This is a genomic window from Marinobacter sp. (genome assembly GCF_041690615.1).
Classification (GTDB): domain Bacteria; phylum Pseudomonadota; class Gammaproteobacteria; order Pseudomonadales; family Oleiphilaceae; genus Marinobacter.
Genome location: NZ_JAWLGY010000005.1, coordinates 1 through 56,796, shown reverse-complemented (window position 1 = coordinate 56,796; position 56,796 = coordinate 1). Strand labels below are relative to the sequence as shown.

The 56,796-nt window shown below is 60.2% G+C and carries 54 protein-coding genes, 1 other RNA gene and 1 pseudogene (1 of these 56 only partly in view); 15 read left to right on the top strand and 41 right to left on the bottom strand.

All coding sequences use genetic code 11. The annotated features are described in order from the left end of the window. A protein-coding gene (gene dxs, locus ACESMZ_RS05515; protein WP_372955853.1) for a 1-deoxy-D-xylulose-5-phosphate synthase crosses the window boundary here: on the top strand, positions 1-166 show its 3' portion. The gene continues 1,763 nt to the left of window position 1, outside the view; only the last 166 of its 1,929 coding nucleotides appear in the window; its start codon lies beyond the left edge, outside the window; the stop codon is at positions 164-166. Between the two features lie 59 nt (positions 167-225). Here dxs and ribA read toward each other — a convergent pair whose 3' ends face one another. The 6 genes from ribA to ACESMZ_RS05485 form a co-directional block, all read right to left on the bottom strand. Further along, positions 226-837, bottom strand: a complete 612-nt coding sequence (gene ribA, locus ACESMZ_RS05510; RefSeq protein ID WP_372955852.1) for a GTP cyclohydrolase II — start codon at positions 835-837, stop codon at positions 226-228. 333 nt (positions 838-1,170) lie between these two features. Then, positions 1,171-1,647, bottom strand: coding sequence for a cyclic pyranopterin monophosphate synthase MoaC (moaC, locus tag ACESMZ_RS05505; RefSeq protein WP_372955851.1), 477 nt, complete (start codon positions 1,645-1,647; stop codon positions 1,171-1,173). Further along, complete coding sequence (locus ACESMZ_RS05500; RefSeq protein WP_372972319.1) at positions 1,644-2,621, bottom strand: Nudix family hydrolase; 978 nt, start codon at positions 2,619-2,621, stop codon at positions 1,644-1,646. The genes moaC and ACESMZ_RS05500 overlap by 4 nt, the downstream gene beginning before the upstream one ends. A gap of 1 nt (position 2,622) precedes the next feature. Continuing rightward, a complete protein-coding gene (gene argJ / locus ACESMZ_RS05495) occupies positions 2,623-3,843 on the bottom strand; it encodes a bifunctional glutamate N-acetyltransferase/amino-acid acetyltransferase ArgJ (protein WP_372955849.1) in 1,221 nt (406 codons plus the stop codon). A 118-nt stretch (positions 3,844-3,961) separates the two neighbouring features. Then, positions 3,962-6,706, bottom strand: coding sequence for a preprotein translocase subunit SecA (gene secA / locus ACESMZ_RS05490; protein ID WP_372955848.1), 2,745 nt, complete (start codon positions 6,704-6,706; stop codon positions 3,962-3,964). 194 nt (positions 6,707-6,900) lie between these two features. Continuing rightward, positions 6,901-7,839, bottom strand: a complete 939-nt coding sequence (locus ACESMZ_RS05485) for a M23 family metallopeptidase (protein WP_372955847.1) — start codon at positions 7,837-7,839, stop codon at positions 6,901-6,903. A 297-nt stretch (positions 7,840-8,136) separates the two neighbouring features. Between ACESMZ_RS05485 and ACESMZ_RS05480 the strand changes: the two genes are divergently transcribed. Next, complete coding sequence (locus ACESMZ_RS05480) at positions 8,137-8,592, top strand: DUF721 domain-containing protein (RefSeq protein WP_372955846.1); 456 nt, start codon at positions 8,137-8,139, stop codon at positions 8,590-8,592. Between the two features lie 11 nt (positions 8,593-8,603). Here the strand turns inward: ACESMZ_RS05480 and lpxC are convergent, their stop codons facing one another. The 18 genes from lpxC to rsmI all read right to left on the bottom strand — a co-directional run bounded on the left by lpxC (position 8,604) and on the right by rsmI (position 28,317). Beyond that, the gene (gene lpxC / locus ACESMZ_RS05475; RefSeq protein ID WP_372955845.1) at positions 8,604-9,521 is read right to left on the bottom strand and encodes a UDP-3-O-acyl-N-acetylglucosamine deacetylase; all 918 of its coding nucleotides are present in this window, start codon (positions 9,519-9,521) and stop codon (positions 8,604-8,606) included. A 193-nt stretch (positions 9,522-9,714) separates the two neighbouring features. After that, positions 9,715-10,872 carry a cell division protein FtsZ gene (gene ftsZ / locus ACESMZ_RS05470; protein ID WP_372955844.1) on the bottom strand — a complete coding sequence of 386 codons (1,158 nt, stop codon included), beginning with the start codon at positions 10,870-10,872 and terminating at the stop codon, positions 9,715-9,717. Between the two features lie 80 nt (positions 10,873-10,952). Further along, positions 10,953-12,188, bottom strand: a complete 1,236-nt coding sequence (gene ftsA / locus ACESMZ_RS05465) for a cell division protein FtsA (protein WP_372955843.1) — start codon at positions 12,186-12,188, stop codon at positions 10,953-10,955. 20 nt (positions 12,189-12,208) lie between these two features. Next, positions 12,209-13,048: a cell division protein FtsQ/DivIB gene (locus tag ACESMZ_RS05460; RefSeq protein WP_372955842.1), complete on the bottom strand. Its 840-nt coding sequence runs from the start codon at positions 13,046-13,048 to the stop codon at positions 12,209-12,211. After that, complete coding sequence (locus tag ACESMZ_RS05455; RefSeq protein WP_372972318.1) at positions 13,041-14,015, bottom strand: D-alanine--D-alanine ligase; 975 nt, start codon at positions 14,013-14,015, stop codon at positions 13,041-13,043. Before ACESMZ_RS05455 ends, ACESMZ_RS05460 begins: the two co-directional genes overlap by 8 nt. Next, a complete protein-coding gene (gene murC, locus ACESMZ_RS05450; RefSeq protein ID WP_372955840.1) occupies positions 14,008-15,453 on the bottom strand; it encodes a UDP-N-acetylmuramate--L-alanine ligase in 1,446 nt (481 codons plus the stop codon). The genes ACESMZ_RS05455 and murC overlap by 8 nt, the downstream gene beginning before the upstream one ends. After that, positions 15,446-16,525, bottom strand: a complete 1,080-nt coding sequence (gene murG / locus ACESMZ_RS05445) for an undecaprenyldiphospho-muramoylpentapeptide beta-N-acetylglucosaminyltransferase (RefSeq protein ID WP_372955839.1) — start codon at positions 16,523-16,525, stop codon at positions 15,446-15,448. The genes murC and murG overlap by 8 nt, the downstream gene beginning before the upstream one ends. Next, a complete protein-coding gene (gene ftsW / locus ACESMZ_RS05440; RefSeq protein ID WP_372956044.1) occupies positions 16,522-17,718 on the bottom strand; it encodes a putative lipid II flippase FtsW in 1,197 nt (398 codons plus the stop codon). Before ftsW ends, murG begins: the two co-directional genes overlap by 4 nt. Further along, positions 17,718-19,058, bottom strand: coding sequence for a UDP-N-acetylmuramoyl-L-alanine--D-glutamate ligase (murD, locus tag ACESMZ_RS05435; protein ID WP_372955838.1), 1,341 nt, complete (start codon positions 19,056-19,058; stop codon positions 17,718-17,720). Before murD ends, ftsW begins: the two co-directional genes overlap by 1 nt. A gap of 15 nt (positions 19,059-19,073) precedes the next feature. Beyond that, entirely contained in the window at positions 19,074-20,159 is a 1,086-nt protein-coding gene (mraY, locus tag ACESMZ_RS05430; RefSeq protein WP_372972317.1) for a phospho-N-acetylmuramoyl-pentapeptide-transferase, read from the bottom strand. Beyond that, complete coding sequence (locus ACESMZ_RS05425) at positions 20,144-21,529, bottom strand: UDP-N-acetylmuramoyl-tripeptide--D-alanyl-D-alanine ligase (RefSeq protein WP_372955836.1); 1,386 nt, start codon at positions 21,527-21,529, stop codon at positions 20,144-20,146. The genes mraY and ACESMZ_RS05425 overlap by 16 nt, the downstream gene beginning before the upstream one ends. Further along, on the bottom strand, positions 21,526-23,010 hold the full coding sequence (locus ACESMZ_RS05420; protein WP_372955835.1) for a UDP-N-acetylmuramoyl-L-alanyl-D-glutamate--2,6-diaminopimelate ligase: 1,485 nt from the start codon (positions 23,008-23,010) through the stop codon (positions 21,526-21,528). The genes ACESMZ_RS05425 and ACESMZ_RS05420 overlap by 4 nt, the downstream gene beginning before the upstream one ends. A 3-nt stretch (positions 23,011-23,013) precedes the next feature. Then, positions 23,014-24,756 (bottom strand): peptidoglycan D,D-transpeptidase FtsI family protein, encoded by a 1,743-nt coding sequence (locus tag ACESMZ_RS05415; protein WP_372972316.1) that lies wholly within the window; start codon positions 24,754-24,756, stop codon positions 23,014-23,016. Positions 24,757-24,765: 9 nt separating this feature from the next. After that, a complete protein-coding gene (gene ftsL, locus ACESMZ_RS05410; protein WP_372955833.1) occupies positions 24,766-25,182 on the bottom strand; it encodes a cell division protein FtsL in 417 nt (138 codons plus the stop codon). Then, complete coding sequence (gene rsmH, locus ACESMZ_RS05405; RefSeq protein ID WP_372956043.1) at positions 25,179-26,165, bottom strand: 16S rRNA (cytosine(1402)-N(4))-methyltransferase RsmH; 987 nt, start codon at positions 26,163-26,165, stop codon at positions 25,179-25,181. Before rsmH ends, ftsL begins: the two co-directional genes overlap by 4 nt. Continuing rightward, entirely contained in the window at positions 26,165-26,617 is a 453-nt protein-coding gene (gene mraZ / locus ACESMZ_RS05400) for a division/cell wall cluster transcriptional repressor MraZ (protein ID WP_372955832.1), read from the bottom strand. The genes rsmH and mraZ overlap by 1 nt, the downstream gene beginning before the upstream one ends. Positions 26,618-27,009: 392 nt before the next feature. After that, positions 27,010-27,359, bottom strand: an RNA gene (gene rnpB / locus ACESMZ_RS05395) — RNase P RNA component class A. Between the two features lie 91 nt (positions 27,360-27,450). Continuing rightward, positions 27,451-28,317 carry a 16S rRNA (cytidine(1402)-2'-O)-methyltransferase gene (gene rsmI, locus ACESMZ_RS05390; RefSeq protein WP_372955831.1) on the bottom strand — a complete coding sequence of 289 codons (867 nt, stop codon included), beginning with the start codon at positions 28,315-28,317 and terminating at the stop codon, positions 27,451-27,453. 123 nt (positions 28,318-28,440) lie between these two features. On the opposite strand from rsmI, the gene ACESMZ_RS05385 reads away from it, so the two are divergent. The 3 genes from ACESMZ_RS05385 to ACESMZ_RS05375 are packed head-to-tail and all read left to right on the top strand — an operon-like array spanning position 28,441 to position 31,383. After that, complete coding sequence (locus ACESMZ_RS05385; protein ID WP_372955830.1) at positions 28,441-30,387, top strand: penicillin-binding protein activator; 1,947 nt, start codon at positions 28,441-28,443, stop codon at positions 30,385-30,387. 37 nt (positions 30,388-30,424) lie between these two features. Beyond that, positions 30,425-30,796 (top strand): YraN family protein, encoded by a 372-nt coding sequence (locus ACESMZ_RS05380; protein WP_372955829.1) that lies wholly within the window; start codon positions 30,425-30,427, stop codon positions 30,794-30,796. After that, entirely contained in the window at positions 30,793-31,383 is a 591-nt protein-coding gene (locus tag ACESMZ_RS05375) for an SIS domain-containing protein (protein WP_372955828.1), read from the top strand. Before ACESMZ_RS05380 ends, ACESMZ_RS05375 begins: the two co-directional genes overlap by 4 nt. Positions 31,384-31,469: 86 nt before the next feature. On the opposite strand, the gene ACESMZ_RS05370 is transcribed toward ACESMZ_RS05375, so the two are convergent. From ACESMZ_RS05370 to ACESMZ_RS05320, 11 genes are all read right to left on the bottom strand, one after another. Next, entirely contained in the window at positions 31,470-31,889 is a 420-nt protein-coding gene (locus ACESMZ_RS05370) for a ClpXP protease specificity-enhancing factor (protein ID WP_372956042.1), read from the bottom strand. Between the two features lie 70 nt (positions 31,890-31,959). Beyond that, positions 31,960-32,589: a glutathione S-transferase N-terminal domain-containing protein gene (locus ACESMZ_RS05365; protein ID WP_372955827.1), complete on the bottom strand. Its 630-nt coding sequence runs from the start codon at positions 32,587-32,589 to the stop codon at positions 31,960-31,962. Positions 32,590-32,697: 108 nt separating this feature from the next. Continuing rightward, positions 32,698-33,453: a cytochrome c1 gene (locus tag ACESMZ_RS05360; RefSeq protein WP_372955826.1), complete on the bottom strand. Its 756-nt coding sequence runs from the start codon at positions 33,451-33,453 to the stop codon at positions 32,698-32,700. Continuing rightward, positions 33,450-34,682, bottom strand: a complete 1,233-nt coding sequence (locus ACESMZ_RS05355) for a cytochrome b (RefSeq protein WP_372955825.1) — start codon at positions 34,680-34,682, stop codon at positions 33,450-33,452. The genes ACESMZ_RS05360 and ACESMZ_RS05355 overlap by 4 nt, the downstream gene beginning before the upstream one ends. Beyond that, entirely contained in the window at positions 34,682-35,278 is a 597-nt protein-coding gene (petA, locus tag ACESMZ_RS05350) for a ubiquinol-cytochrome c reductase iron-sulfur subunit (protein WP_372955824.1), read from the bottom strand. The genes ACESMZ_RS05355 and petA overlap by 1 nt, the downstream gene beginning before the upstream one ends. 243 nt (positions 35,279-35,521) lie before the next feature. Further along, positions 35,522-35,914 carry a 30S ribosomal protein S9 gene (rpsI, locus tag ACESMZ_RS05345; RefSeq protein ID WP_372955823.1) on the bottom strand — a complete coding sequence of 131 codons (393 nt, stop codon included), beginning with the start codon at positions 35,912-35,914 and terminating at the stop codon, positions 35,522-35,524. A gap of 12 nt (positions 35,915-35,926) precedes the next feature. Further along, positions 35,927-36,355, bottom strand: a complete 429-nt coding sequence (gene rplM / locus ACESMZ_RS05340) for a 50S ribosomal protein L13 (protein ID WP_091853411.1) — start codon at positions 36,353-36,355, stop codon at positions 35,927-35,929. 225 nt (positions 36,356-36,580) lie between these two features. Then, on the bottom strand, positions 36,581-37,354 hold the full coding sequence (locus tag ACESMZ_RS05335; RefSeq protein WP_372955822.1) for a TatD family hydrolase: 774 nt from the start codon (positions 37,352-37,354) through the stop codon (positions 36,581-36,583). Between the two features lie 24 nt (positions 37,355-37,378). Beyond that, positions 37,379-38,965 (bottom strand): peptide chain release factor 3, encoded by a 1,587-nt coding sequence (gene prfC / locus ACESMZ_RS05330; RefSeq protein ID WP_372955821.1) that lies wholly within the window; start codon positions 38,963-38,965, stop codon positions 37,379-37,381. A gap of 117 nt (positions 38,966-39,082) precedes the next feature. After that, positions 39,083-39,577, bottom strand: coding sequence for a ribosomal protein S18-alanine N-acetyltransferase (gene rimI, locus ACESMZ_RS05325; protein WP_372955820.1), 495 nt, complete (start codon positions 39,575-39,577; stop codon positions 39,083-39,085). A gap of 5 nt (positions 39,578-39,582) precedes the next feature. Further along, positions 39,583-40,419 (bottom strand): hypothetical protein, encoded by an 837-nt coding sequence (locus tag ACESMZ_RS05320; RefSeq protein ID WP_372955819.1) that lies wholly within the window; start codon positions 40,417-40,419, stop codon positions 39,583-39,585. Between the two features lie 453 nt (positions 40,420-40,872). Here ACESMZ_RS05320 and paaG point away from each other — a divergent pair, with 453 nt between their 5' ends. From paaG to paaZ, 9 genes are all read left to right on the top strand, one after another. Further along, a complete protein-coding gene (paaG, locus tag ACESMZ_RS05315; protein ID WP_372955818.1) occupies positions 40,873-41,664 on the top strand; it encodes a 2-(1,2-epoxy-1,2-dihydrophenyl)acetyl-CoA isomerase PaaG in 792 nt (263 codons plus the stop codon). A gap of 67 nt (positions 41,665-41,731) precedes the next feature. After that, on the top strand, positions 41,732-42,178 hold the full coding sequence (gene paaI, locus ACESMZ_RS05310) for a hydroxyphenylacetyl-CoA thioesterase PaaI (RefSeq protein ID WP_372955817.1): 447 nt from the start codon (positions 41,732-41,734) through the stop codon (positions 42,176-42,178). 53 nt (positions 42,179-42,231) lie between these two features. After that, complete coding sequence (gene paaK / locus ACESMZ_RS05305) at positions 42,232-43,542, top strand: phenylacetate--CoA ligase PaaK (RefSeq protein ID WP_372955816.1); 1,311 nt, start codon at positions 42,232-42,234, stop codon at positions 43,540-43,542. A gap of 386 nt (positions 43,543-43,928) precedes the next feature. Then, positions 43,929-44,924, top strand: coding sequence for a 1,2-phenylacetyl-CoA epoxidase subunit PaaA (gene paaA / locus ACESMZ_RS05300; protein ID WP_372955815.1), 996 nt, complete (start codon positions 43,929-43,931; stop codon positions 44,922-44,924). Positions 44,925-44,937: 13 nt separating this feature from the next. Then, complete coding sequence (gene paaB / locus ACESMZ_RS05295; protein WP_091853431.1) at positions 44,938-45,219, top strand: 1,2-phenylacetyl-CoA epoxidase subunit PaaB; 282 nt, start codon at positions 44,938-44,940, stop codon at positions 45,217-45,219. Positions 45,220-45,242: 23 nt separating this feature from the next. Then, positions 45,243-46,007 (top strand): 1,2-phenylacetyl-CoA epoxidase subunit PaaC, encoded by a 765-nt coding sequence (gene paaC / locus ACESMZ_RS05290; protein WP_372956041.1) that lies wholly within the window; start codon positions 45,243-45,245, stop codon positions 46,005-46,007. Between the two features lie 19 nt (positions 46,008-46,026). Then, a complete protein-coding gene (paaD, locus tag ACESMZ_RS05285) occupies positions 46,027-46,566 on the top strand; it encodes a 1,2-phenylacetyl-CoA epoxidase subunit PaaD (protein ID WP_372956040.1) in 540 nt (179 codons plus the stop codon). Between the two features lie 12 nt (positions 46,567-46,578). Beyond that, a complete protein-coding gene (paaE, locus tag ACESMZ_RS05280; protein WP_372955814.1) occupies positions 46,579-47,658 on the top strand; it encodes a 1,2-phenylacetyl-CoA epoxidase subunit PaaE in 1,080 nt (359 codons plus the stop codon). Positions 47,659-47,752: 94 nt separating this feature from the next. After that, a complete protein-coding gene (gene paaZ / locus ACESMZ_RS05275; protein WP_372955813.1) occupies positions 47,753-49,795 on the top strand; it encodes a phenylacetic acid degradation bifunctional protein PaaZ in 2,043 nt (680 codons plus the stop codon). 312 nt (positions 49,796-50,107) lie between these two features. Here the strand turns inward: paaZ and ACESMZ_RS05270 are convergent, their stop codons facing one another. The 6 genes and pseudogenes from ACESMZ_RS05270 to ACESMZ_RS05245 form a co-directional block, all read right to left on the bottom strand. Beyond that, on the bottom strand, positions 50,108-50,812 hold the full coding sequence (locus ACESMZ_RS05270; protein ID WP_372956039.1) for an ABC transporter ATP-binding protein: 705 nt from the start codon (positions 50,810-50,812) through the stop codon (positions 50,108-50,110). A gap of 204 nt (positions 50,813-51,016) precedes the next feature. Continuing rightward, positions 51,017-51,466 (bottom strand): annotated as a pseudogene (locus ACESMZ_RS05265) (hemerythrin domain-containing protein); the annotation flags it as partial. A gap of 17 nt (positions 51,467-51,483) precedes the next feature. Continuing rightward, the gene (locus ACESMZ_RS05260; RefSeq protein ID WP_372955812.1) at positions 51,484-52,242 is read right to left on the bottom strand and encodes an ABC transporter ATP-binding protein; all 759 of its coding nucleotides are present in this window, start codon (positions 52,240-52,242) and stop codon (positions 51,484-51,486) included. Beyond that, complete coding sequence (locus ACESMZ_RS05255) at positions 52,239-53,246, bottom strand: branched-chain amino acid ABC transporter permease (RefSeq protein ID WP_372972315.1); 1,008 nt, start codon at positions 53,244-53,246, stop codon at positions 52,239-52,241. Before ACESMZ_RS05255 ends, ACESMZ_RS05260 begins: the two co-directional genes overlap by 4 nt. Continuing rightward, entirely contained in the window at positions 53,246-54,121 is an 876-nt protein-coding gene (locus tag ACESMZ_RS05250) for a branched-chain amino acid ABC transporter permease (protein ID WP_372955810.1), read from the bottom strand. The genes ACESMZ_RS05255 and ACESMZ_RS05250 overlap by 1 nt, the downstream gene beginning before the upstream one ends. A 64-nt stretch (positions 54,122-54,185) precedes the next feature. After that, the gene (locus ACESMZ_RS05245) at positions 54,186-55,343 is read right to left on the bottom strand and encodes an ABC transporter substrate-binding protein (RefSeq protein WP_372955809.1); all 1,158 of its coding nucleotides are present in this window, start codon (positions 55,341-55,343) and stop codon (positions 54,186-54,188) included. Positions 55,344-55,708: 365 nt separating this feature from the next. Between ACESMZ_RS05245 and paaX the strand changes: the two genes are divergently transcribed. Beyond that, positions 55,709-56,635 carry a phenylacetic acid degradation operon negative regulatory protein PaaX gene (gene paaX, locus ACESMZ_RS05240; protein WP_372955808.1) on the top strand — a complete coding sequence of 309 codons (927 nt, stop codon included), beginning with the start codon at positions 55,709-55,711 and terminating at the stop codon, positions 56,633-56,635. Positions 56,636-56,796: the final 161 nt, after the last annotated feature.

Genomic DNA, 56,796 nt, shown 5'->3' with positions numbered 1-56,796 from the left:
AGGTATGGCAAAGGCGGTATTGCAACTGGGCTTACCGGACCACTATGTCGATCATGGCAAGCACGGCGAGCTGTTGGCGGAAGTGGGGCTGGATGCTGCGGGTATTGAGGCTTCTATCCGGCAGCGGTTGATTGGTCGCAAGCCTGACCTTAAGGCAGCCCCCTGAGGCATGACCAGGTACCAACAAGACTGATGGTGAGGGGCTGATAGCGGGGACAAGCCCGGTTATTCCGGGTCGTCGTCCTGGTGGGTCTCCAGCCAGTGACCCAGCTTGCTCTGCTTGGTGTTGAGGTAATGCTCGTTGTGGGGGTTACGCCCGACATGCAGGGGTACCCGCTCTACGATATCGATTCCCAGAGACCGCAGCGAGTCCACCTTGCGGGGGTTGTTGGTCATCAGTTTCAGGCTACTGATTCCAAGGTGACCCAGCATGTCCTTGCACATGGTGTAGTCCCGCAGGTCAGCGGCAAAGCCCAGACGCTCGTTGGCCTCAACGGTATCCGCCCCCTCATCCTGCAGCTTGTAGGCCCGGATCTTGTTCAGCAGACCAATACCGCGACCCTCCTGACGCAGGTACATCAGGATACCGCGACCTTCCCGGGCGATGCTTCGCAACGCCTCTTCGAGCTGGTATCCGCAGTCACAACGCATGCTGTAAAGGGCATCGCCGGTCAGGCACTCGGAGTGGGTGCGAGCCAGCATGGGCTCGTCGCTGTTCAGATCACCCAGGGTCAGGGCAACGTGCTCCTTGCCGGTATCCGGTTCCTCGAAACCGTGCATGTCAAAAACACCGAAAGGGGTAGGCAGGCGACAGGTCTGGATGTAGCGAACAGCCACAGTGGTTCCTCATGAGTGCTGGTTCAGTAAGCGGGGCATTCTAGCAGATGGCGGCCACCCGGCGTAGTTCAAGATGACTTACGCGTCACGACGGCGTTCATGTGAGCTATCTGACACTTGGTCCTTTACGTTGATTAGGCTCTTTCAGATGCCCTGCTCCGATGATCGAGGCGGGTGTCGCGTAGCTGTTTTCGGGACCCTCAAAAAGAGGGACCTTTTTGAGGAGCCTCCAGGGACGGATTCACGGCGTGTCCCGAAAACAGCTACGCGGTGGCCGCCAGTCACTGAATTCCCGGTTTGCCCCAATGCCCGAAGCACCTTGGAAGTTCGCGATCAACCAGCCTGCCAATGCCCACTGCGGCCGCCCTTCTTATCCAGCAACCGCACCCCGGTAATCTCCATCCCCTTGTCCACCGCCTTGCACATATCGTACAGAGTCAACGCCGCCACACTCACGGCGGTAAGGGCCTCCATCTCGACGCCGGTCTGTCCGGACAACTTACAGCGGGCCTCGACATGAACCGATGACGGCTCCTGCTCCGGCGTAAACGCCAGCTTCACTGACGACAGGTTCAGGGCATGGCATAAAGGAATCAGATCATGGGTTTTCTTGGCCGCCATAATACCCGCGACCCGGGCCACCGCCAGCACATCCCCCTTGGGATGCTCCCCATCCAAAATCATGGCAAGGGTTTTCGGGTCCATCAGAATACGACCTTCCGCAATGGCTTCCCGCTGAGTCACTGCCTTGTCGGCCACATCCACCATACGGGCCGCGCCCTGTTCGTCCAGGTGGGTCAGTTTACTCATTGTGCCTCCGAATCAGTGTTGTACGCCGGCCACCACCAGGAGATCCCCGCGATGCCCTGCGCTCCGGCCTGTATCGCCGTCTGAAGATGTTCCGGACCGGTACCGCCAAGGGCATAGACCGGGATGACCGCTTGTCCGGCCAGCCTGACAAACCGCTCCCAGCCCATGCCCGGGTTACCCGGATGGGAAGGGGTCGGTAGAACCGGCCCCAGGGTCGCATAGTCTGCACCGATAGCCGCCGCATGGGCCAGCTCATCACCGTCGTGACAGGAAACGCCGAACCAGCGTTCCTCCGGTACGGGTCGCTGGCGGAGCCCGGCTGCTCTCCGCCAACTCAGATGAACGCCTGCTACCGGCAGGTCCGCCACCAGTTCCGGACGATCATGAACCACCAGGGAGGTCGCCGACAAACCCGCCAGACATCGCCCTAATGCTTCAGTGTACGCCTCAGGTGTCAGTGATGGCAGTCTCAGCACAACCATACCATCACCGGACCCGCTCCGGCCGTGGATACAACGCTCGGCCGCCGGACCAGCCTGAAGTTCATCTCCGGTGATGGCAAGTGTTCGCGGCAACCGGATCGCCCCGATGATGGGCCGGTTGGCCGCCGGAAAGTCCCTGGCCAGCAGCTCGCCCGGTCGCTGCCAGAACAACGGCTGGCCTTCCAGGCCCCTGGGCTCTCCGGAAGATACCCGGGCCTCCCAGACATCCAGGAACACTTCCTTGTCGCCATAATCGTGGCGGATACCAATCAGTGGCTGCAGGTTGCCAGGGTTTACCGTGACAGCGGTTTCCTCCAGCAGCTCCCTGGCCAGTGCCTGCTGCACCGTTTCCCCCGGCTCCACCTTACCACCCGGAAATTCCAGCAGACCGCCCTGGTGGGCGCTCAGCGGGCGCCGGGCAATAAGCACCTGCCCCTCGCGCCAGATTACACCGACAGCCACATGGACCAGCTTGCGCGATGACCCGGTCATCTCAGGTTCGGTACTCGGCATTGATGGTGACGTAGTCATGGGAGAAGTCACAGGTCCATACCCGCTCTTCGATACGGCCCCGTTTGAGGTCAATGCGAATGGTGACCTCCTGCTGGTCCATCACTGCCTGGCCCCGCTCCTCGGTATAATCGTCCGCGCGGCCGCCGTTTCTCACCAGGCATACATCGCCCAGGAAAATCTCGATGGCCTCAAGGTCCAGCCCTTCCACACCTGCCCGCCCGACAGCGGCCAGGATACGCCCCCAGTTCGGGTCGGAAGCAAACAGGGCGGTCTTCACCAGCGGCGAGTGGGCCACAGTATAGGCCACATCCAGCGCCTCCTTCTGACCAGCGGCGCCGGCCACCTCGATGGTGACAAACTTGGTGGCGCCTTCGCCATCCCTGACGATGGCATGGGCCAGCTCCATGTAGACCTCATTCAATGCGTCCCTGAGCACCGGGTAGTGTTCACTCTCGACGGTCGCTACACCAGCACCCGCCTCTCCGGTGGCAATCAGCATGCAGGCGTCATTGGTGGAGGTGTCGCCATCGATGGTAATGCGGTTGAAGGACGTCTCACCCAGCTCACTGGACAGCTTCTGCAATACCCGGGGCGAGATAGAGGCGTCCGTGGCAATAAAGCCCAGCATGGTGGCCATATTGGGACGAATCATCCCAGCGCCCTTGCTGATACCGGAGATATTGATGGTCTTGCCATCAATTTCGACCTGACGGGTAGCCCCCTTGGGGCGCGTATCCGTGGTCATGATGCCGGCGGCCGCTTCGGCCCAGTGCTCTGCAGACAGATTCGCCAGCGCGGCCGGCAGGGCGCTGACGATCTTCTCCACCGGAAGGGGTTCGCCAATGACGCCGGTAGAGAACGGCAGTACCGAGTTGGCCCGGGCCCCCGCCTCCTGCGCCAGGGCTTCGCAGCAGGTCCGGGCATCACGCATGCCACGCTCACCGGTGCCCGCGTTGGCGTTGCCTGTATTGATCAGCAGATAACGGGGCTCACCCTCATCCAGGTGGGCCCGGGCCACATGCACAGGCGCCGCACAGAACTGGTTAGTGGTGAAGATACCAGCCACCCGGCTGCCCCCGGACAGCTCAATGACCACCACATCCTTACGACCGGGTTTCTTGATGCCGGCGCTGGCGATTCCCAGCCTGACTCCGGCTACCGGAAAAAAATGCTCGGGCAATGTCGCGGGACCTACCGCCATAATCGTCTCCTTGGGCGGCACTTTCTGGCGCCGCCGGAATTCGTGATTCAGGATAAAAAAACCCGCAGCCCCGTCTTCACGGAGGTGCGGGCTTGTCGTCTGTGGCGCTACGGGGGCTTCAGGCGACCTTGCCGCAGCACTGCTTGTACTTCTTGCCAGACCCGCACGGACAGGGTTCGTTCCGGCCCACTTTTCGCTCCTGGCGCACGAAGGTTTCGGGGGTTTGGCCCTGTCGGTCCTCGTCGCCCTCCCGCTCGTTCTGTTCAGCCTGGGCGGCGCTGGTCTGGTCGTGGCGCATCCGGGCAGCGGCCAGCTCCTTCTCGAGCTGCTCCCGACGCTGGCGCTCCACTTCTTCCATTTCCTCACGGGTCTGCACCTTGACGTGGCACAGAACGCGGGTGATATCCCGCTTCATGGTATCCAGCATGGTTTCGAACAGGTTGAACGCCTCACGCTTGTATTCCTGCTTCGGGTTCTTCTGGGCGTAGCCCCGCAGGTGGATACCGCGGCGCAGATGATCCATGTTCGACAGGTGCTCTTTCCACAGGGTGTCGAGCACCTGGAGGAAGACCTGCTTCTCGAACTTGCGCATGGACTCGGCACCCACGACCTCTTCCTTGGACCGATAGGCAGCAACAACCTCTTCCAGGATCCGCTCGCGGAGTTTCTCCTCATAGAGTTTCTTGTCCTCGTCCAGCCATTGCTGGATGGGCAGCTCTATGGCCATTTCAGAGGCCAGGTGCGCCTCCAGCCCGGCCACATCCCACTGCTCAGGCATGCTCTGGGGCGGGATGAACTCGCTGATGGTCTCTTCCACCACATCGGCGCGAATGCCGTCAATGATCTCCGAGATGTTCTCCGATGCCATGACCTCGTTGCGCTGCTCGTAGATCACGGTGCGCTGGTCGTTGGCCACGTCGTCGTATTCCAGCAGCGTCTTGCGCATGTCGAAGTTGCGGCCTTCAACCTTGCGCTGGGACTTCTCGATGGCGTTGGTGACCATGCGATGCTCGATGGCCTCGCCCTTTTTCATGCCCATGGCCTGCATCAGCTTCTTCACCCGATCAGGGGCGAAGATGCGCATCAGGTTATCTTCCAGTGAGAGGAAGAAGCGGGACGAGCCCGGATCACCCTGACGGCCAGCCCGGCCCCGGAGCTGGTTATCGATACGGCGGGATTCATGACGCTCGGTACCGATGATGTGCAAGCCGCCGGAGGCAAGCACCTGCTGGTGGCGCTCCTCCCACTCGGCCTTGATGGCATCAATCTGTTCCTGGGTGGGGTTCTCCAGGGCAGCGACCTCTGTCTCCCAGTTGCCGCCCAGCATAATGTCGGTACCACGACCCGCCATGTTCGTGGCGATGGTAACGGCCCCGGGGCGGCCTGCCTGGGCAATGACCTGGGCTTCGCTCTCGTGGTGTTTGGCGTTGAGTATCTTGTGATCAATCCGTGCCTTCTTCAGCAGCGACGACAGCACTTCGGATGCCTCTACCGACGCTGTACCCACCAGCACCGGACGATTCTCTGCCGTGACGTCCTTGATCTCGTCGATGATCGCGTGGAATTTCTCTTCCTGGGTGAGGTAGATCAGGTCGTTGTAGTCAATCCGCTGGATCGGTTTGTTGGGCGGAATAACCACCACGTCGAGACCGTAGATCTGGCGAAACTCGAAGGCTTCCGTATCGGCTGTACCGGTCATACCGGCCAGCTTGTCGTACATGCGGAAGTAATTCTGGAAGGTGGTGGAAGCCAGGGTCTGGCTCTCGGCCTTGATCTCAACACCTTCTTTGGCCTCGATAGCCTGGTGCAGGCCTTCGCTCCAGCGACGACCGGGCATGGTACGCCCGGTATGTTCGTCCACAATCACAACCTGGCCGTTCTGCACCAGGTAGTCCACCTCCCGGTGGAACAGGTGATGTGCCCGCAGGCCGGAGTGGATATGGTGCAGCAGAGCCAGGTTCGCGGCGGAGTACAGATTCTCACCCTCCTTCAGCAATCCGCGACTGAGCAGTAGCTGCTCCACTTTTTCGTGGCCGGCTTCCGTGAGCTCCACCTGGCGGGACTTTTCATCAATGGTGAAGTCGCCGCTGGGTTCACCGTCTTCCTCGGACACCTCGCCCTTTTCCAGGGAAGGAATCAGCGCGTTGATTTCCCGGTAGAGCTTCGAGCTGTCTTCCGCTGCACCGGAAATAATCAGCGGCGTTCGCGCCTCATCGATCAGGATGGAGTCTACCTCGTCCACAATGGCGTAGTTGAGCGGACGCTGGACCTTGTCCTCCATACTGAACGCCATGTTGTCACGCAGGTAGTCAAAACCGAACTCGTTGTTGGTACCGTAGGTGATATCCGCCTGGTAGGCCGCCCGCTTCTCTTCCGCCGGCTGCCCGGACACCACCACACCCACGGTCATGCCCAGGAAGCGGTAAAGCTTGCCCATCCACTCCGAGTCACGACGGGCCAGGTAGTCGTTGACGGTCACCACGTGCACGCCACGACCGGCGAGGGCATTCAGGTAGACCGCTGCTGTCGCCACCAGGGTCTTGCCTTCCCCGGTTTTCATTTCAGCGATGTGCCCTTCATGGAGGGTCATGGCACCAATGAGCTGCACGTCGAAGTGGCGCATGCCCATAACCCGGCGGCTGGCTTCGCGTACCGTGGCAAAGGCCTCCGGCAGCAGCTGGTCAAGAGTCTCTCCTTTTTCCAGCCGGCCCCGGAACTCGGTGGTCCTGGCCTGCAACTGTTCGTCGGTCAACGCGATGAGCGACTCTTCGAGCTCGTTGATGCGATTTACTACCTTTCGCATCCTTTTGATCTCGCGAGCGTTTTTACTGCCGAACATCTTCGTTGCAAGCTTCGTGAACATAGACCACTGCTTCTTTGATTAAACGGAGGAAGCCGGCATTCTAACCTTATTTTGCAAGAGGACAAAAGGCGGTCGGGCGTTGCCGGGCTGGTTAACACCCCGGAAACCGGGGCTGGGTCACAGGGATTGTCGTGGCAGAAGGTCCCCGGCGACTGCCGGGGACACAGGGAGGGCGTAACATTTCCGCAATCAGGCTAACGGGAAGCGCGCTGCATATACTTCACCGGGTCTTTTGCCTTGCCACCCTGGAGCACTTCGAAATGAACGTGGGGGCCGGTGGAGCGACCAGTGGATCCCATACGGGCAATCACCTGCCCCTTCTGCACGACCTGGCCAACTTCCACTTCCACTGCCTTGGCGTGGGCATAACGGGTCACCAGCCCCTCACCATGATCAACCTCCACCAGGTTGCCGTAGCCTTGACGGTCTCCCGCAAAGGTCACCACGCCGGCGGCCACGGAGATGATATCGCTGTCTTCCCGGCCCGCCAGGTCGACGCCATTATGCCAGGTGCGCTTGCCGGTGAAAGGGTCGGAACGGTAACCGAAGCGGGACGATAACCAGCCCCAGGTTATGGGGCGACCAGCCACGAACCGTTCGTCTTCCAGGCGACGACTGGAAATCAGGGTGTCCAGCAAGCGCAGCTGCTGCTCCCGATCGCGGATTTTCTGATCCAGGTCTGTGATCATGGCGGTCAGCTCCGGAGTGCTGAAAGATTCGGCGTCCGCCACGCCCTCTTCCGGACCGCCAACGGCCGGGGCTTCATCGAAATTGAACTCGTCGCTGGCCACCGCACCGCTTTCGATAAAGCGCTGACCCAGGGCATCCAGCCGGAGCAGGCGCCCCTGCATTTCACCCAGGCGCAGGGTCATGGCGTCCACCTGCTCCCGCGTGTCGCGCTCCAGGCGAGCCAGTTCCTGCTGCTGCTCTTCGAGGGTACCTTGCCACTGGGAAAGCAGGAATGACGGTACCACGGGCCGATCAGCAACCTGGGCGATCGCCACCCGGTAGCCGGCCCAGGTACAGAGGGCCACCAACAGCAGGGCGATAAAACCGGCTACTGCCAATCCGCGGGCATTAAGAGAAACGACCCTGGAGCGACCGTGATTTCGACCTACAAGGATGATATTCATAACGTCTGACCAAATTGACTGTGACAGACATCCCTGTCGTGACGATCGGCTTCCCGGGGAAAGCGGAGGCACACAAGCACTCCGCTGTACAAACGGCCTGATCATAAACCGGGCCGGAATATTAAAAGGAGACAGGCTTCTTCCTTTTTGCCCCCAGGCTGTTACGCTTTGTTAAAGCCGTAACCGATTCGGTTACGATAAACACCAGTCCGCACCGCGCCTCGGGCGGCGGTCGGTAAGTGTATAAAATACTGACCCGTTTCGTCGAGTTACACGGCCATTGCACCTGATACAGCTATGAAGACCCGTCACTCACTGTCACTATCTGCCGATAACCGTGATCAGCCCAGGCATCTGCGCGACCTGATGGCCAAGGCGGCCCTGCATAACCGGGCCGAGCAGCATGTGCTCTCAGCAATACCGGAACGCCTTGCTTCCGGGGTCCGTTTCGTCAGCTACCACGACGGCGAACTGGTCCTGCTGTGTGATAACGCCACCCAGGCCAGCCAGCTTCGGTATCAGCAACGGGAGATCATGGCGACTTTACGGAAAGAGGAAGCATTCGAGTTCGTCTGGAAGCTGAAGATCAAGGTACAACCCCGGCGCTATTCCCTGAAAAGGCCGCCTGAGCCCATGACCCTCAGTAAAGAAAATGCCCGGCTACTCCAGGAGGAGGCCGGGCACACGAAGGATAAAGCTTTACGCGAGGTTCTCGAAAAACTCGCCAGTCACGCCAGCAACCGCTCGGACTGAGGTTTCCTGCCTCAGGCCGGTGCCGCCAGTACAGGCTTCATGTAAGAGATGGGGGCTGTGGCTTCGTCATCGAAGGTCACCACTTCCCAGGCATCTTCCTCAGCCCGCAGCTTGCGCAACAGCTTGTTGTTCAGATCATGTCCGGATTTCACACCACGGAACTCACCGATCAGACTGTTCCCCAGCAGATACAGATCACCGATGGCATCCAGGACCTTGTGCTTGACGAACTCATCATCGTAGCGCAGACCATCCTCGTTGAGGATCTTGTAGTCGTCCACCACAATGGCATTGTCGACACTGCCACCCAGGGCCAGGTTCATGGCGCGCAACTTCTCGATGTCACGCATGAAACCGAAGGTACGGGCCCGACTGACCTCTTTCACAAAGGAGGTGCTGGAGAAGTCCACTGTCGCCGTCTGGGCACGGCCCTTGAACACCGGATGGTCGAAGTCGATGCCAAAACTCACCTTGAAGCCTTCGAAAGGCAGGAAGGTCGCTTTCTTGTCGCCTTCTTCCAGCGTGACTTCACGCTTGATCCGGATGAAGCGCTTGGGCGCGTCCTGTTCCGCAATGCCTGCTGACTGAAGCAGGAAGACGAAGGGGCCGGCACTGCCATCCATGATGGGCACTTCGGCGGCACTGAGTTCCACGAAACAGTTGTCGATACCGAGTCCGGCCATGGCCGACAGCAAATGCTCGATCGTTGCAACCCGGACGCCATTCTTGACCAGCGTCGTCGACAGCATGGTTTCGCCCACGTTCTCCGCGCAAGCACGGATCTCGACCACCGGGTCAAGGTCAGTACGACGGAAAACAATCCCCGTTTCCACCGGAGCGGGCTTCAGGGTGAGATATACCTTTTCACCGGAGTGAAGGCCAACGCCAGTGGCACGAATGGTATTTTTTAGCGTCCGTTGTCTGATCATCGGTACATATATCCGTCACAAAAGAACGATATCATCATGCAAAAAACTGCGCGGATGATACCAAAGAACGAAAGTGAATACCATTTAACCAATGGCCTCGTGACATAATCGTCATGTCTTTCGTCGTTCATGTGTATCAGGTCACAGGGCGGGCAGAAGCCCGCACCCTGTCAACCACATTCGCAACAGATTATCAGTCAGCCTGACGGCGCAGGAATGCGGGAATATCGAGATAATCCACATCCTGTTCGTCAGAGTCACGACTCTGGTCCACTGCGACATTGCCCTGGGATACCGCGCGACGACGCAATACCGCGGGGCGGTCAAGCTGGTTGTAGTCGGTGGTGCCGTCCAGGGTACGGGTGTTGTCCACCACCTTGGTGGGCTTTTCCCGGTCTCCACCCAGGCCCGTGGCCACTACGGTCACCTTCAGCTCATCGGTCATTTCCGGGTCGATGACGGTACCGACCACCACCGTGGCAGAATCGGAAGCGAACTCGCGAACGATGTCACCCACTTCGGAGAATTCGCCCAGGTTCAGGTCCATGCCCGCGGTGATGTTGACCAGGATACCCTTGGCACCCTGCAGGTTGATGTCTTCAAGCAGCGGGCTGCGAACAGCGGCTTCTGCAGCCTCACGGGCCCGGTTTTCGCCAGTGGCGCGGGCGGTGCCCATCATGGCCATACCCATCTCAGACATCACGGTCTTCACGTCGGCAAAGTCGACGTTGATCATGCCGTTACGGGTAATCAGGTCAGCGATGCCCTGCACGGCCCCCAGCAGCACATCATTCGCCGAACCGAATGCATCCAGCAGGCTGGTCTTCTTGCCCAGCACTGCCAGCAATTTTTCGTTGGGAATAGTTATCAGGGAGTCGACGCTCTCCTCCAGGTCTTTCAGACCGGATTCGGCGACGCTCATGCGCTTGCCGCCCTCGAACTGGAACGGCTTGGTCACAACTGCCACCGTCAGAATGCCCATTTCGCGAGCAACCTCGGCAACGATGGGCGCTGCACCGGTGCCGGTACCACCGCCCATACCCGCAGTGATAAACACCATATCGGCACCCTTGATGGCATCAGCGATGCGATCACGGTCTTCCATTGCGGCCTGGCGACCGATCTCCGGGTTTGCACCGGCGCCAAGTCCCTTGGTGATATTGCCGCCAAGCTGAATCACCTGCCGGGCATCCAGGTCGTGCAGTGCCTGGGCGTCCGTGTTGGCGCAGATGAACTCGACCCCTTCCACATCGCTGTTGAGCATGTGCCGCACGGCATTACCGCCGCCGCCACCAACACCGATGACCTTGATCACAGCGTTCTGCTGGACATTATCGACTAGTTCAAACATTCCCCTTCTCCTTCGTGCTGTGTTCAGCCAGTTCCCGGCTGATTATTTTCTCGAGATACCTTCGTGTGATGCGTCGTTATTCAGAAATGCCCGGTAAACCAGGCTTTCATTCGCTCCAGCAAGGAGGGCGCATCTTCCCCCTTGAGAACGGGCCCCTGTCCCAGATCCATCTGGCGGAAACCATGGATCAGCAACCCGACGCCGGTAGCGTATATCGGGTTGTTGACCACCTCCGTCATGCCGGAGACCGCCTGCGGTGAGGCAAGCCGTACCGGCATGTGGAAGATCTCTTCGGCCAGCTCCACCACCCCTTCCATGGTGGAGGAGCCACCAGTGACAACGATGCCCGCCGGTACCAGGTCCTCGAACCCACTGCGGCGCAGCTCCGACTGCACCAGGGTGAACAGCTCCTCGTATCGCGGCTCAACAACCTCCGCCAGGGCCTGGCGGGACAGGTTGCGGGGTGCGCGGTCACCCACGCTGGGTACCTTGATGGTTTCTTCGGCCCCGGCCAGCTGCGTTAGTGCGCAGGCGTACTTGATCTTGATGTCTTCGGCGTTCTGCGTGGGCGTGCGCAGGGCCATGGCGATGTCGTTGGTCACCTGGTCTCCGGCGATCGGAATGACCGAGGTGTGACGGATGGCCCCGCCGGTAAAGACCGCGATATCGGTTGTGCCACCGCCGATATCCACCAGGCAAACGCCCAGCTCCTTCTCGTCTTCGGTAAGCACGGAATGGGCGGAAGCAAGCTGCTCCAGAATGATGTCATCCACTTCCAGGCCACAGCGACGTATACATTTTTCGATGTTCTGGGCCGCGTTTACCGCACAGGTCACCAGGTGGACCTTGGCTTCAAGGCGAACACCAGACATGCCCAGGGGTTCCTTGATGCCTTCCTGGTTATCGATCACGAATTCCTGGGGCAGGATATGCAGGATCTTCTGATCCGCGGGAATGGCCACCGCCTGGGCGGCGTCAATGACGCGGTCGATATCCGCCTGGGTTACTTCCCGGTCACGGATGGCCACAATGCCGTGGGAATTGAGACTCTTGATGTGACTGCCGGCAATACCGGCATAGACCGAATGGATACGGCAGCCGGCCATCAGCTCGGCCTCTTCCACCGCCCGCTGTATGGCCTGCACGGTGGTTTCGATATTGACCACCACGCCACGCTTGAGCCCGCGGGAGGCATGGGAGCCGATGCCGACCACTTCGATGGTTCCGTCCAGCTTGCGCTTGCCGACGATGGCCACCACCTTGGAGGTGCCAATATCCAGTCCGACAATCATGTTTTCCGTATCAACCGATGACATGCAGTTCACCAATAGCCATTCTATGAATTGTTGTCGGAAGTCCCGGCCAGGGGCTTCCACCGCACCGCCACGCCGTTGCTATAGCGGGCATCAACCCGTTCCACCTGATCCGCCCGGTTCGCCAGCTGTTCACCATAAACCGTGAGAAACCGTTCAAACCGTTGCTCCACCTGGTCACGCCCCAGGGCCACCTCGATGCCGTTAGCCAGGGTCAGGGTCCACGCCCCCCGCTCTTCCAGCGCGATGCCGGCGAAGCCGATACCGTGAGCGTCCAGGGTATCGGCCATAAGCCGCCCCATGTCGACCACCTCACGGGCTCGCCCTTCCGGTCCCCGCAAGCGTGGCAGCATACCGGCCACTTCCCGGTTGGGCGGCGAGAATACCTCGCCGGTGCGGCTGATCAGCTGGGTATCGTTCCAGTAAGCCAGTGGCCTGCGCTCACGGACCTCCACCACCAGCCCGTCCGGCCAGGCACGCCTGACAGCGGCACTTGCCACCCAGGGGCGCTGTTCCAGTGAGCGCTTGATATCCGCCAGGTCTGTCGTAAAGAAGCTCTCCCCAAGCCAGCGCCCCGCGTGGCGCTCCAGGCCATTACGGCTTTCTCCCCGGAGCGTTCCCTGCACTTCCACATGCATGAATTGCCGGTCCATGGCCGCCAGCAACTGCCCGGTACCCCATGGCAGCAGGGCTGCGGCGAACAGCACCACGGTGCCGATACCGATCTTGCCCCAAGGCACGCTGGCCAGCACCTGCGTCAGCACATCCAGCAGATTCTGCTCAGGCCCGGACGAGGTCGCCCCGCGCCGCCTGGGCGGCTCGGACGGCACAAACCGGCCTCGTAGCAGCATCTGCTCAAACATCGGCGCCCTCCCCGGACGGCAGCGTATCCTGAAGTATCCTCACTACCAGCTCTGACATGCCGATACCGGCGGCCTGGGCCGCCATAGGCACAAGGCTGTGATCGGTCATGCCCGGCACGGTATTGACCTCCAGCAACCAGAAACGGCCTTCCTGGTCCTCCATGATGTCCACCCGCCCCCAGGTACGACCGCCGATGACCCGGAATGCCTCCACCGCCAGGTTCTGGATCAGTGCTTCCTGCCACTCATCCAGCCCGCAGGGCACCTGGTAACGGGTATCATCGGCCAGGTACTTGGCGTCATAGTCGTAAAAATCGTGGTCCGTGCTCAGGCCGATCACCGGCAGCGCCTGCTCCTGCAGCAGACTGACGGTGTACTCCGGCCCTTCGATCCACTCTTCCACCAGCACCAGCGGATCATGGCTTGCCGCCTCCCGGTACGCCGCGACCAGCTCGTCCCGGTTGCGTACCTTGCGGACACCGATGCTGGAACCTTCACGGGACGGCTTCACACTGAGCGGGAACGTCAGGTCAGCGATGATGGCGCCAGCCTCATCTTCGCGGTTCATGGCGCGAAACGCCGGGGTTGGCAGACCGCAACCGGCAAACACAAACTTTGTCCGTAACTTGTCCATGGCCAGGGCCGACGCCAGCATTTCGCTGCCGGTGTAGGGAATCCCCGCCTGGGACAGGATGGCCTGCAAGGTACCGTCTTCACCGCCTCGCCCATGGAGGGCAATGAACACCCGATCGAAATCCGGGTTTCTTACCGCGTCCAGCAGGCATCCGGTGATATCACGGGCAAAGGCATCCACCCCGGCTTCCTGCAGGGCCCGGGTCACCGCCTGCCCGCTCTTGAGAGAGACTTCACGCTCGGCAGAGTCTCCCCCCATGAACACCGCCACGCGGCCCAGTGCCGCACGGGTCTGCGGATCTACCTGAAAAGTCCGGTTTCTGGCGTCAGCCACGTCCAATCACTCCATTCGCTGCAAGTTTTGCTGCCACACCGCCAATATCGCCGGCCCCCTGGGTCAACAGGAGATCCCCTTCCTGCAGGATGTTGGCCAGCAGGTTCTCCAGATTGACGGCATCTTCCACAAACACCGGGTCTACCTGGCCCCGCTGACGGATGCTGCGGCACAACGACCGCCCATCGGCACCCGGCACCGGGGCTTCTCCGGCCGGATAGACATCCATCAGCAGCAGGGTGTCCACCTCGGACAATACCCTGACAAAGTCCTCGTAGAGATCCCGGGTGCGGGAATAGCGATGGGGCTGGTACAGCATTACCAGTCGACGACCTGGCCAGGCACCCCTGGCGGCCCGGATGACCGCTTCCACCTCCGTGGGATGATGGCCATAGTCATCCACCAGGGTCACAGAACCCTTACCAACCGGATAATCGCCATAAACCTGGAAGCGACGGCCAACCCCTGCAAATCCGGACAGACCACGACAGATGGCGGCATCTTCGACGCCTTCATCCGTGGCCACGGCAATCGCGGCGAGGGCGTTCAGCACGTTGTGGCGTCCGGGCATGCGCAGCTCAACCGGCAGATCACTGCGACCACCGGGGCGCTTGACGGTGAAGCGGGTGCGCAGACCATCGGACTCGATGTCCGTGGCCCGGTAGTCCACATCTTCCCGTTCAATGCCGTAGGTGATGATGGCCCGGGATATCCGTGGCAGTATTTCCGCCACATAGGGATCGTCCAGGCACATGACCGCAACGCCATAGAACGGCAGGTTGTGAAGGAATTCCACAAAGGTTTTCTTCAGCTGGGCCACGTCACCGCCGTAGGTGTCCATGTGGTCGGCTTCGATATTGGTGACCACTGAAATGACCGGTGTCAGATGAAGGAAGGAAGCATCACTTTCATCCGCCTCCGCGACCAGGTACCGGGAACCACCAAGCTGGGCGTTGGTACCGGCGCTGTTTAGCTTGCCGCCAATCACGAACGTCGGATCGAGGCCGGCCTCGCCAAGTACAGACGCAATCAGGCTGGTGGTGGTTGTCTTGCCATGGGTGCCAGCCACCGCAATGCCATGGCGGTAACGCATGATCTCCGCCAGCATCTCCGCCCGGGGCACAATCGGCACTCGCCGGGCCCTGGCCGCGGACACCTCGGGGTTGTCGGCATTAACCGCCGATGACACCACAACCACATCGGCCCGGTCGCTGTTGCTCTCCCGGTGGCCAATATGAATGGTCACCCCGAGGCCCTTGAGCCTGTCGGTCACCGGGCTTTCCTTGAGATCTGAACCAGAGACCTGGTAACCCTGGTTCTTGAGGACTTCGGCAATGCCACACATGCCGGCACCACCGATGCCCACAAAATGAATGTGGCGTATACGGCGCATTTCAGGCACCTGGTATACCAGCGGCGGATTGGTGAGATCAGACATGGGCAGCCTCCAGACAGTAATTCACGACTCTCTCCGTTGCATCGGGGCGCGCCAGCGTACGGGCTGCACGGGCCATGTCAACCAGACGTTCGGGGTTCGCAAGCAGGTCCGCCAGGGTATCCGCCAGCAGGGTTTCGGTCAGTTTGTGCTGTGGCATCAACAAAGCCGCACCAGCCTTGACCATATAGTCGGCGTTGCGGGTCTGATGATCGTCCACGGCATGGGGGAATGGCACCAGCAATGCCCCGACACCTGCAGCACAGAGTTCGGAGATGGTGAGCGCACCGGCGCGGCAGATCACCAGGTCCGCCCAGCCATAGGCCTCTGCCATATCCTTGATAAACGGTTCGACCGAGGCATTCACACCCGCTGCCTCATAGGCTGCCAGGGCCGTTTCCTGATGTCGCTCACCACACTGGTGACGAATCTCCGGTCGCAGCTCCTGTGGCAACCCGGCGACTGCTGCGGGAACCCTTTCATTGATGGCGGTGGCACCCAGGCTGCCTCCCAGCACCAGCAGGCGGCGGGAGCCACGGCGATCAGCCATTCGCTGCTCCGGCCCGGGCAGAGCGGCCACATCAGTGCGCACCGGGTTACCGGTGCAACGGGTGATGACGCCGGATCCGAAACTGCCTGGAAATGCTTCCATCACGGTCTTGGCAAAGCGGGCGAGGATACGATTGGTCATACCGGCGATGGCATTCTGCTCATGGACCAGCAGCGGGCGCCGGGTAAGCCAGGCCGCCATACCGCCAGGACCGGTTACAAACCCGCCCATGCCAATCACACAGTCCGGCTTCACTCGGTTAACGACCGCCAACGCCTGCCAGAGCCCCCTGATCAGCCGGAAGGGGGCCAGCAACAGAGCCAGCCGCCCTTTGCCCCTGAGGCCGGACACACTGATGGTGGACAACGGGATATCGGTCTCGCCGACGAGCCGCTCTTCCATGCCACCAGCGGATCCCAGCCAGTGCACTTCGTGCCCCTGCTCCTGGAGCTTTCGGGCGGTAGCCAGCGCAGGGAAGACATGCCCACCGGTACCCCCGGCCATGATCAGAAACCGTTTCGTCATGACGCCCCCCTTGCCCGGTTGGCGGGGGCCTGTTCCGAAGAAGTCGCGGCCAGTTGCTGCTGCCGTTCCATCTCGATACGGACCAGAATGCCAATACTGATGCAGACCACCAGAAGGCTGGAACCACCGTAGCTCATCAACGGAAGGGTCAGCCCCTTGGTGGGCAGCAGTCCTGTGTTGACGGCCATGTTAATCATCGCCTGAAGGCCCAGCAGCAGGGTCAGGCCGTAGGCAAAGCAGGCCGCAAACCCCATCCCCTGACGCTCGGCCTTGCGGGCAATCACGAAGCCGGACAGCACCAGCACCGCGAACAGGGCCAGGATGATCGCCGAACCGATCAGCCCGAACTCTTCGGCGGTGATGGCGAAGATAAAGTCCGTGTGTGCCTCAGGCAGGTAGAACAGCTTCTGGATCGAATTTCCCAGCCCCACACCGGACCACTCGCCTCGGCCAAAGGCAATCAACGACTGGGTGAGCTGATAACCGGTGTTGTACTGGTCCTGCCAGGGGTCCAGGTAGCTCACCACCCGCTTGAGACGGTAGGGCTGGGTAATGATCAGTACCGCACCGAGCACCACACACACGGCGATCAGGGGAACGAAGCGGGTGAGCCGGACGCCACTGAGGAATATCATGCCAAGAGCGGCAGTCATCAGCACCACGGTGGCCCCGAAGTCCGGCTGGATCACCAGTAAGGCGGAGGCAACACCCAGTACAAGAACCGGCTTGATAAAGCCCCACCAGCTGTTCACCAGTTCGTTCCGGCGCCGCACAACATAGCCGGCCAGGTAGGCAATCAGACAAAGCTTGGCCACCTCCGACACTTGTACATTGAACAGCCCCAGCGGAATCCAGCGGGTGGAACCATTCACGGTCTTGCCCATGGGTGTCAGTACCAGCACCAGCGAAGCCATACCGATGGCCAGCAGTAACCAGCCACTGCGGTACCACCAGGAAACCGGGACGTTGGCGGCCGCAAGGGCCAGTGCACAGCCCAGCCCGGCAAAGATCAGCTGGCGAACGGCATAGTAGTAGCTGTTACCCAGGTTGGCGGCCGCCGTATCCATGGACGCAGACGCAATCATGACGATACCGATCATCAGCAGTGCGGCAGCACTCACTACCAGCCAGGGCAGCGGCTGAGACAGGAGCCCATGGGGCAAACGGTGCTGTACAGAGCCGGATAGTTGCATCACAAGCCCCCCACTGCCTGGCGGAAGCGGTTTCCCCGGTCTTCATAGCCGGAGAACATGTCAAAGCTGGCGCAGGCCGGGGACAGTAGCACCCGGTCCCCCTTGTGGGCAGCCCTGGCAGCCAGCTCAACGGCGTTCGTCATCGAGTCACCCCGCTCCACCGGCACCGCCCCGGCCAGGGCCTCTGCGATACGGTCAGCATCCTGGCCAATCAGCACCACGGCCCGGCAATGCTCGGCGACCGGCCGGGCCAATGGACTGAAGTCGGCCCCCTTGCCATCGCCGCCGGCAATCAGCACGATCCGCTCACAGCCCGGGGCAAGGCTGTCCAGCGCGGCAACGGTAGCGCCCACGTTGGTACCCTTGGAGTCGTTGATAAACTCCACGCCGTTAACCATGCCCACGGGCTCGCAACGATGTGGCAGACCGCGAAACTCGCAGGCGGCGCGGGCCATGGTGTCCAGTGGCCAGCCGGCGGCACGGCCCAGGGCCAGAGCCGCCATGACGTTGCTGATATTGTGCAGGCCCGCCAGTTTCAACTCGCGGGTGTTCAGCAGGTTATCCAGGCCCCAGGTGATCCACAGCCCTTCGTCGTCCTCCCTGGTACTGAAGGTTTCAGGGTTCACCCGGTAAAAGCCGTAACAGATGAAGTTCAGGGTGTCCCTGGCCATGGGGGTACTCAACGCATCATCCAGGTTGACCACAGCGTTCCGTGCACCCCGGAAAATTCGCTGCTTGGCCTGGTAGTAGGCCATTTTCGACGGATAACGATCCATGTGGTCATCGCTGACGTTCAGCACCGTCGCCACTTCCGCGTTCAGCTCGTGAGTGGTTTCCAGCTGGAAACTGGACAACTCCAGAATAAAAACGTCCGGCTTCTCACCCAGCAGGTCCAGCGCAGGTGTGCCAATATTGCCACCAACGGCCGCCTTTACCCCGCAGGCAAGGGCCAGCTCGCCTACCAGGGTAGTAACCGTCGTCTTGCCGTTGGAGCCGGTGATCGCAATGATCGGCGCATCTGCCGCCTCGGCAAACAGGTCAATATCGCCCCGAACCAGGGCACCCCGCTTGGCGGCTGCCGCAATGGCCGGTTCACTGACGGCAATACCGGGACTGACAACCAATTCGTTGAAGCCACTGAACCAGTCAGGCTCGAAATCACCGGTACGAACCTCCACCTCTGGCCACTGCTGTTGCAGCTGTTCCAGGCCGGGCGGCCGGGGACGACTGTCTGCCACCGCCACCTCGCGCCCGAGGCCGGTCAGATAGCGCACGCAGGAGAGCCCGGTCTTACCCAGGCCCACCACCAGTGTGCGACGATCCGAAGCGATAACAGCCATGCTCTTACTCTTTCCTTAACGCAGTTTCAGGCTTGAAAGCCCGATCAGAACCAGAATCACGGTAATCACCCAGAACCGGACGATAACCCTCGGCTCCGGCCAGCCCTTGAGCTCAAAATGGTGATGCAACGGAGCCATTCGGAAAATCCGGCGGCCGGTAAGGCGGAACGACGCTACCTGCAGGATGACCGAGATGGTTTCCATCACAAACACGCCACCCATGATGAACAGAACGATCTCCTGGCGAACAATGACCGCCACCACACCCAACGCAGCCCCCAGAGCCAGGGCCCCCACGTCCCCCATGAACACTTGTGCGGGGTAGGTGTTGAACCACAGGAACCCCAGCCCGGCCCCCACCAGGGCGCCACAGAAAACAATCAGCTCGCCACTGCCGGGCAAATGAGGAATCAGCAGGTAGTTGGCGAACTGGGTGTGACCGGAGACATAGGCAAAAACCGCAAGGGCACCGGCCACCATCACCGTTGGCATGATCGCCAGGCCATCCAGGCCGTCGGTCAGGTTCACGGCGTTGCTGCTGCCAACGATCACGAAGTAGGTGAGCAGGATGAACAGCACCGGGCCCAGGGTGAGCGACACGTTCTTGAAGAACGGTAAATACAGAGAGGTTTCCTGGGGCAGCGCGGAACTGTAAAACAACCCCACTGCAGCGACCGCACCAATGACCGACTGCCAGAAATACTTCCAGCGTGCCGGCAGCCCTTTCGGGTTCCGTTCCACCACCTTACGGTAATCATCGACCCAGCCGATGGCTCCGAAACCCAGGGTGACCAGCAGGGTTATCCAGACATACCGATTACCCAGGTCTGCCCACAACAACGTACTGATTGCGATAGCCACCAGTATCAGGGCGCCGCCCATGGTGGGTGTCCCCGCCTTGCTAAGGTGCGTCTGTGGTCCGTCATCCCGGACCGCCTGGCCAATCTGATACTGGCTCAGTTTGCGAATCATCATGGGACCGATCAGCAGCGAGATCAGCAGTGCCGTGAGGGTGCCAAGGATCGCCCGCAGGGTCAGGTACTGGAACACCGTCAGTTCATCGATATACGGTGCCAGCAGTTCTGTCAGCCAGAGCAGCATGAATGTCCTACCTTTTCTTGTAACAACCTGACTGCCTCGTCCATGGCAGAACTACGGGACCCCTTGACCAGCACGGTCAAGGGGCCGGTGATATGGTTCAGCAGCCAGTCCACAGCCTGCTCATGGGTATCGAAACGCCGGGCACGGTCACCGAAGCCGGAAGCGAGGGCATCACCATCGTCGCCGGCACCGGTCACCAGCAACTGATCTATTCCCAGCTTGTGGGCATGGGCGCCCACACCCTGGTGCAGCTCAACGGAATCCGCGCCAAGCTCGGCCATAACTCCCAGCAACGCAACCCGGGTACCCGGGGTTCCGGCCAGGACCCCCAGGGCCGCCTTCATGGAGCTGGGGTTGGCGTTGTAACTGTCATCAATCACGGTCACCCGGTCATTGAGAACCTTTCGTTCCAGTCGCCCGGATGCCGGTTTTACGGAAGCCAGACCGCTGCGAACCGAAGTTTCAGTAGCCCCCAGTGCTTCTGCTGCGGCCATCGCCAGCAGCGCGTTGGAGATATTGTGTTCGCCCGGCAAGGCGATATCGAGCTGACACTCGCGGCCATCGCTGACCGCCACTTGTACCCGGTAACCTTCGCCAACGGATTCGAACCGGGCGCAGCGGTAGTCGGCAGCTCCACCACGGGCACTGACGGAGACCACCCTGCGGACACCGGCACGCTGTTTCCACCGCGGGTAGGCCGGGTCGTCGGCATTGAGAACCACGGTACCGTCACTCCGGACTCCGTCGATGATCTCGCCCTTGGCCTGCACAATATTGTCGTAACTGCCAAAGCCTTCCAGGTGGGCTTCGCCGGCATTGGTAATCACCGCCACATCCGGCCGCGTTGCGGTCACGGTGTGGGCGATTTCACCGAGCCCGCTGGCCCCCAGTTCGATAACCGCGAACCGGTGTTCCGGCGATATCCGGAACAGGGTCAGGGGGGCGCCAATGTGGTTGTTGAGATTGCCCCGGGTGGCGAGCGTGTCACCTTCGTTGGCCAGAATGGCGGCAAGCATTTCCTTCAGGGTGGTCTTGCCACTGCTTCCGGTAATCGCCACGACACCTGCCCGGCTCTGCTCCCGGTTGAAACGGCCCAGGTCCGCCAGGGCCTGAACGGTATCGGCAACCACCAGCTGTGTCAGTGCCACGTCCGGGTCCGGGGTGTCGACCACCGCAGCGACGGCACCCGCTTTCCGAGCGGCGTCGAGAAAGCCATGGCCATCAAAGCGTTCACCCCGCAGTGCAACAAACAGGTCGCCCTCTCGCAGGGTGCGGGTATCGGTGACAATCCGCTCGACCACTCCATCGGCAGTCGGGGCGGTGGCACCCACCACGCCAGCCAGCTCCAGCAACCGGAATGTACGCATCATGCCGCACCTCCGTTAAGGCCCAGTGCCTGCTGTACCTGCACGACGTCGCTGAACGGCGTCCGTTTGCCATTGCGCTCCTGCCAGGCCTCATGGCCCTTGCCGGCAATCAGCACCAGATCGCCCGGCCTGGCCATGTCCACCGCCGAACGGATGGCATCGCCCCGGTCATGGATCACAGTGGCAGCTCCGGCATTCTCCAGCCCCGCCAGCATGTCTTTCACAATGTCTTCGGGGGATTCGGTGCGGGGATTGTCGTCCGTCAGGATGATATGGTCCGCGCCTTTCTCAGCCTCCCGGGCCATTTCCGGACGCTTGCCCTTGTCCCGGTCGCCGCCACAGCCGAACACGCAGATCAGCTGCCCCCGGGTATGGGGGCGCAAAGCTGACAGGGCATTGGCCAGGGCATCGGTGGTGTGGGCATAGTCCACCACAACCCGTACACCACCCGGCCCGCTGAAGCTTTCCAGCCGGCCCGGCGGAGCGGTCAGCCCGGACACCGCCCGCTGAACCTGATCAACCGAGACGCCCAGATTCAACACAACGGCTACGGCGGCTAGCATATTGCTGGCATTGAAGCTTCCCATCAGTGGCGCCGACAGGGTGAAATTCCCCCACTGGCCATCCACGTCGGCCTCGAAGCCATCGGGCGTGGGGGTAAAGCGGGTCAGCCAGAGTTCCGTCTGTGATTCGTGGAGACTGTAACGGACCCGGTCGCACAGGCCTTCCGTCTGTTCGAACAGCTGACGCCCGAACGGATCATCAAAGTTGATGACCGAGAAGTGCAGCCCTTCACGGGTAAACAGGGAGGCCTTGGCCTGGCCATAGGCTTCCATTGTACCGTGGTAGTCTAGGTGATCACGGGTCAGGTTGGTGAACACGGCACCAATCATCGCCACGCCATCGATGCGCCCCTGGTCCAGCGCGTGGGAGGACACCTCCATGGCCACAGCCCGGGCTCCCTTCCGCGCCATTTCAAACAGCGCCCTGTTGACTTCCACCACATCCGGGGTGGTATGGGTCGCTTCCCTGAGCTCCCCGGGCATGCCATAACCCAGGGTGCCCAGCACGCCACAGGGCAGCCCGGCCGAGCCGAGCAGCTGGGATATAAAACTGGTGACAGAGGTCTTGCCGTTGGTGCCTGTAACGCCGATAACCCGAAGGCGCCGGGAAGGGTGCTCATAGAAGCGATCAGCAATCTGCCCCAGACAGGAGCGCAGTTCAGGCACAGGAACCACCAGTACCCCGCGGTACTCATAACAGGGGGCCGGACTGACCGCGTCGAGCATGATGACAATTGCGCCGGCATCAATGGCGTTGTCCACATAATGATCCGCCGCAGTCCGCCCTCCCGGGAGCGCCACAAAGGCATCGCCACCAGTCACCTGCCGGCTGTCGGTACGCAAACCATGGATGGTGACGTCGAACACTGACGGCACTTCCACAATACCCTGCAGCAGGCTGCCAAGAGAGGTCATACACATGGGCTACCCTCGCTCCCCGACGCTGCCGGGCGCACGGGCATCCGCGTCCACGGCGGTCAGCTCCGGTCTGACGTTCAGCAGCCGCAAGGCGTCGCTCATAACCCTTGCGAACACCGGCGCGGCCACTTCGCCACCGTAATAGTCTCCACCCTGGGGTGCATCCACGGCGACCACGGTAACGATCCTCGGGTTATCCATGGGCGCCATACCGGCAAAGATGGCCTTGTACTGACTGTCTTCATACCCTCGGGCACCCACCAGGTGTACCGTACCGGTTTTGCCACCGGCCGTATAAAGCGCAGGACTGGCGCGTTTTCCGGTCCCTTCCTCGACAACAGCCTGCAGCATGTCACGGACCTGGGCAGCCGCGGTTTCTGAAATCACCCGCTCGCCCACCGGCGGCTGGTCCTGGCGCATGACGCTGACCGGGTAACGGATGCCGCCGTTGGCAACGGCCATGTAGGCCTGGGCCAGCTGCAGGGCATTCACGCTCATGCCATAACCGTAGGACAGGGTGGCCTCCTCAACCGGGCGCCACTTGTCTGTCATGGGCAGCACGCCCACCGCCTCGCCAGGAAACCCAATGCCCGTGGGCTGCCCGAGCCCCAGGCGATAGTAGAAATCACGGATCACGTCGCCCCCGATATCGGTCGCAATCATGCTGACACCAACGTTGCTGGAACGGGAAATGATCTCCGTAACCGGCAGCTCACCGTAATTGCGATGATCCCGGATGGTAAAACGGCCAAAACGCCGGAAGCCCGGCGCGGTATCGATCATGGTATCCGGCTGGTATTTGCCGGTTTCCAGTGCTGCCGCCACCGCCAGGGGTTTCATCGTGGAGCCGGGTTCGAACAGATCGGTCAATGCCTTGTTGCGAAGACGCCCCGGACTCAGCGAAGTACGGTCATTGGGATTAAAGGACTGCTGGTTCACCATGGCCAGCACTTCACCGGTGGAGACATCCAGCATCACCAGGGTACCGCCGCGGGCCTTGTGGGCCTGGACCACGGCCTTCAGCTCCCGGTAGGCCAGGTATTGCAGACGCAGGTCGAGACTCAGGGTCAGATCCTTGCCTGGCCGGGCATCACGGATCAGGGAAAGATCGCGGATAAGGCGCCCCCGGTTGTCCCGGAGAAGACGTTTGCGGCCAGGAATACCACTGAGCCACTCGTTGTAGGACAGCTCGATGCCTTCCTGACCCTTCTCGTCGATATCGGTGAACCCCACCAGATGGGCGGCAACCTCGCCGGCGGGATAGTAACGCTTGTACTCGAGCCGGCTGTATAGCCCGGGAATCCCCAGTGCAAGCACCTCCCGGGCAAGGGAAGGCTGGAGCTTGCGACTGACATAGATGAACTCGCGGGAGGCATAGTCCCTCAGCCGTTGACGGAGCCGTGCCTCGGTCATGTTCAGCAACCGGGCCGCGGTCGCCAGCCGCGGGTCCTCGGGGTCCGTCTCGCCCGGGTTCGCCCAGAGGGTTTCAACCGGGGTACTCACCGCCAGGGGCTCACCGTAACGATCGGTGATCATGCCCCGATGGGCGTCGATGGGATCCACCCGGATCGTCCTGACGTCGCCCTGCTTGCGCAGGAACTCCTGATCAACCACATGCAGGTCAACCAGGCGCCAGCCCAGCGCAGCCACCACTACCAGGAAAACACCCACAACAGAGCCAAAGCGCCAGGCTTTCAGGCCGGCGGCAAGCTTCTTCATGAATGTGGACTTATCCTGTCTGACGGACATGACGGGCTCTTATTTCGTGACCGATGCAAACCGGTCTGTATTGGCGTATGGCACGAGCACAATGTGCTCCCGCCCCGGCACCACCATTTCGAACTCATCCACGGCCTTGCGCTCAATACGACCGTGGGCGCTGAGGGCGCTCTGCTCCAGCAACAGCTGGCTCCACTGGCGGTGATAGGCATCCCGATCCACCTGGAGGTCCGACAGCGTGTTGTACAGCTCCCGGTTCTGGTGAGCGCTGACAGCCACCCCGATGGCTGAGCCAATCAGCAGCACCGCCAGCCCGAGGGTGACAACAACCTGCGGTTCTGCCAGCGTGCGGAAGATGCGCCCGGAAAGCTTGAGGGCATCGGATACCCTTCCACGCACGGTTTCCCTTGTCAGTACCGGCGTTTTCGCCGGCTTTTCCAGTGTGACTGCGCTCATGGCGTTGACTCTCCCTCTGTGTCGGCGCGGCGCTCAAGCACCCGCATGACAGCACTCCGGGCCCGGACGTTCTGCTCAATTTCGGGCTCACTGGCTTTCAGGGCCTTGCCCACCAACCGAAATGGCGGCTCCACATCCTGCGCCTTTACCGGCAAGCCGCGTGGTAGCTGCGGCCCCCGTGACAAATCCCTCATGAACCGTTTAACGATCCGGTCCTCAAGGGAGTGAAAACTGATTACGACCAGGCGACCACCCGGCTCAAGCAGATCCACCGCCTGTTGCAACCCGGTCTCCAGGTCATCCAGCTCCCGGTTGATAAAGATGCGCACCGCCTGAAAGGACCGCGTCGCTGGATGCTTGTGTTTTTCCTTTTTCGGAACAGCCTGGCGCACCAGCTCCGCAAACTGACGGGTGGATGACAGTGGTTCTTCTTCACGCAGGGTAACCACGGCCCGGGCGATGCGCCGGGAGAACCGCTCTTCGCCGTAGCGCCAGATAACGTCGGCAATTTCCCGCTCGCCGGCAGTGTTCAGCCACTGGGCTGCACTCTGCCCCCGGGTCGGGTCCATTCGCATATCCAGCGGGCCATTACTCATAAAGCTGAAGCCGCGCTCCGGGTCATCCAGCTGGGGCGAGGAAACACCCAGGTCCAGCAGCACCCCGGACACCGCTCCCGGCTTCCAACCCTGGGCGGCGGCCGCGTCAGCCATGTCAGCAAATGACCCGTGATAAACGACGAAGCGGCCGTCCTCGGCCGCCAGAGCTTCTCCGAACCGGACCGCTTCCGGGTCCTTATCAATCCCTAGCAACCTGCCCTCGCCCTCGAGATGCCGCAGAATCAGGCGGCTGTGGCCACCCCTCCCGAAGGTACCGTCCACGTAACGGCCGTCGCCACGCACCAGCAGCAGCTCAACGGCCTGATCAAGGAGAACCGAGCGATGCAGTGACTGGCCATCAGCCGCACCGGAAAAGTCAGCCGGCATCATAGCGACAGGGCCTCCATTTCCGGTGGCATTTCATCATCGCCATCATCCTCGTCGAGGAAGGCGAACCAACGCTCTTCGCTCCACAGCTCAAGCTTCTTGCCCTGACCGATCAGCATCAGCTTCTTCTCCAGGCGGGCGTAGCTCCGCAGCGTGGGCGGCACAAGTATGCGCCCGGCGGAATCCAGCTCCAGTTGCGTGGCATGGCCAATGATTAGGCGTTGCAGACGACGAGCCTTCTTGTTCATGTTGGGCAATGCCAGCACCTGGGTACGGACGTTTTCAAAGACCGGCTCGGGGTACAACAACAGGCAGCGCTCCTCATCAGCGTTGGCGGTCAGAACGATGCGACCACCGCACTCTTCCTGCAACTCTTCACGCACACGGGCAGGAATCGCCAAGCGACCCTTTGCGTCCATGTTGATTGCGTGACTACCAAGAAAGTTGCTCATCGCTGAAAGCGCAGACCCTGTTTATTGTGTTTCTTCCCCTGGTGGCGAGGTGTCACCAATCTCCACCTGACACCACTCCAAAACCACTAAAAACCACTACATTCCACTTTTTCCCACTTCTGCACACTATAGGAACACGCCAGACACAATGCAAGCATCAGAAGGGGCACGGACATTACAAAAGTTTCTTTAATGACAAGGAGTTAGGCGGTACGAATGGGGGAATCAGGAAAGACTCAGAAAAGAACTTCCGCCAAATCAAAAGCCTGCAAAATGTTTCGAAGAAAATAAACGAAGTCTAAGACTTTTTTGCTATAACAAATCCTGTCGTGAAACTACTCATTTCACAGGACGCCATCAACAATGGCGGAAGGCGACAATAAAGAAGGGAAAAGGCGAGCTCGCCGATAAGCCGGGTTCTGTCTTGGACAGTCATTCATCTAGGGCCTGCGTCACCACAGGCCTCAAGCAACCTACCCGAGTCCAGCGCGGGCCACGCCATAGGACTCCTATTTGGTCTTGCTCCAGGTGGGGTTTACCATCGCCGTGGACTGTTGCCAGCCACGCGGTGCGCTCTTACCGCACCATTTCACCCTTACCGGCGCCAAAGGCGCTTAGGCGGTATGCTTTCTGTTGCACTTTCCGTCGGCTTGCGCCGCCCAGGCGTTACCTGGCACCTTGCCCTGCGGAGCCCGGACTTTCCTCCCCCGGCGGTACCGGCGGCGACTGTCTGGCGAGCTCAGGCGAGACAATACCTGCGCACCCCTGCCGGCGCAAGGGAATTCTGAACCTTGACGCACTGCCTTGGCATGCCTACCGACGAGACTGACCGCTCACCCATCCTTCAGCTCGAGGGCCCGCTGATACAGGTCGTTCCGGGCAAGGCCGGTCAACTCCGCCGCCACCTTGACGGCTTTTTTCAGGGGCAGCTCCGCTATCAGCAGTGACAGGACCCGGTCCCCATCCACGGCCACCGGCCCCTGTCCTGAAGACGGAGCCCCGGAGACCATGACCACGTACTCCCCCTTACCGGAGTGGGCATCAGCATGAAGCGCCTCGATAACATCGGCAACGGAACCGGCATACCAGGTTTCGAATGCCTTGGTCAGCTCCCGGGCCAGGACCACCTCTCTTTCTGCACCCAGGGCGCTGCGAACGTCCTCCAGCAGGGCGACCACCCGACGGGGTGACTCATAGAACACCAGGGTAGCCACCTCCCGCGAAAGCGACTCCAGCACCTTGCCCCGGGCAACGGCCTTCGCCGGCAAAAACCCCGCAAACAGGAACCGGTCCGTAGGCAGGCCCGCCGCACTCAGCGCCGCCACCATGGCACAAGCGCCGGGCACCGGGACAACCCGGATACCTCGCTGGCGCGCAGCCCGAACCAGCACATAACCGGGATCGGAAATCAGCGGAGTGCCGGCATCGGAAATCAGCGCCACGGACTCGCCGCCGGCTATACGTTCCAGCAGTGCGTCGGAGCGCGCCCGTTCATTGTGGTCGTGGAGTGGCCACATGGCCTTGCTGACGCCCAGGTGCTGGAGCAATCGCCCACTGTGTCGCGTATCCTCTGCAGCCACCAGGTCCACCGACGCCAACACCTGCTCCGCCCGCCGGGACAGATCGTCAAGGTTGCCGATAGGTGTGGCCACGATAAAGAGCGTGCCGGCTCCGGAAGCCGACGGGGTGTCTGTATGCAATCGAAAATCCCCGATGTGAACTGTGAAAAGACCGCCAAGCTGGTAAACTTGCAGCCCTGACACCATTTACCAGAGAGACACTATGCCGGCCCGCGGCCGGTACCTCAAGGAGCCCTGCCTGATATGAGCTGTCACCTGCCGAACCTGCGCCGCCTTGCCCTGGCATCCACCCTGACGACCCTGTTAGCCACCGGCTGCACCCCGATCCAGCTGCAGGAAGATGCCATCCGCAATGCCAGCGACGCGCTGAATGCAGCTCAGGAAATGTCCCCCGGGGAGGAAACACAGCGCTTCCTGCTTCGCTCCGCCGCCAATTTCCAGGATCAGGACTCCCACGAGAATGCCCGCAGGATTCTGCGTTCCGGCGCATTCGAGGAGCCGGCAGAGGAACTGGGCAACCAGCATCTGTTACTGAGCATGGCCAGCATTGTCGCCCTGGAAGACCGTGAATGGGCCGAACAGGTGGCAACCGGGCTGGACCCGGCGCAGTACAACCAATACCCCGAGGACGTCCGCCCCCGGGCAGCAAGGCTTCAGCAGGCTGTCTATGAGCTGGCCGGAGCTCATCTGGATACGGCACGCCTGCTGATGGGCATCGACCCTGCCCTTGTAGGCCTCGACCGGCAGCAAGTCAATGACCGCATCTGGCAGGCACTGAAAAAGACGCCCGAGGACCAGCTTGAAGAAGCCGCCACCTCAGCCATCGGCTTTGAAAGTCAGGGCTGGTACGAACTGGCCGCCACGCTGCGGCAGCAGAGTCTGACCTTTGAAGCGCAGGGGCGTGCTGTGCGCAACTGGCAGTTCAACTGGATCGGGCACCAGGGCGCCGAAGCCCTGCCCAGTGAACTGACCATCATGACCCAGGTACTGGCTCAGCGCCCCGAACGTATCACCCTGGCCCTCCCCCTGTCCGGCCCCCTTTCAGCCGCAGGGAACATGGTTCGCGAAGGCTTCCTCGCCGCCTATTATGGGGACTCCCAACAGGACCGTGAAAGTACGTCCGAAGCCCCGGAAGAAACCGGATCTGACGATGAAGGCACTGTTCAGGCCAGCGACGCCAGCCATGGCATTACCATTACAATCGTCGATACCAACGGCCGCCCCATCAGTGAGCTGATGCCGGAGCTGCTGGCCGACAAGCCGGACCTGATCGTCGGCCCCCTTGCCAAGGAGGACGTGGCGGCGCTGGCCGAGGAAGAGTCCCTGCCGGTACCGGTTCTGGCACTCAACTATGCCCCGGAACAGGAGGGCCCCCGCCCCCCGCAACTGTTCCAGTTCGGCCTGTCAGCTGAGGACGAGGCACGCCAGATCGCCGAGAAAATCCGGGAGCAAGGCCTGAATACCGCCCTGGTCCTCATCCCCCGGGGCGACTGGGGCGACCGGGTTGCCGGCGCCCTGAAGCGGAAGATGGACGAGCTGGACGGCGTGATCCTGGACATGGAGCGCTACGCCGAGGAAGACAATCTGCGCAATGTGGCCGCAGAGCTGCTGGGAATCAACGTCAGCCGTGAGAGAGCGATTGAGCTGGAGCGCACCCTCGGCACAAACATCGAGTTCGAACCCCGGCGGCGGCAGGATGCGGATGCGATCATCATGGTTGCCGAGCCCAACATCGCCCGTCAGTTCAAACCGCTGTTCGCCTTCTATTACGCCGGCGATGTGCCGGTGTTCTCTCCATCGATCATCTACAGCGGTCGTCCGGACCCGACACGGGACCGGGACCTGAACGGTGTGTTCTTTACCGACCTGCCCTGGATCCTTGACCGGGAACCGGAGTTCCGCCAGCAGGCCTACGAGCAGTTCGACAACCTCGACGGTCCCCTGGGACGGCTGTTTGCCATGGGTGCCGATGCCTGGGCCCTGAGCACAAGACTGCCCCTGATGCAGCAGGTATCTGACACCCGGGTTGACGGCCATACCGGCGAACTCTGGCTCGACGGTAATAACCGCATTCACCGCGCCCAGATGTGGGGCGTATTCCGGGAAGGCGTTCCGGTCATTGCGTCAGGGGACGAACAGGCACCCGAAGAGATCGTCGAGCCTTTGCGAGACGGCGACATCGTCAACTGATATGGCAGCCAGGGAAGGCAGTCCGACAAACGGGCCCATGATATCCAGCCGCAAGGCCCAGGGCGACCACGCCGAAGCAGTGGCCGCAAGGTACCTGCAAAGCAAGGGTGTAAGGATTCTTGAGCGTAACGTCTATAATCGGGGCGGCGAGATTGACCTCGTGGGTCAGGACGATGAAATGCTGGTGTTCTTTGAGGTCCGCTTCCGCAAACGGGGTGGTCTGACGGATGGTGCAGAATCCATCGGCTGGCGAAAGCAACAGAAACTGCTCCGCGCGGTATCCTTTTATCTGCACAGGAACGGGCTCTGGGATCGCCCCTGCAGGATTGACGTGGTTGCCATCGCGCCTGGTACCACCCACCAATACCAAATCCGCTGGATCAGAAACGCAATTCAGGCAGATCTATGAACAGCAGTGACGACAACATCAGCCAGTGGTTTGCCAATCATATGGAACATACGGCCATGGCGGGCAGCCTGGCGGCACCCCTTATTCCAGCCGCCGCCGACCTTGTTGTGCAGGCGCTGCTGAATGACGGCAAGATTCTGGCCTGCGCCAACGGCAGTGCCAACACCCTGGCCCAGTATTTCTGCACCAGCCTGCTGGGGCGCCTTGACCAGGACCGCCCCGGGTTACCCGCCATCAACCTGGGTGCCGATGCGACCACCTATTCGGCGATCTGCCGCGACAACCGTTTCAACGAAACCTTCGCACGCCAGGTAACGGCCCTGGGCAAGCCCGGGGATACGTTGATGGTGTTCGTGGATGACGGCCACAAGGCCAACCTGATCCAGGCAATACAGGCCGCCCACGACCGGGATATCAACGTGATCGTGCTTAGCGCCCGGGAGAAGACTGATATCAGTGCACTGCTGCAGGCACACGACCTGGAGATCACCCTGAACGACCTCGACCCGGTATCTGCCACACCCATTATGATGTTGATTACCGGCGCCCTGTGCCGCCTCGTAGAGGAAAATCTTTTCGGCGGTTAGTGCCGGCAGTTCGATACAGCGGGAATGACGCAGCGACCAGGCCGTGCCGGTCGCCACAAGTCAGGGAAAGGCAGGAATAGCAGGACTTATTTTACGACCTTCAGGCTCGGGCGCCCACTGGGCCGCTCACTGTCGCCTTTGCCTTCGCGGCCAGCGTCCGAAGACGGCTTGCCGGTTCCATCGGGGTCCGGCGAACCCGGCTCGCTACCGAAGACCATCCCCTCACCGTTCTCGCGGGCATAGATCGCCATGACTGCCTGCAAGGGAATATAGACTTGCATGGGAACCCCGCCAAAGCGGGCACTGAACTCAAGAGCTTCGTCGCCGATGATGAGTGCCTTGACCGCCGACGGACTGATATTGAGTACGATCTGCCCGTTGGCGACATGATCAGCAGGAACCTGAACTCCCTGGATACTGGCATCCACGACAATATGCGGGGTGCAGTGGTTATCCAGGATCCAGTCATTGAAGGCTCTCACCAGGTAGGGTCGACTGGAGGTCATTGTCACCTTGTGCTCAGACACATTGCTCTCCCGGGACCAGGGGCGTCGCCCAGCAACGCCCCTGGATCAGTTAACTGCGGATGTCTTCTTCCAGATCAGACAGGCTGGCCTTGAAGCCTTCGCGACCAAAGATACGTTCCATATACTTGGTGATCGGCTTCGCCTGCTTCGGATCCAGCTCAATACCCATGGCGGGCAGACGCCAGAGAATCGGAGCAATACAGCAGTCCACAATGGTGAACTCCTCCGACAGGAAAAACGGCATTTCACCGAACAGCGGTGCCGTCGCCTGCAAGCTCTCACGCAATTCCTTGCGAGCGGTGTCGGAACCCTTGGCGGCAGGATCTGCCAGAATCTGGTCAACCAGCCCGCACCAGTCCTTCTGGATGCGATGGATCATCAGCCGGCTGTTCGCCCTGGCCACAGGATAAACCGGCAGCAGGGGCGGGTGCGGAAACCGCTCATCAAGGTATTCCATCATGATATTGGGCTCGTAGAGCACCAGGTCACGATCAACCAGCGTTGGCAGGGCGTTGTACGGATTCAGATCCGCCAGTTCCTCGGGCGGGTTGTCAGGATCGACATCCACCACATCAACGGTTACACCCTTTTCCGCAAGCACAATACGAACCCGATGGCTGTAGTGGCTGGAAGGGTCCGAGAAAAACGTCATTGATGACCTCTTGGTCACAACGCCCATAGAACGACTCCAAGATTGAATAAGACCAATACCCGTTGCTGAACGCAAAAAACCAGCGGGCCATTATGGCCCGCTGGATAATGTCAGCGTCGATTATACGCTAAAACGTCAGTGTACGTCTTTCCAGTACTCGCGGTTAAGCAGGTACGCAAAGATGAAGAACACCGCCACGAAGATCAGGACCAGAATACCCAGCCGCTCCCGCTCAACCTTGATGGGGTCCCCCATGTAGGAGAGGAAGTTGGTCAGGTCATACATGGCCTGGTTGAACTCACCTGGCTCCATGGTGCCTTCAATGGCCCAGTCCTCACAGATGTCGGTCCCGCGGACGTTGCCGCTCAGGGGATCAACACTCGGGTTGCTACCGATTTTCGGCGGTACCGCACACAGGCCCTGCTGCTCAACCATCACATGGGGCATGCCCACGTTATCGAATACCGCGTTGTTCACACCCAGCGGACGGGTCTCGTCCTTGTAGAACGCCCGGAAGTAGGAATAGAGCCAATCATCACCACGGACCCGTGAAACCAGGGTCAGATCGGGCGGCGCGTTACCAAACCAGTCTGCCGCCTGATCCTTGTCCATGCCGATTTCCATCAGCTCGCCAATCTTGGCACCGGTAAAGATCAGGTTTTCCTCGAACAGCTCTGCCGGAATTTCCAGATCGTCCGAAACACGCTTGTATCGGGCGTACTCCATGGAGTGGCAGCCAGCACAGTAGTTCATGAAGGTGGCCGCACCACGCTGCAGGGAAGCGTTGTTGGTGTGGTCAGCTTCCATAGTGTCCAGAGGAACACTCGGGCCCGCTGCCAGCGCCAGGGCCGGCAGGACTGTCATGAAAAGACCCAGAATCAGCTTTTTCATCCTGTCACCCTCTCTGGTACTGGCTTGGTTTTTTCCATGCGTGTGTAGAACGGCATGAGAATGAAATACAGGAAATAGAAGGTGGTCAGGATCTGAGCCACCAGGGTGCGACCCTCCGTTGCCGGCACGATACCCAGGTAACCCAGGATCACAAAGCTCACCGCGAAGATTGCGAGGGCAATCTTGCTCAGCCAGCCCTTGTACCGGATGGAGCGGACCGGGCTGCGATCCAGCCAGGGCAGTACAAACAGGATGGCAATGGCAGCACCCATAACCACAACACCCCAGAATTTCGCATCCAGACCGAACAGGTCAACCGTCACTGCCCGCAACATGGCGTAGAAGGGCGTGAAGTACCAGACCGGCGCAATGTGATCCGGTGTCTTCAGGGCGTTCGCCGGTTCAAAGTTCGGCTTCTCGAGGAACAGGCCACCCATCTCCGGGAAGAAGAACACCACCAGGAAGAACACGAAGAAGAACACAGCCACACCAAGCAGGTCGTGAACAGTGTAATAGGGATGGAACGGAATGCCGTCTTTCGGGATACCGTTTTCGTCCTTGTTCTTCTTGATGTCGATGCCATCGGGGTTGTTTGAACCCACTTCATGCAGTGCCAGGATGTGCAACACAACCAGGCCAAGCAACACGATGGGCAAGGCCACCACGTGCAGGGCAAAGAAGCGGTTCAGGGTAATTCCGGAGATCAGGTAGTCACCGCGGATCCACAGGGACAGGTCATCGCCGATTACCGGGATAGCGCCAAACAGGTTAACGATAACCTGGGCACCCCAGTAGGACATCTGGCCCCAGGGCAGCAGGTAGCCCATGAAGGCTTCGGCCATCAGCACCAGGTAGATCAGCATGCCGAAGATCCAGATAAGCTCGCGGGGCTTCTGGTAGGAGCCGTACATCAGGCCACGGAACATATGGAGGTAGACCACCACGAAGAAGGCCGATGCACCGGTGGAATGCAGGTAGCGAAGCAGCCAGCCCCACTCCACATCACGCATGATGTACTCGACGGAGGCAAAGGCGCCTTCCGCCGACGGGTTATAGCTCATGGTGAGCCAGATACCGGTAACCAGCTGGTTCACCAGAACCAGCATGGCCAGGGAACCGAAGAAGTACCAGACGTTGAAGTTTTTCGGCGCGTAGTACTTCGCCAGGTGCTTGTTCCAGGCCTCAACAATTGGCAGGCGCTCATCAACCCAGTTAATCAGCTTGTTCATTACGCAGCCCCCTCAGGATCCAGACCGACGGTCAGGGTGGTTTCGTCGTCAAAACGGTGGGGCGGTATTTCCAGGTTGGTGGGAGCCGGCTGGTTCGGATAAACCCGACCGGCCAGATCATACCGTGAGCCATGACAGGCACAATAGTAACCGCCAAGCCAGTTCTCGCCAAGGTCGGCCGGGGCCACTTCCGGGCGGTACTGAGGCGAACATCCAAGGTGGGTGCAAATACCGATCAGCACCGAGTAGCTCTCATTAAGGGACCGCAATTCGCCCTCAATGTAAGCGGGCTGGGTCGCACCCTCGGACAGCGGATCCTTGACCCGGTCATCCAGCTCGCGGATGCGCTCGATCATTTCTTCATCACGGCGGACAACCCAGACGGGCTTGCCACGCCACTCAACAGTCATTTGCTGACCCGGTTCAAGCTTGCTGACATTGACGGTGACCGGTGCGCCTGCCGCTTCCGCCTTGGCACTGGGATTCCAGGACGCCACGAACGGAACAGCCGCACCGACGACGCCGATACCCCCAACCACCGAAGTCGCGCCGATCAGGAATCGGCGTCGGCCCTGGCTAACGTCGCCATTGTTCATTATGGTTTTCTCCCATCAGGCAATGTAGTGACCGCCGCTGTAAGGCCGCGCACACATTGAAAAAGGACTTCACAACCCAAAATTATAAGCGCACAAATGGTAATGAAATTACCGGCTCCTTACAAGCCGCGAACCCGCCCGCCGACAACAAACCGGCCTTCGGGCGTGACCTGAATCAAAACCAGACAGACAATAAAAAACCCGGCACTGGGCCGGGCTTTTGCACGCTCTCCGGAATCCGGATTAACGCTTGGAGTACTGCGGACGCTTACGCGCCTTGCGCAGACCCACTTTCTTACGCTCAACCTGGCGTGCGTCACGGGTGACGTAGCCGGCTTTGCGAAGCGCGGGACGCAGGGTTTCGTCGTAGTCCATCAGCGCACGGGTCAGACCATGACGGATCGCACCCGCCTGACCACTGGTGCCACCGCCAGCGACGGTGATCTTGATGTCGAAACGATCGGTGGAGTCAGCCACAACCAGCGGCTGACGAACGATCATACGCAGGGTCTCGCGACCGAAGAACTGCTCAATCGTGCGACCGTTGATGGTGATGTTACCGCTTCCCGGCTTGATAAAGACGCGAGCCGTGGAATTCTTGCGGCGACCAGTACCGTAATTTTGTGTTACAGACATATCCGCCTTCCGTTAAATGTCGAGTTCTTTGGGCTGCTGGGCTGCATGAGGATGCTCAGCACCGGCATAGACTTTCAGCTTCTTGAACATGGCGCGACCGAGGGGACCCTTCGGCAGCATACCCTTCACAGACTTCTGGATGATCTGCTCAGGCGCCTTGTCGATCAGCTTCTCGAAGTTGATGGACTTGATACCACCGGGAAAGCCGGTATGGCTGTAGTACATCTTGGCACTGGCCTTCTTGCCGGTCACCCGGACCTGGCCTGCATTAATGACTACGATGTAGTCGCCAGTGTCGACGTGAGGGGTGTACTCAGGCTTATGCTTGCCCCGCAGACGACGGGCGATCTCGGTTGACAGACGACCCAGCGTCTTGCCGGCTGCGTCTACAACGTACCAGTCACGTGTTACGGTTTCTGGTTTCGCACTCAGAGTCTTCATTGAATCCGCCTTGAACGCTACAAAAAATAAACGTTTAAAAACCCGCATGCCGGCACTGTGGGAGGAGCGCCTGGCCGGGTTTTATACCTGTTGGCCGGTCAACCTTTTCGGTTGCCGGCTCGGGACAATGCCGTTCGGGGCTGAGACGACATTATCACCATGAAAAGCCAGGGCGCGGAGTATATATTAAGCAACCCGCCATGCCAAGTATTTCACCGCCCGGGTTTACCAGGCCGGCCAGCCGTACAACCGCCCCACGTTCTGGGTCAGCTGCACTGCCAGCGGCTCCTCCCCCTGCCCCTTGAGCTCCGCCAGCGCCGTCAGTACTTGCCGAAGGTTAGCGGGAGTGTTGTCGCCTTTCGCCACCCCAACCGGTGGCATGTCAGGGGCGTCGGTTTCCAGCACCATGGACTCAACCGGCAGCCGGGAAACTGCGTCCCGCGTCTTGCGGGCCCGGTCATAGGTGATCACTCCACCGATCCCGAGAAAACACCCCAGATCCACCAGGACCTTGCCCTGCTGGTAACTGCCGGAAAATCCGTGCACCAGCACCGGTACGTCCGGGCGCTTGCGCCGCAGCACCGCTGCCACCTCATCATGGGTTCGCACGGAATGAATGACAAGGGGAAGGTTGAGCGATGCCGCCAGTGCCACCTGTGCCTCAAACCAGGGCATCTGGGTATCCAGCTCACCATGAAGACGATCAAGCCCACACTCACCCAGCCCCACACACCGGGGGCCAGTCTGGCGCAATGCGGATTCCAGGTCATCCAGCGCCGTATCGCCATGCTCTCCAACGAACCAGGGGTGTATTCCCAGGCAATACCACCAGTCTTCACACTCACCGGCTACACCCTGCACCCTCGCCCAGTCCGGCTGACGTACACCGGGAATGACCAGCCGATGCACCCCTGCCCTCTGCGCTTGCAGCCAGATATCGGCACGCCGACCATCAAATGCTGGAAAATCCAGATGACAGTGGGCATCAACCAGCTTCATGGCACCTCCGGCTCCGTGCCCGACTCAATGCTCCCGGGTCTTGTGGAACTGGACGTCCGGGTAGCGCTCCTGCGCCAGCTGCAGGTTAACCATTGTAGGTGCAATATAGGCCAGCCGGTCGGCACCGTCCAGTGCGAGATTATCGTTTGCCTTGCGCTCGAATTCGTCCAGCTTGCGGGGATCGTCGCAGGTCACCCACCGGGCGGTGGCCACATTGATGGGCTCGTAGATAGCTTCCACCTTGTATTCACTCTTCAGGCGACTGACCACCACATCAAACTGCAGCACGCCGACGGCGCCAACAATCAGGTCGTTATTGCGCATGGGCCGGAACACCTGCACCGCACCCTCTTCCGACAGCTGGATCAAGCCCTTCTGCAACTGCTTGGTTTTCAGTGGATCCTTGAGGCGGATACGGCGGAACAACTCCGGCGCAAAATTGGGAATACCGGTGAACTTCATGTTCTCGCCGGCGGTAAAGGTATCCCCCAACTGAATGGTGCCGTGGTTATGCAGGCCGATAATATCACCGGCGAACGCTTCCTCGGCATGCTCCCGGTCGCCGGCCATAAAGGTCAGCGCATCGGAGAAACGCACTTCCTTGCCGATGCGCACATGCCGGGCTTTCATGCCTTGCTGGTATTTGCCGGATACGATTCGCAGGAAAGCGACGCGGTCCCGGTGCTGCGGATCCATATTCGCCTGGATCTTGAACACGAAACCGGAGAAGTTGTCTTCGTCAGGCTCAACGGTTCTGACATCCGTTTCCCGGGGCAGCGGCGACGGCGCCCACTCCACCAGGCCATCCAGCATGTGATCCACGCCGAAGTTGCCCAGGGCCGTACCAAAGAAGACCGGGGTCAGCTCACCCGCCATGAACAGATCATGGTCGAATTCATGGGAAGCCCCCTTGACCAGTTCGATCTCGTCACGAAGGTCGTCGGCATAGTTCCCGATCGCCTTGTCCAGCTCAGGGTTATCCAGACCCGAAATTACCCGCTTTTCCTGGATGGTGTGCCCCTGGCCCGTGTGATAGAGAACGACCTCATCCCGCAGCAGGTGATAGACCCCCTTGAAGCTCTTGCCCATGCCAATGGGCCAGGTAATAGGCGCGCAGGCGATCTTGAGAACGTCTTCCACTTCATCCATCAGCTCGACCGGGTCCCGGGTATCGCGGTCCAGCTTGTTCATGAAGGTGAGAATCGGTGTATCCCGAAGGCGGGTCACCTCCATCAGCTTGATGGTACGCTCCTCAACGCCCTTGGCGGCATCGATGACCATCAGACAGGAGTCCACTGCGGTGAGGGTACGGTATGTATCTTCCGAGAAGTCCTCGTGACCCGGCGTATCCAGCAGGTTCACCAGTCGACCGCCGTAAGGGAACTGCATAACGGAGGTGGTCACCGAGATGCCGCGCTCCTTCTCCATCTCCATCCAGTCGGACTTGGCGTGCTGACCGGACTTCTTGCCCTTGACGGTGCCCGCCTTCTGGATCGCCTGGCCGAACAGCAGCACCTTCTCGGTGATGGTGGTCTTACCGGCATCCGGGTGCGAGATAATGGCAAAGGTGCGCCTGTTGGACACTTCGCTGGCAATTTTACTGTCGGACATAGCCTCACGCCTGGTTGGTCTGAAGATCCGGAGGGACGTTATGCGGGTGACGCCCCGCCTGGGTCAGTGATGAAAAGCTGCGCATTTTCGCTGATCAGGCGACAGGATACAAATGCTTCAGGCAGTGGGATCGGCGGGCCCCGCAAGCCCCAGCGCCATGACAACCGCGTCTTCCCGCCCGGCGCCATCCGGGTAATAACCCGGGCGGTCACCAACAACAATAAAACCTTCGTCCTGGTATAGCCGCCTGGCGGGCTGATTGCTGACCCGGACCTCCAGCACCACTCGCTGCAACCCGTGACGCGCCGCATCTGCCAAAAGAGCGCGTAACAGCTGCCGGGCATAACCCCGGCCACGGCTGGCCGGCCGAATACACAGGTTCAACAGATGCGCTTCATCAAACAAAGTGGCAAGCACGGCGTAGCCCTCGAGCCTTCCGGCCTGCTCAACGCCAACCACGCGATAGCCGGAGCGAAAGGTATCCCGGAACACTCCCTCGCTCCAGGGGTGCGAGTAACCCTGTTGCTCGATATCCATTATGGCGGCCAGGTCCGCCTCAGTCAGACCCCGGACCCTGGCATCAGGACAGCCGCCAGCACCACCGTCGGACATTACCATCAACCGGCCTCGACCCGCCTGAGCGCCCGCCACAAACGACGCTTGCTGTCCGGCTCCGACGACAGGGCGGCGAGACTCCGGGGAAAGGAAACAGTGGCCCTGCCCATCGGGGCCAACAGCGAACGCCAGAGTTCAGCCTGTTCGAAATCCGGGTCCTCAGGATCAATGCCCAGCCAGAGTTGTCGCGGGGCCTCGACATCCTGAGCCAGGGCGGCCAGCACGTCCGCCGCCCCTGCCGCGTCGTTACCGGGCACGGCAGGGTTGCTGAACACCGGCCAGCGCAGGCTATCGGTGCGTTCCACAACATCCCCCAGGGCTTTCAGAATGTTTTCCGCCAACCGGTCTTCCAGCCCGCGCCCTGCCTCATCGGGACTGCTGCTCATCAGCAACCAGCGAGAGCCGTGCCAGAACCGCCAGTGCAGCGCGACAGACTTGCCTGCCAACCCTTCGTATGCGGAGCGTACTTCCGGTACCTGCGCTCCTTCCCCGGCCGTGCCCGCGTCGGAGTCACTCGCTTCTGACGGGCCCGGTTCCGGGTCCGGCGGCTCAACGGTCACCTCTTTAACGGCCCTCATCGGTCGCCGGGGCTGGCCACCTTCCGCCAGCAACCCCTGGAGTCGGGCAAGCCCCTGACGGGAAGCGTCTGAACCCGGCGGCGAAGAAGTCAGATCAGCGCTCTTTAGCCCAGGCACCGGCTCAGTGCCCTCGGGCTCTGACTGCTCTGCCTCACCGAAATCATAGTCCGGACTGGGTGCCGCACCGGGCAGGGGAGACCGTGCGTACCAGAGCCGGACACCGGCCACGCCCAGGGCAAACTGACGAAGCGCCTCATTCATAACCTGTCAGCTCCACTGACCACAGGCATCAACCGGGCCCCACAAGCATGGAAAAGGAGGTAGTGCATGAACAGCGACTCCTGACGATCAACGGCGTGGCGAACTGCCTGGCAAAAGAAGAAACAGTATAGCAGCGGAGCCCCGGGCCCGTTACCCCTCACCTCGATGCCCGGACATCGAACAAAATAGACATATGAAAATTCTAAAAACCGGTTTTCTGTATCACAAAAGAACGGATCAATCTTTGGACAGAGCCGGAGAAAGCAAATTTTCCCCTTCAATTAAAATGACTTATGCGCAAATAACCGGAACAGAATCTTTCATCCTCCTACCTGAACTACGACCAAAAGCGATACATAAATCAATCTCTCAGTTCTTGACGAGTGTCAATTAGTGCCTATACTGATATCACACTTCGCCTGACCAAAGGCTACAAGAACAACGGAGTTAACCATGTCTCAAGACAGCATCCTCCTCGCCGTCGAGCAAGGGGTCGCCACCATCACGCTCAACCGCCCCCAGAGCCTGAACAGCTTCAACGCCGACATGCATGAAGCCCTGCGCTCTGCCCTGGAGACGGTGCGCCAGGACGACTCAGTCCGTGTACTGGTACTGACCGGCGCCGGCCGTGGCTTCTGCGCCGGCCAGGACCTGGGCGACCGCAATGTCGCACCGGGGGAAGCAGCGCCGGATCTCGGTTACTCCATTGAAACCTGGTACAACCCGTTGATCCGCACCCTGCGAGATCTCCCGGTACCGGTGATCTGTGCCGTCAATGGCGTTGCAGCCGGCGCTGGGGCCAATATCGCCCTGAGCTGTGACATCGTGCTCGCAGCCCGCTCCGCAAGCTTCGTGCAGGCCTTCTGCAAACTGGGGCTGGTACCGGACTCCGGCGGCACCTGGATCCTGCCTCGTCTGGCTGGCATGGCCCGGGCCAAGGGCATGGCCCTGCTGGGCGACAAGATCAGGGCCGAGCAGGCCGAAACCTGGGGGCTGATCTGGCGCTGCGTGGATGACGAGGCGCTGACGGAAGAAACCCGCAAGATCGCCGAGCACTTCGCCACCCAGCCCACCGCCGGCCTGGCCCTGATCAAGCAGGCCCTGAATGCCAGCACGACCAACACCTGGGATGAGCAGCTCGACCTGGAGCGAGACCTGCAGCGCCAGGCCGGCCAGAGCGAAGACTACCGGGAAGGCGTAGCAGCATTCATGGAGAAACGGCAGCCACAGTTCAAGGGCCGCTGAGTTCACCGGCGGCGCCTTGTTGTGCATCAACCGCCTTACAGACCATATAAACGGGGAGCCAAGAACAATGACCCAACCCGACCCCCAGACTCTCGCTGAGCAGTGCGCCGACGCCATGTTCAGCCGCGACCAGGCCAGCCAGCAGCTGGGAATGGAGATTACAGCCGTCGGCCCGGGCACGGCGACCCTGACCATGAAAGTGGACGAACGCATGATCCAGGGGCATGGCAACTGCCACGGGGGCTACCTGTTCACCCTCGCCGATTCAGCCTTTGCCTTCGCCTGCAACACATACGACAAGGCCACCGTGGCAGCCGGCTGCAGCATTGAATACATGGCCGCCGGGCAGCTTGGCGATACCCTCACCGCCACTGCCACAGAGCGGGCACGGGGACGTCGTACCGGCGTCTATGACATTGAAATCACCAACCAGGATGGCAGGACCGTCGCACTGTTCCGCGGCAAGTCCTATCAGGTCCAGGGCAGCGTTCGCGAACAAGGCGAACCGCAATAACAACGACCAACCGGACCGCAACTTACCAACAAGTCCAAACCGGGAATAGCATCATGACCTTACCCATGCAGAAAATCGGTCCCCTCGACCCCCTGGAAACCGCCAGCGTTGACGAACTCCGCCATGAGCAGCTTCAGCGGCTGCGGTGGAGCATCAACCACGCCTACACCAATGTGCCTTTCTACCGGGATGCCTTTGACAAGATCGGCCTGAAGCCGATGGACATCAACGCCCTGGAGGACCTCGCCAAGGTACCGTTCACCATGAAGAACGACCTGCGGGACAATTACCCGTTCGGCATGTTTGCCACCCCCATGGAGCAAATTGTCCGGGTCCACGCCTCCAGCGGAACCACCGGCAAGCCGACTGTTGTGGGCTACACCCAGAAAGACATCGACACCTGGGCCAACGTGGTGGCCCGCTCTATCCGCGCCGGCGGCGGCCATGCGGGTGACAAGGTTCACGTGGCCTACGGTTACGGCCTGTTTACCGGCGGCCTGGGCGCCCATTATGGTGCCGAGAAACTGGGCTGCACCGTGATCCCCATGTCCGGCGGCCAGACCGAGAAGCAGGTTCAGCTGCTCAAGGACTTCCAGCCCGACATCATCATGGTAACGCCCTCCTATATGCTGAACCTGGCGGACGAAATCGAACGCCAGGGCATCAATCCCCACGACCTGCCCCTGCGCCTGGGCATTTTCGGCGCCGAGCCCTGGACCAACGCCATGCGGGTGGAGATCGAAGAGCGTCTGGGTATCGACGCCCTGGACATCTATGGCCTGTCCGAGGTCATGGGCCCCGGTGTGGGCATGGAATGCATCGAGACAAAAGATGGCCCCACCATCTGGGAAGACCACTTCTACCCGGAGATCATCAACCCGGAAACCGGTGAAGTCCTGGCCGACGGCGAATATGGCGAGCTGGTGTTCACCACCCTTACCAAGGAAGGCCTGCCGATCCTGCGCTACCGCACCCGCGACCTGACCCGCCTGCTGCCGGGCACTGCCCGCCCCATGCGCCGTATCGACAAGATTACCGGCCGCAGCGACGACATGCTGATTATCCGCGGGGTAAACGTGTTCCCCAGCCAGATCGAGGAACAAATCCTGCGAGTCCAGGAACTGTCACCCCACTATGAGATCGAGGTCTACAAGGACGGCAACCTGGATTGCATGGACATTCGCTGCGAGCTCAAGCCCGAGCATGGCAGCGCTGATGACAGTGAGCGGGAAAAATACGCCAAAACCCTCGCCCACAACATCAAGTCGTTCATCGGTATCAGCACCCGCATTACGATCACCGAGCCGAACCGCCTGGCCCGCTCCGAAGGCAAGGCAAAGCGGGTCTTTGATCGCCGGAAGTAATGAAAACGTAACGAGTCATCGTGTAGAGCAGACCTCCTGTTGCTCTGACCCTGCCCCGTTTTTACGGGGCTTTTTTCTTCTTCAGGCGTCAGTTCTCATGCACACAAAATATAACCGTGTATCAGAATTCCCAGATTGAGACGAACCGACGAAAATCTCGATAAAACGTTGAATTAGAGCCTATCGAATTGATCATTATCTGGTTATGACGAGAAGATCTTAAAGAAAACGTGATACAGAAATGATCCTCTTGATATTTCACAAGGTATCATAAATAATTGTTCGAACGTCCAGCAGGTCTTGTGGGCTGAAACATTCAGGTGCGCACCATCGGTGTGGCACCCGCCCGGGAACAAGAACCTATTTACCGGAACCGGAGGTACACCATGTACGCACAACTCGTTGAAACCGGCGCCAAGCGCGTCAAATCCCTTGAGGAGATGTCTCCCGAGGAGCGCGAGTTCCAGCTCAAGATTGACGCGGAAACCAAGATCGAAGCCAAGAACTGGATGCCGGAGGGGTACCGCAAGACCCTGATCCGCCAGATCTCCCAGCACGCCCACTCGGAAGTGGTCGGCATGTTGCCGGAAGGCAACTGGGTCACCCGCGCGCCCACCCTCAAGCGCAAACTCCAGCTGATGGCCAAGATCCAGGACGAGGCCGGCCACGGCCTGTACCTTTACAGCGCCATGGAAACCCTGGGGGCAGATCGTGACGAGGAAATCGACAAACTGCACGAAGGCAAGGTCAAGTACTCGTCTATCTTCAACTACCCGACCCTGAACTGGGCTGACATGGGCACGGTCGGCTGGCTGGTGGACGGCGCAGCCATCGTCAACCAGGTGGTGCTGCAGCGCACCTCCTACGGTCCCTACTCCCGTGCCATGATCCGCATCTGTAAGGAAGAGAGCTTCCACCAGCGCCAGGGCTACCAGATCCTGCTGGACCTGATGCGGGAAGGCACCGAGGAGCAGAAGCAGATGGTGCAGGACTCTATCAACCGTTTCTGGTGGCCATCGCTCATGATGTTTGGTCCTTCCGATGACCAGTCACCGAACTCCCAGCAGTCCATGGCCTGGAAGATCAAGCGCAAAAGCAACGACGAACTGCGCCAGATGTTTATTGATCAGACGGTTCCCCAGCTCGAATTCCTGGGCTGCACCGCGCCGGACCCGGACCTGAAGTGGAACGAGGAGCGTGGTCACTACGACTTCGGTGAAATCGACTGGCAGGAATTCTACGACGTGCTCAAGGGCAACGGCCCCTGCAACAAGGAGCGCATCGAAACCCGCAAGAACGCCATCGACGGTGGCGCCTGGGTACGGGAGGCCGCGAAGGCCTATGCCGAGAAACAGCAACAAAAACAGCAGAATGCTGCCTGAGAGGAGATGAATTATGGCTGACTGGCCCCTTTACGAAGTTTTTGTACGCAGCAAGCACGGCCTCAACCACAAGCACGTAGGCAGTGTTCACGCCGCTGACGCGGAAATGGCCATGGAAAACGCCCGCGACCTGTACACCCGTCGCAGCGAAGGTGTATCCATCTGGGTGGTGCCGTCTTCTGCGATTACTGCGTCTTCCCCGGACGAGAAGGAAATCCTGTTCGATCCGTCTGATGACAAGGTTTACCGCCACGCGTCCTTCTACAAGCTGCCCGACGAAGTCGGCCACATGTAAGGGAGACCGGCATGAGCAAGGCAATGACACAACAAGAGGCACTGCAGGAGTACCTGCTGCGCCTGGCAGACTCCGACATGATCCTCAGCCAGCGGCTGTGCGAGCTGTGCGGCAAGGCCCCGGCGCTGGAAGAGGAAATGGCGCTGATGAACGTCGCCCTCGACCTGGTGGGCCAGGCCCGCAACTGGTACGAGTACGCGGCGGAGCTGATCAATGACGGCCGTACGGCAGACGACCTGGCGTTCCGTCGCGATGCCCACGACTACCGCAATGCCCTGATGGTTGAGCAGCCTAACGGCGACTATGCCGTCACCATGGGTCGCCAGTTCTTCTTCGATGCCTGGCACTATTTCACCATTGCGGCACTGGTCAAGGCGCCGGATGAGCGTATCGCCAGCATCGCCGCCAAGGCCGCCAAGGAAGTCCAGTACCATCTGCGCCGCTCCTCCGAGTGGGTCAAGCGCTTTGGCGACGGCACCGAGGAGAGCCACCAGCGAATGCAGACCGCCGTGGATGACCTCTGGCGTTTCACTGGCGAAATGATCGAGGCGGACGACGTTGAGCAGACCCTGTTCAGTACGGGCATCGGCCCGGACCCCGAACAGTTGGCTGCTGACTGGAAAGGCCTGGTGAACGAAGTACTGACCGAGGCCACCCTGACACCACCGCCGGAAGATGCCTGGATGTACCGGGGCGCCAAGGTGGGTCACCACACCGAGCACCTGGGCTATATCCTTGCCGAGATGCAATTCCTGCAAAGGGCGTATCCGGATGCCAAGACCTGGTAAACCCGAACCGCGTTCCCTGCTGGAAGACCAGCCGGTGATCGCCAGTGACCGCATTCCCGCCCGTGACCGCAACAAGCCGGTCACCGAGGCGGACATCTGGGCCCTGTTGGACGAAGTGAAGGATCCGGAAGTACCCGCGGTCAGCGTGGTGGAACTGGGCATGGTCCGGCGGATCGCCGAGGAAGACGGCGAGTGGGTGGTGGATGTAACCCCTACCTACTCCGGCTGTCCGGCTACCGAGATGATCGAGGACTCCATTGAGGAAGCGCTGCAGCTTGCAGGCATCCGCAATGGGCGGATCCGCCGGGTGCTGACCCCGGCCTGGACCACCGACTGGATCACCGAGACCGGCAGGCGCAAGTTGCAGGAATTTGGCATTGCCCCGCCGGTGGGCAGCTCCAGCAAGCTGACCCTCAAGGGTGTGGAGGAAGTCATTGCCTGTCCCCATTGCGGCAGCACCCACACCGAACGGGTCAGCGAGTTTGGCTCCACCGCCTGCAAGGCCCTGTACCGGTGCCTCGACTGCCGTGAGCCCTTTGACTACTTCAAATGTATCTAGAGCAGAACAATTATGAACAAGTTCTACCCTCTCACCATTCGTGAAGTCCGGCCGGAAACCCGGGACGCCGTATCCCTGAGTTTTGACCTGCCGGAAGACCTGAAAGAGACCTTCAGCTATCACCAGGGCCAGCACCTGGTGCTGCGCACCACCCTGGATGGCGAAGAGGTTCGCCGCTCCTACTCCATCTGCACCGGCGTAAAGGACGAGGAACTGCGCATCGCCGTCAAGAAGGTGCCCGGTGGCCGCTTCTCCACGGTTGCCAATGAGCAACTCAAGCCCGGCCAAACCCTGGAAGTCATGCCACCCCAGGGCCACTTCTACGTGGAACTGGACCCGGAACGTGAAGGCGACTACCTGGCCGTAGCAGCGGGCAGCGGCATCACGCCGATCCTGTCCATTGTGAAAACCACACTGGAAGCCGAGCCGAAGAGCAAGGTCACCCTGTTCTACGGTAACCGGTCAACCGCCAGCACCATGTTCCGGGAACAGCTGGAAGACCTGAAAAACCGTTTCATGGGCCGCTTCAACCTGGTATTCCTGTTCAGTCGTGAAGAGCAGGATATCGACCTGTACAACGGCCGCATCGACTCCGACAAGTGCGATGCCCTGTTCGATCACTGGCTCAATGCCGGAAAGCTGACCGCGGCCTTCATCTGCGGCCCGCAGATCATGACCGAGACGGTCCGCGATTCCCTGCAGCGCCACGGCCTGGCGAAAGACAAGATCCACTACGAGCTGTTTACCCCCGCCGGCGGAGGCAAGGCCCCCCGCAAGGACCGGGCGGAGACCAAAGTGGATCCGGAAGCCGTGAGCGAAGTCACCGTGCGCGCCGATGGCCGCGCCCTGACCTTCGACCTGACCCGTAACACCGAAAGCATCCTGGATGCCGGCAACGAGATGGGAGCCGACCTGCCTTTCTCCTGCAAGGCCGGTGTCTGCTCCACCTGCAAGGCGAAGGTGGTGGAAGGGGAAGTGGAAATGGATGCCAACTTTGCGCTGGAAGACTACGAAGTGGAGGCAGGCTACGTGCTCTCCTGCCAGTGCTATCCGGTCAGCGACAAGGTCGTGCTCGACTTTGACGAAGTATAAGAGCCGCTCGCAGTACTCTCAGAGCCGGCGCCCGCGCCGGCTTTGCTTATCCTGAAACCCATTCAGATAACAATATCATTCCGGGAGAACGCCAATGTCAGTCCTACAGAGTTATATTGCAGGCCAGTGGTTCGGCAAGACCGCTGCAAAGGCCCTGCCCAGCGCCATTAACGGCGAGACCGTGGCCCACACCCACGAAGAAACCATCAATTTCGGCGAAGCGGTCGACTACGCCCGTCACACCGGCGTAAAAAACCTGCTGGCCCTGGACTTCCAGCAGCGCGCCGCCATCCTCAAGGAACTGGCTGTATACATCCAGAGCCGAAAGGATGAGCTCTACGCCATTTCCCATCACACCGGCTGCACCAAGGCCGATTCCTGGATCGACATCGATGGTGGCTTTGGCACCCTGTTTACCTACGCCTCCACCGGTCGCAAGGAGTTGCCTTCCGGCAACGTGGCCCATGAAGGCCCGGTCAACCAACTGGGCAAGAACAATCACTTCAACGGCACCCATATCCTGGTGCCCCGCCGTGGAGTGTCTGTCCACATCAACGCCTTCAACTTCCCCATTTGGGGCATGCTGGAGAAGTTCGCACCGGCTTTCCTGGCGGGCATGCCCTGCATCGTCAAGCCGGCCACAGCCACCAGCTACCTCACCGAAGCCGCCGTGCGCGTCATCAATGACTCCGGCCTGCTGCCGGAAGGTGCCCTGCAGCTGATCATCGGCGGCACCGGCGACCTGCTCGACCGCCTGGAAGAACAGGACTTCGTCACCTTCACCGGCTCAGCCAGCACCGCCCTGAAGCTGAAGAGCCACCCCAACATCATGGCGAAGAGCATCCCCTTCAATGCGGAAGCGGACTCCCTCAACAGCGCTATCATGGCCCCGGACGTGACGCCGGACGACGAGGAGTTCGACATCTTCGCCAAGGAAGTCACCAAGGAAATGACCGCCAAGGCCGGCCAGAAATGTACCGCCATCCGCCGGGTACTGGTGCCGGCCGAGCACCTGGACACCCTGGCCGAACGCATCAAGGAACGTCTGGGCAAGATCACCTTCGGCAACCCCGCCGAGGAAGGCGTGCGCATGGGGGCCCTGGCCTCCCAGGACCAGCTGCGGGACGTCAACGACGCCATTGATCGCCTGCTGGAATCCAGTGAATGCGTCTACGGCAAGACCGAGGGCCTGAAACCCGTGGGTGACGGCGTGGACAACGGTGCCTTTATCGCCCCCCACCTGCTGATCAACCGCAACCCGCTCAACGACGGCGGCGCCCACGACATCGAAGCTTTCGGCCCGGTCGCCACCCTGATGCCCTATAACGGCATCGAAGAGGCCCTGACCATCGCCGCCAAGGGCAAGGGCAGCCTGGTCACTACCCTGACCACCAGGGACCCGGCCATCGCTGCGGAAATGATCCCGGTACTGGCCGCCCAGCACGGCCGCCTGCAGATTCTTGACGCCGAGGCCTCCAAGGAGTCCACCGGCCACGGCTCCCCACTGCCCATGCTCAAGCATGGCGGCCCCGGCCGCGCCGGCGGTGGTGAGGAACTTGGCGGCATCCGCGCCGTACATCACTACCTGCAGCGCACCGCCATCCAGGGCTCACCCACCATGGTAGCGGCAGTCACCCGCGAGTACGTCCGCGGCGCCAGGGTCATCGAAAACGACCTCCACCCGTTCCGTCGCCACTTCGACGACCTGCAGGTGGGCGAGTCCCTGCTGACCCACCGTCGCACGGTGACCGAGGCGGACATCGTCAACTTCGGCTGCCTCTCCGGCGACCACTTCTACATGCACTTCGACGAAATCGCCGCGAAGGAAACCCAGTTCGGCCGGCGTATCGCCCATGGCTACTTCGTCCTGTCCGCCGCCGCCGGCCTCTTCGTCTACCCGGGCGAGGGCCCCGTACTGGCCAACTACGGTCTGGACACACTGCGGTTCATCACCCCCGTAGGCGCCGGCGACACCATTCGCGCCCGCCTGACCTGCAAGCGCAAGATCGACCAGGGCCGCACCTCTCCCGAGGGTCATCCCCAGGGCGTGGTCATGTGGGACGTGGAAGTAACCAACCAGAACGACGAGCTGGTGGCCAGCTATGACATTCTGACGTTGGTGGCCAAGAAGCGGTAAGTTTGGGGTTGGGGAGTTAACCGCTCCCCCTCTCTGTGCAACCTGCAGACGAAAAAGCCGGACTGGCGAAATACCAGTCCGGCTTTTTTATGAGGACATCACCCAGAGTCAGAAGGACAGGGACCGGGTAGGTCTTTCCGGGACCCTCAAAAAGAGGGACCTTTTTGAGGATCTATGACCGCCATGGACGGCGGAAATGCAGATTTTGCAGGAACAAAAATCTGCCATGGATGTATTTACGGCGTGTCCCGGAAAGACCTACTCGGGCACTGGCCCTGCACCCAATCAACAGGGCCACGGTACCCAGGGAAATCACATCCCGAGATAGGCCTCCCTGACCTTCTCGTTACTGAGCAACTCCCGCCCGGTACCCTCAAGCACCACGCGACCAGTCTCCAGCACATACCCCCGGTCAGCCAGCGCCAGGGCCTGCGACGCATTCTGCTCAACCAGGAACACCGTAATTCCCTCCTCCTTGAGTTCCCGGATAATCCCGAAAATCTCCTCCACAATCAGCGGCGCCAGCCCCATGGAAGGCTCATCCAGCAACAACAGCCGCGGCTTCGCCATCAGTGCCCGCCCGATCGCCAGCATCTGCTGCTGGCCACCAGACAGCTCGCCAGCCAGGTTGTCTCGCTTCTGCTCCAGAATCGGAAACTTGCCATAGACCTTCTGCAGATCCCGCTCCACCTCAGGCCCCTGCTTGCGGGTATAGGCACCCAGGCGAAGATTGTCGTGCACGCTCAGATCCTTGAACACCTGGCGCCCCTCCGGCACCTGCACGATGCCATTCGCGACCCGCCTGTCCACTGGCATGCGGTTCAGGTCCTGGCCCTCGAATGTCATCTTCCCGCCATCGAGCGGCTGCAGACCGGATATCGCCATCAGCAACGTCGACTTGCCGGCGCCGTTGGCACCCACCAGTGACACAATCTCGCCGGAGTGAATCTTCAGATTGATCTCGTGTAACACCTCGATCTGACCGTAGGACGACACCAGCCCCTCGATAGCCAGCATCTCCTTGCCGGTATCCGGACGACTGGTAGGGTGTGACAGCCCCAGCCCACCGAAGCGCTCTGGCGTATAGCTGACAATCTGATGTCGCAACTCCCGGAACTCTTCCCGGACCCGGTCACCGAAAAGTGGATCGTTCTGCTGGTCCCGCGCCTCGGCAATTTCCGTCCAGTCCGCTTCGCTGAGCACCTCCTTGGCCCGGGGGATCACTACCCCCTCTTCCTTCTTGATGTGCTTGCGCAGTGCCTGGGTGAACCGACTCAGCGCGTGGCTGAAGGCTTCACGCCCGTTGGGCCAGTCCCGGACGCAGGTTGCCAGTAGTTCGCGAAGCTCATTGATCTTCTCGTGGCCGATAACATAGCCACGCTCCAGCTTGTCCAGCAGCGGGGCACTCTCCGGCGACTTCTCGCGAAGCTTCCTGTACAGCACGATCTCCGTAGGCTGACTGTGCACCCGGTTGGAGAAGTGCTGTATGTAATCGAAAATGGTATTGAACAGCACCTCATCCGGGCGCTGGTCGTTCACGTTCATGTCCTGCTGGAGCTGTTCCAGCAGATCAATCACCCGCCAAAGCCCCTGATGCTCGCGGATAATGATGCCCACTGCCTGTTCGCTGCGCGACCGGGCAGAAGTCGTGGTCTTATTCTGTTCACTCATGATGCTTGCCCTTTCACTCAGCCACCCAGGTAGGCAGCGATGACATCTGGATTGTTACGGATTTCCTCAGGGGTGCCCTCGGCCAGCTTGCGGCCATAGTTGATCACCAGCAGCCGGTCGGAGATGCCCATAACCAGTTTCATGTCGTGCTCTACCAGCATGACCGTCACCCCCTGCTCCGCCACCTTGCGGATCAGATCTTCCAGCTCCGCGGTTTCAGTGCCGTTCAGACCCGCAGCCGGCTCATCCAGCAACAGGATCTTGGGGTCAGCGGCCAGGGCGCGAGCAATCTCCAGGCGCTTGAGCGCGCCATAGGACATGGCGGAAGCTTCCGTGTTGATGTACTTGCCGCAGCCAACAAACTCCATGAGCTCTTTCGAGCGCTCCCGGCACGCCTTTTCCTCCCGCAATAACGAGGGTAACCGGAACATGGACGTAAACAAATTGGAGCGAATCTTCAGGTGGCGCCCCAGCATCACGTTTTCCAGCGCCGTCATGTTCATGCAGATCTGCATCTGCTGGAAGGTGCGGCACATGCCCCGCTCCGCCAGGCGGTTGGGATCCATGCCCACCACACTTTCGCCATTGAGAGTTATCTCACCCCGGGTGGGCTCATAAAACCCGGTAATCAGGTTAAACAGGGTCGTCTTGCCGGCACCGTTAGGACCGATCACAGAATAGATCTGCCCCTGCTCCACCGAAAATTCGAGACCTTCAATGGCATGAACACCGCCGAACTCCTTGTCGAGGCCTTTGACATCGATCATGACCGTCATGCCGCACCCCCGGAGTGTTTCGTCAGTTTGCTACGTACGTAGGCGGAGACTGTGGGATAAAATCCCTTGGGCATGAAGATCATGGTCGCCATCAGAATGAAACCGAAGACCGCAGTTTCATAGTCATGGAAGCCGGACAACAACTGGGGCAGCAGTTTCAGTGCAATGGCGCCGAGGATAACCCCCATAGGACTTGCCATTCCGCCCAGAACGACCATGGTGATGAGCACGATAGAGTGATCAAAGCTGGCAATAGCCGGTGTAATAAAGCCGCTGAAATGGGCGAACAGACTGCCCATCACACTGGCGTAGATGGCTGAAACCACGAACACCAGGCTTTTATAGCGTGCCGTATCAACACCCACGGTACGTGCAGCGATTTCCGAGCCGTGGATGGAGCGCAAAGCCCGGCCCAAAGGCGAGTCAATCAGGTTCTGGGCCAGAACAACCGCAACCAGTAACACAACACCAGCGAACAAATACCAGGCGACGTGTCCGGGTATTTCCATACCGAGGAATGAATACATTCCGAAGATGCTCAGCTCCCAACCCAATACGGTCAGGGATGGTACTGGCATACCATCGGGCCCCCCGGTAAGTGCCCCCTCATTATTGAGAATGATCGCAATAATGAAGCCAACCGCCAGGGTCGCCATGGACAGGTAATGGCCTTTCAGCTTCAAGATCGGGCGACCGACGATGTAGGCAATCAACCCCACCAGGGCAGCGCCTACGACCAGCGCCAGCAATGATGGCCAGCCATAACTGGAGGTTGTTATCGCGCTGAAGTACGCCCCCAATCCGTAGAAGCCTGCATGACCGAGACTGATCTGGCCGGCGTACCCGACCAGAAGGTTCAGGCCCACCACCGTAGCTGCAATCAGCGCAATCTGGGTGGCCATGTCATAAAAGAAGGGGTTCTCCGTAAGCAACGGAAAAACAAAGACAACGATGGCGATAACCAGCACATAGTTCATTCGCCAGTTCAGGAAACGACCCAACATTACACACGCTCCACTGTACGGGCACCGAACAGACCACGGGGCATGAAGAACAACACCAGCAGAATCATTGAGAATGCCACCGCATCCTTATAGTCGGACGAGATATAGCCAGCGGTCATGGCTTCCACGACACCCAGCAAGATTCCGCCAACGACGGCGCCAAGGCCACTGCCGAGACCACCCATAGCGGCAGCCACGAAACCCTTAAGGGCCAGCAGAATGCCGATGTCATATGAGGTGAATGTGATCGGCGCAACGGTCACGCCCGCTACCGACCCCAGAAAAGCCGAGAGGCCAAATGCCAGCATCAGAACGAACTGGGTTTTGACCCCCACCAGCTGTGCGGCCAGGCGGTTCATGGATGTGCCCAATATGGCCCGCCCCATCAACGTCTTTGTAAAGAAGAGTATGAGGGCCACCACAAGCACCGCTCCGATACCCAGAACCCAAAGGCTCTGCGGGTTCAGTACCGCACCAAAAAGCCGGATGGATTCATCGCCGCTGAACGGTGGCATGACGTGGTAATCCTTGCCCCAGATCACCTGTGCGACGCCCCGGATGAAGATGGACGCTCCGATAGTGATGATGATCAGCGTGACCACATCGGCGTTGCGCGCCGGCGCAATCGCAAATTTCTGCAGGGCAACTCCGACCAGGCAGGCAAGAAGCACCGCCAGAATAATAGCCAGGAACATGGGCATGCCCATCCCCATGAAGGCAACCGTTGCCATGCCGCCAATCATCAGGAACTCGCCCTGGGCGAAGTTGATAACATGGCTGGCGTTATAGATGATGGTGAACCCAAGGGCTACCAGTGCGTAGGTCGCACCTATAGTGATACCCGTGAACAGGTACTGGAAAAATTCTGAGAGCATAAAAGCGTACCGTTGGTTCGGCCAGCCCCGCACATGGGGCTGGCCTTAGGCAGGAAGTTATTCCCTATTCGATGAGCATCCAGTCGCCGTCCTTGACCTCAAGGATGCGGAAGGATTCAGGCTGCAGGCCGTTGTGGTCATCCGGGGCCATATTGAATACGCCGGTCACACCCACATAACCCTGTATATTTTCCAGGGCTTCCCGTACGGCCGCCTTGTCAGTCGTTCCGGCTTCTTCGATGGCACGCACGGCCAGCATCAGGCCGTCGTACGCATAGGCACCAAAGGTGGATACCTTCGACTCCCAATGCTCCTCGTATTCGGCCTTGTAGTTCTGAACCACGGCTTTCTGGGGATCATCGTCCGGCAGTGAGTCAGGGACCAGCAGCGGGGAAGCTGGCAGACGAAGGCCCTCGGCAGACTTGCCGGCAAGATCCAGGAAAGCATCCGATGCGACCCCGTGGGACTGATAGAACGGCAGGTCAATATCGAGAGAGTCGTAGTTCTTGGTGACTATCGCGGGCCCCTGGCCAAAGTCGAAGTTCAGAACCGCCTCGACCCCATCCGTACGGGCAATCTTGGTGAGCTGGGCCGTCATGTCCGAGTCGGAAGGCGCATAGGTTTCATCGGCGACAATCTCGATACCATACTCCTCCGCAACCGCGAGCGTCTGGTCCCGGCCTGATCGTCCAAAGCCGCCTGTTCCAGAGATCAGGCCGACTTTTGAGATACCGCGGCGCTTCATGTCCCAAAGAATCCGCTCAGCAGCCATACGGTCAGACTGCGGCGTCTTGAACACCCACTCCTTGACCGGATTAACGATCGTCACAGCACCGGCAAGAGAGATAAACGGCATGCGCGCCTGCTCGACGAGCGGCACCGCCGCCATGGTTGCGCCTGTGGTACTGCCACCGACAATGATATCAACGCGGTCTGAGCGGATCAGACGTCCGGCAAAGTTCCGGGCATTGGAAGCATCACCCACGTCATCGTAATGGATCAGTTCAAGCGGCCGCCCGAGCACGCCGCCTTCTTCGTTGATTTTCTCCACGTACATTTCGAGGGTTTTCAGTTCCGGATCGCCAAGGAACGAGGCGGGCCCGGTAACAGAAAGGAAAGAGCCGATCTTGATAGGTTCGGCCGCCTGTGCGGACACAAGCAGACTGGCTGTCAGCGTGGCCGCCAACACACCAGCACGACGCAAGAGGCTTTTCTTGGCCATTGTTATTCTCCCAGGTTCTGGAGCACACGGAGTGCCCTCGTTGTTTTTGTTACCTAACGGAAAGCGTTTTATCGGTTTATGATTCACTTTCCAGCACAAAAAGTCCCAGCGGTGTACAGAAATCGAGCCTCCCTACTACCTGAACCGCCGCAACCAGTAAGCATGCTGATCACTTCGGCGCTTCCCATTCCTGACACATATCAAGACTTACAGTGAACGCTATTGTATCGTATTATTCCTGTCAACCGCTTTAGCCAAACGTCGACACTGCGTTTTTGCTAAATGGTTGTTTTACCCGCAACCATTAGATCAGGATAATAAGCACACGAATTTTCATAGTGTCTCTCAAGCGAATCACCCAGCCTATGTCCGCAAAAAAACAACTCGACCAGCTTGTCAGCCAGTTCCAGAAAAAACGGCCCATCCGGGCCGGCTCACTGATCATCACCCTTTACGGCGACGCGATCGTGCCCAGGGGTGGTACTGTGTGGCTGGGCAGCCTGGCAAAACTGCTGGAACCCGTTGGTATCAACGAACGCCTGGTGCGCACTTCGGTCTATCGCCTGGTGAAGGAAAACTGGCTGCAGGCGGAGAAAATCGGTCGCTGCAGCTACTACAGCCTGACCGGTCCTGGCCTTCGCCGTTTTGAGCAGGCCTTCAAACACGTCTACGAGATGTCCACCTGGGAGTGGACTGGTAGCTGGACCCTGGTCCTGTTGACCCAGCTGGAAGCCGACGCCAGGCGGCGTGTGCGGGAGGAACTTAAATGGTTGAGTTTTGGCAGCATTGGCCAGGGCGTGATGATTCACCCGCGTATACAACGGGAAGAGCTGCTGCCATTGCTGCAGGAGTGGGACGCCCTCGATGACACGATCGTGATGCAAACGCACCCGGTGGAGCCCCTGAGCTCCCGGGCAATGCGCCGGGAAGTCCGGGAAAGCTGGAACCTGGATGAACTGGGGGGACGTTACCGGCGCTTCCTGGACCAGTTCAGACCACTCTGGCAGGAACTGAAAGACGAGGACACCCTCTCACCGGAGGACTGCCTGATTGCACGAACGCTGCTTATCCACGAATACCGGAAGATTCTGCTGCGGGACCCTCAGCTACCGGATGCCCTGCTTCCAGGCGACTGGGAAGGCCGTAGTGCCAGGCAGCTCTGTCGCAATCTGTACCGGCAGATCTACGAGAGAGCCGAGCAGTGGCTGGACCAGACGCTGGAGAACGCATCAGGGCCTCTTCCCGGGCCCAATGAGGGGTTCTATCGGCGCTTTGGGGGATTGCGGGATTAGGTGACACGAGTAATGAGTGACAAAGCCCTGGTGCTGTGAGGCCGGGGCTTTTTTGTGGCGTTAAGTTCGAGGATAGCAAGAGCTGGGTCGGCGATCCGGCGGAGCACGCCCGGTTTTGGAGGCGGCCTGAAACCGGCAGCCCTGTGGGCTGCGACGATGAC

What these genes read in the sequence shown, in the direction of transcription:
- moaC (WP_372955851.1), bottom strand. Translation starts at nt 1,647, where the DNA reads ATGAGTAAACTGACCCACCTGGACGAACAGGGCGCGGCCCGTATGGTG.
- ACESMZ_RS05500 (WP_372972319.1), bottom strand. Translation starts at nt 2,621, where the DNA reads ATGACCGGGTCATCGCGCAAGCTGGTCCATGTGGCTGTCGGTGTAATC.
- argJ (WP_372955849.1), bottom strand. Translation starts at nt 3,843, where the DNA reads ATGGCGGTAGGTCCCGCGACATTGCCCGAGCATTTTTTTCCGGTAGCC.
- secA (WP_372955848.1), bottom strand. Translation starts at nt 6,706, where the DNA reads ATGTTCACGAAGCTTGCAACGAAGATGTTCGGCAGTAAAAACGCTCGC.
- ACESMZ_RS05485 (WP_372955847.1), bottom strand. Translation starts at nt 7,839, where the DNA reads ATGAATATCATCCTTGTAGGTCGAAATCACGGTCGCTCCAGGGTCGTT.
- ACESMZ_RS05480 (WP_372955846.1), top strand. Translation starts at nt 8,137, where the DNA reads ATGAAGACCCGTCACTCACTGTCACTATCTGCCGATAACCGTGATCAG.
- lpxC (WP_372955845.1), bottom strand. Translation starts at nt 9,521, where the DNA reads ATGATCAGACAACGGACGCTAAAAAATACCATTCGTGCCACTGGCGTT.
- ftsZ (WP_372955844.1), bottom strand. Translation starts at nt 10,872, where the DNA reads ATGTTTGAACTAGTCGATAATGTCCAGCAGAACGCTGTGATCAAGGTC.
- ftsA (WP_372955843.1), bottom strand. Translation starts at nt 12,188, where the DNA reads ATGTCATCGGTTGATACGGAAAACATGATTGTCGGACTGGATATTGGC.
- ACESMZ_RS05460 (WP_372955842.1), bottom strand. Translation starts at nt 13,048, where the DNA reads ATGTTTGAGCAGATGCTGCTACGAGGCCGGTTTGTGCCGTCCGAGCCG.
- murC (WP_372955840.1), bottom strand. Translation starts at nt 15,453, where the DNA reads ATGTCTGATCTCACCAATCCGCCGCTGGTATACCAGGTGCCTGAAATG.
- murG (WP_372955839.1), bottom strand. Translation starts at nt 16,525, where the DNA reads ATGACGAAACGGTTTCTGATCATGGCCGGGGGTACCGGTGGGCATGTC.
- ftsW (WP_372956044.1), bottom strand. Translation starts at nt 17,718, where the DNA reads ATGCAACTATCCGGCTCTGTACAGCACCGTTTGCCCCATGGGCTCCTG.
- murD (WP_372955838.1), bottom strand. Translation starts at nt 19,058, where the DNA reads ATGGCTGTTATCGCTTCGGATCGTCGCACACTGGTGGTGGGCCTGGGT.
- mraY (WP_372972317.1), bottom strand. Translation starts at nt 20,159, where the DNA reads ATGCTGCTCTGGCTGACAGAACTGCTGGCACCGTATATCGATGAACTG.
- ACESMZ_RS05425 (WP_372955836.1), bottom strand. Translation starts at nt 21,529, where the DNA reads ATGATGCGTACATTCCGGTTGCTGGAGCTGGCTGGCGTGGTGGGTGCC.
- ACESMZ_RS05420 (WP_372955835.1), bottom strand. Translation starts at nt 23,010, where the DNA reads ATGTGTATGACCTCTCTTGGCAGCCTGCTGCAGGGTATTGTGGAAGTG.
- ACESMZ_RS05415 (WP_372972316.1), bottom strand. Translation starts at nt 24,756, where the DNA reads ATGTCCGTCAGACAGGATAAGTCCACATTCATGAAGAAGCTTGCCGCC.
- ftsL (WP_372955833.1), bottom strand. Translation starts at nt 25,182, where the DNA reads ATGAGCGCAGTCACACTGGAAAAGCCGGCGAAAACGCCGGTACTGACA.
- rsmH (WP_372956043.1), bottom strand. Translation starts at nt 26,165, where the DNA reads ATGCCGGCTGACTTTTCCGGTGCGGCTGATGGCCAGTCACTGCATCGC.
- mraZ (WP_372955832.1), bottom strand. Translation starts at nt 26,617, where the DNA reads ATGAGCAACTTTCTTGGTAGTCACGCAATCAACATGGACGCAAAGGGT.
- ACESMZ_RS05385 (WP_372955830.1), top strand. Translation starts at nt 28,441, where the DNA reads ATGAGCTGTCACCTGCCGAACCTGCGCCGCCTTGCCCTGGCATCCACC.
- ACESMZ_RS05380 (WP_372955829.1), top strand. Translation starts at nt 30,425, where the DNA reads ATGATATCCAGCCGCAAGGCCCAGGGCGACCACGCCGAAGCAGTGGCC.
- ACESMZ_RS05375 (WP_372955828.1), top strand. Translation starts at nt 30,793, where the DNA reads ATGAACAGCAGTGACGACAACATCAGCCAGTGGTTTGCCAATCATATG.
- ACESMZ_RS05370 (WP_372956042.1), bottom strand. Translation starts at nt 31,889, where the DNA reads ATGACCTCCAGTCGACCCTACCTGGTGAGAGCCTTCAATGACTGGATC.
- ACESMZ_RS05365 (WP_372955827.1), bottom strand. Translation starts at nt 32,589, where the DNA reads ATGGGCGTTGTGACCAAGAGGTCATCAATGACGTTTTTCTCGGACCCT.
- ACESMZ_RS05360 (WP_372955826.1), bottom strand. Translation starts at nt 33,453, where the DNA reads ATGAAAAAGCTGATTCTGGGTCTTTTCATGACAGTCCTGCCGGCCCTG.
- ACESMZ_RS05355 (WP_372955825.1), bottom strand. Translation starts at nt 34,682, where the DNA reads ATGAACAAGCTGATTAACTGGGTTGATGAGCGCCTGCCAATTGTTGAG.
- petA (WP_372955824.1), bottom strand. Translation starts at nt 35,278, where the DNA reads ATGAACAATGGCGACGTTAGCCAGGGCCGACGCCGATTCCTGATCGGC.
- rpsI (WP_372955823.1), bottom strand. Translation starts at nt 35,914, where the DNA reads ATGTCTGTAACACAAAATTACGGTACTGGTCGCCGCAAGAATTCCACG.
- rplM (WP_091853411.1), bottom strand. Translation starts at nt 36,355, where the DNA reads ATGAAGACTCTGAGTGCGAAACCAGAAACCGTAACACGTGACTGGTAC.
- ACESMZ_RS05335 (WP_372955822.1), bottom strand. Translation starts at nt 37,354, where the DNA reads ATGAAGCTGGTTGATGCCCACTGTCATCTGGATTTTCCAGCATTTGAT.
- prfC (WP_372955821.1), bottom strand. Translation starts at nt 38,965, where the DNA reads ATGTCCGACAGTAAAATTGCCAGCGAAGTGTCCAACAGGCGCACCTTT.
- rimI (WP_372955820.1), bottom strand. Translation starts at nt 39,577, where the DNA reads ATGTCCGACGGTGGTGCTGGCGGCTGTCCTGATGCCAGGGTCCGGGGT.
- ACESMZ_RS05320 (WP_372955819.1), bottom strand. Translation starts at nt 40,419, where the DNA reads ATGAATGAGGCGCTTCGTCAGTTTGCCCTGGGCGTGGCCGGTGTCCGG.
- paaG (WP_372955818.1), top strand. Translation starts at nt 40,873, where the DNA reads ATGTCTCAAGACAGCATCCTCCTCGCCGTCGAGCAAGGGGTCGCCACC.
- paaI (WP_372955817.1), top strand. Translation starts at nt 41,732, where the DNA reads ATGACCCAACCCGACCCCCAGACTCTCGCTGAGCAGTGCGCCGACGCC.
- paaK (WP_372955816.1), top strand. Translation starts at nt 42,232, where the DNA reads ATGACCTTACCCATGCAGAAAATCGGTCCCCTCGACCCCCTGGAAACC.
- paaA (WP_372955815.1), top strand. Translation starts at nt 43,929, where the DNA reads ATGTACGCACAACTCGTTGAAACCGGCGCCAAGCGCGTCAAATCCCTT.
- paaB (WP_091853431.1), top strand. Translation starts at nt 44,938, where the DNA reads ATGGCTGACTGGCCCCTTTACGAAGTTTTTGTACGCAGCAAGCACGGC.
- paaC (WP_372956041.1), top strand. Translation starts at nt 45,243, where the DNA reads ATGACACAACAAGAGGCACTGCAGGAGTACCTGCTGCGCCTGGCAGAC.
- paaE (WP_372955814.1), top strand. Translation starts at nt 46,579, where the DNA reads ATGAACAAGTTCTACCCTCTCACCATTCGTGAAGTCCGGCCGGAAACC.
- paaZ (WP_372955813.1), top strand. Translation starts at nt 47,753, where the DNA reads ATGTCAGTCCTACAGAGTTATATTGCAGGCCAGTGGTTCGGCAAGACC.
- ACESMZ_RS05270 (WP_372956039.1), bottom strand. Translation starts at nt 50,812, where the DNA reads ATGCTGGCTATCGAGGGGCTGGTGTCGTCCTACGGTCAGATCGAGGTG.
- ACESMZ_RS05260 (WP_372955812.1), bottom strand. Translation starts at nt 52,242, where the DNA reads ATGACGGTCATGATCGATGTCAAAGGCCTCGACAAGGAGTTCGGCGGT.
- ACESMZ_RS05255 (WP_372972315.1), bottom strand. Translation starts at nt 53,246, where the DNA reads ATGTTGGGTCGTTTCCTGAACTGGCGAATGAACTATGTGCTGGTTATC.
- ACESMZ_RS05250 (WP_372955810.1), bottom strand. Translation starts at nt 54,121, where the DNA reads ATGCTCTCAGAATTTTTCCAGTACCTGTTCACGGGTATCACTATAGGT.
- ACESMZ_RS05245 (WP_372955809.1), bottom strand. Translation starts at nt 55,343, where the DNA reads ATGGCCAAGAAAAGCCTCTTGCGTCGTGCTGGTGTGTTGGCGGCCACG.
- paaX (WP_372955808.1), top strand. Translation starts at nt 55,709, where the DNA reads ATGTCCGCAAAAAAACAACTCGACCAGCTTGTCAGCCAGTTCCAGAAA.